The sequence below is a fragment of the Geitlerinema calcuttense NRMC-F 0142 genome, assembly GCF_030285425.1.
Genome location: NZ_JASVEJ010000022.1, coordinates 1 through 57,671 on the forward strand (window position 1 = coordinate 1; position 57,671 = coordinate 57,671).

51 protein-coding genes and 3 pseudogenes (1 of these 54 running past the window's edge) are annotated in these 57,671 nt (G+C 44.7%); 43 read left to right on the forward strand and 11 right to left on the reverse strand.

Annotated elements, in window-relative coordinates; all coding sequences use genetic code 11:
- Positions 1 to 416: 416 nt before the first annotated feature.
- Both QQ055_RS05725 and QQ055_RS05730 read right to left on the reverse strand, forming a co-directional pair.
- On the reverse strand, positions 417 to 2,054 hold the full coding sequence (locus tag QQ055_RS05725) for an acetolactate synthase large subunit (protein ID WP_069966894.1): 1,638 nt from the start codon (positions 2,052 to 2,054) through the stop codon (positions 417 to 419).
- A gap of 74 nt (positions 2,055 to 2,128) precedes the next feature.
- Positions 2,129 to 3,493, reverse strand: a complete 1,365-nt coding sequence (locus QQ055_RS05730) for an NAD-dependent succinate-semialdehyde dehydrogenase (RefSeq protein WP_284475451.1) — start codon at positions 3,491 to 3,493, stop codon at positions 2,129 to 2,131.
- 342 nt (positions 3,494 to 3,835) lie between these two features.
- Between QQ055_RS05730 and QQ055_RS05735 the strand changes: the two are divergent.
- The 37 genes and pseudogenes from QQ055_RS05735 to QQ055_RS05910 all read left to right on the forward strand — a co-directional run bounded on the left by QQ055_RS05735 (position 3,836) and on the right by QQ055_RS05910 (position 40,021).
- Positions 3,836 to 4,668, forward strand: a pseudogene (locus QQ055_RS05735) (ABC transporter permease).
- 136 nt (positions 4,669 to 4,804) lie between these two features.
- Positions 4,805 to 5,528, forward strand: a pseudogene (locus QQ055_RS10890) (ABC transporter ATP-binding protein); the annotation flags it as partial.
- 130 nt (positions 5,529 to 5,658) lie between these two features.
- Positions 5,659 to 6,093, forward strand: a complete 435-nt coding sequence (locus tag QQ055_RS10895; protein WP_432806001.1) for a Wzt carbohydrate-binding domain-containing protein — start codon at positions 5,659 to 5,661, stop codon at positions 6,091 to 6,093.
- Positions 6,090 to 6,833, forward strand: coding sequence for an FkbM family methyltransferase (locus tag QQ055_RS05745; protein ID WP_284475448.1), 744 nt, complete (start codon positions 6,090 to 6,092; stop codon positions 6,831 to 6,833). Before QQ055_RS10895 ends, QQ055_RS05745 begins: the two co-directional genes overlap by 4 nt.
- 2 nt (positions 6,834 to 6,835) lie before the next feature.
- On the forward strand, positions 6,836 to 7,774 hold the full coding sequence (locus QQ055_RS05750; RefSeq protein WP_284475447.1) for a glycosyltransferase family protein: 939 nt from the start codon (positions 6,836 to 6,838) through the stop codon (positions 7,772 to 7,774).
- Positions 7,775 to 7,778: 4 nt separating this feature from the next.
- Positions 7,779 to 8,678, forward strand: coding sequence for a class I SAM-dependent methyltransferase (locus QQ055_RS05755; RefSeq protein WP_286004354.1), 900 nt, complete (start codon positions 7,779 to 7,781; stop codon positions 8,676 to 8,678).
- Positions 8,644 to 9,738 (forward strand): glycosyltransferase family 4 protein, encoded by a 1,095-nt coding sequence (locus tag QQ055_RS05760; RefSeq protein ID WP_284475445.1) that lies wholly within the window; start codon positions 8,644 to 8,646, stop codon positions 9,736 to 9,738. The genes QQ055_RS05755 and QQ055_RS05760 overlap by 35 nt, the downstream gene beginning before the upstream one ends.
- 50 nt (positions 9,739 to 9,788) lie before the next feature.
- A complete protein-coding gene (rfbF, locus tag QQ055_RS05765; protein ID WP_284475444.1) occupies positions 9,789 to 10,556 on the forward strand; it encodes a glucose-1-phosphate cytidylyltransferase in 768 nt (255 codons plus the stop codon).
- Complete coding sequence (rfbG, locus tag QQ055_RS05770; protein WP_286004355.1) at positions 10,556 to 11,629, forward strand: CDP-glucose 4,6-dehydratase; 1,074 nt, start codon at positions 10,556 to 10,558, stop codon at positions 11,627 to 11,629. Before rfbF ends, rfbG begins: the two co-directional genes overlap by 1 nt.
- Complete coding sequence (locus tag QQ055_RS05775; protein WP_284475442.1) at positions 11,626 to 12,858, forward strand: methyltransferase domain-containing protein; 1,233 nt, start codon at positions 11,626 to 11,628, stop codon at positions 12,856 to 12,858. Before rfbG ends, QQ055_RS05775 begins: the two co-directional genes overlap by 4 nt.
- Entirely contained in the window at positions 12,858 to 13,391 is a 534-nt protein-coding gene (gene rfbC / locus QQ055_RS05780) for a dTDP-4-dehydrorhamnose 3,5-epimerase (RefSeq protein ID WP_283361911.1), read from the forward strand. The genes QQ055_RS05775 and rfbC overlap by 1 nt, the downstream gene beginning before the upstream one ends.
- Positions 13,388 to 14,581 (forward strand): NAD-dependent epimerase/dehydratase family protein, encoded by a 1,194-nt coding sequence (locus tag QQ055_RS05785; protein ID WP_286004356.1) that lies wholly within the window; start codon positions 13,388 to 13,390, stop codon positions 14,579 to 14,581. Before rfbC ends, QQ055_RS05785 begins: the two co-directional genes overlap by 4 nt.
- On the forward strand, positions 14,578 to 15,477 hold the full coding sequence (locus QQ055_RS05790) for a class I SAM-dependent methyltransferase (RefSeq protein WP_286004357.1): 900 nt from the start codon (positions 14,578 to 14,580) through the stop codon (positions 15,475 to 15,477). The genes QQ055_RS05785 and QQ055_RS05790 overlap by 4 nt, the downstream gene beginning before the upstream one ends.
- Before the next feature lie 9 nt (positions 15,478 to 15,486).
- Positions 15,487 to 16,251, forward strand: a complete 765-nt coding sequence (locus QQ055_RS05795) for a cephalosporin hydroxylase family protein (RefSeq protein ID WP_284475441.1) — start codon at positions 15,487 to 15,489, stop codon at positions 16,249 to 16,251.
- A gap of 142 nt (positions 16,252 to 16,393) precedes the next feature.
- Complete coding sequence (locus QQ055_RS05800) at positions 16,394 to 17,338, forward strand: glycosyltransferase family 2 protein (protein WP_284475440.1); 945 nt, start codon at positions 16,394 to 16,396, stop codon at positions 17,336 to 17,338.
- Positions 17,339 to 17,477: 139 nt separating this feature from the next.
- On the forward strand, positions 17,478 to 18,503 hold the full coding sequence (locus QQ055_RS05805) for a glycosyltransferase family 2 protein (RefSeq protein ID WP_284475439.1): 1,026 nt from the start codon (positions 17,478 to 17,480) through the stop codon (positions 18,501 to 18,503).
- Between the two features lie 282 nt (positions 18,504 to 18,785).
- Positions 18,786 to 19,661 (forward strand): hypothetical protein, encoded by an 876-nt coding sequence (locus tag QQ055_RS05810; protein ID WP_284475438.1) that lies wholly within the window; start codon positions 18,786 to 18,788, stop codon positions 19,659 to 19,661.
- An 11-nt stretch (positions 19,662 to 19,672) separates the two neighbouring features.
- Positions 19,673 to 20,764, forward strand: a complete 1,092-nt coding sequence (locus QQ055_RS05815) for a glycosyltransferase family 4 protein (protein WP_286004358.1) — start codon at positions 19,673 to 19,675, stop codon at positions 20,762 to 20,764.
- Positions 20,765 to 20,803: 39 nt separating this feature from the next.
- The gene (locus QQ055_RS05820; protein ID WP_286004359.1) at positions 20,804 to 21,463 is read left to right on the forward strand and encodes an FkbM family methyltransferase; all 660 of its coding nucleotides are present in this window, start codon (positions 20,804 to 20,806) and stop codon (positions 21,461 to 21,463) included.
- The gene (locus tag QQ055_RS05825) at positions 21,460 to 21,654 is read left to right on the forward strand and encodes an FkbM family methyltransferase (RefSeq protein WP_286004360.1); all 195 of its coding nucleotides are present in this window, start codon (positions 21,460 to 21,462) and stop codon (positions 21,652 to 21,654) included. The genes QQ055_RS05820 and QQ055_RS05825 overlap by 4 nt, the downstream gene beginning before the upstream one ends.
- 88 nt (positions 21,655 to 21,742) lie before the next feature.
- Complete coding sequence (locus tag QQ055_RS05830; RefSeq protein ID WP_284475435.1) at positions 21,743 to 22,600, forward strand: FkbM family methyltransferase; 858 nt, start codon at positions 21,743 to 21,745, stop codon at positions 22,598 to 22,600.
- An 8-nt stretch (positions 22,601 to 22,608) separates the two neighbouring features.
- Positions 22,609 to 23,793, forward strand: coding sequence for a glycosyltransferase family 4 protein (locus tag QQ055_RS05835; RefSeq protein WP_284475434.1), 1,185 nt, complete (start codon positions 22,609 to 22,611; stop codon positions 23,791 to 23,793).
- Positions 23,794 to 23,801: 8 nt separating this feature from the next.
- Positions 23,802 to 24,674: a glycosyltransferase family 2 protein gene (locus QQ055_RS05840; protein ID WP_284475433.1), complete on the forward strand. Its 873-nt coding sequence runs from the start codon at positions 23,802 to 23,804 to the stop codon at positions 24,672 to 24,674.
- Complete coding sequence (locus QQ055_RS05845; protein WP_284475432.1) at positions 24,671 to 25,645, forward strand: glycosyltransferase family 2 protein; 975 nt, start codon at positions 24,671 to 24,673, stop codon at positions 25,643 to 25,645. Before QQ055_RS05840 ends, QQ055_RS05845 begins: the two co-directional genes overlap by 4 nt.
- Positions 25,646 to 25,655: 10 nt before the next feature.
- A complete protein-coding gene (locus QQ055_RS05850; protein ID WP_284475431.1) occupies positions 25,656 to 26,723 on the forward strand; it encodes a glycosyltransferase family 4 protein in 1,068 nt (355 codons plus the stop codon).
- Positions 26,720 to 27,928: a glycosyltransferase family 4 protein gene (locus QQ055_RS05855; RefSeq protein WP_284475430.1), complete on the forward strand. Its 1,209-nt coding sequence runs from the start codon at positions 26,720 to 26,722 to the stop codon at positions 27,926 to 27,928. The genes QQ055_RS05850 and QQ055_RS05855 overlap by 4 nt, the downstream gene beginning before the upstream one ends.
- A gap of 27 nt (positions 27,929 to 27,955) precedes the next feature.
- Positions 27,956 to 28,882, forward strand: coding sequence for an FkbM family methyltransferase (locus tag QQ055_RS05860; protein ID WP_283361897.1), 927 nt, complete (start codon positions 27,956 to 27,958; stop codon positions 28,880 to 28,882).
- 8 nt (positions 28,883 to 28,890) lie between these two features.
- Complete coding sequence (locus tag QQ055_RS05865) at positions 28,891 to 29,895, forward strand: glycosyltransferase family 4 protein (protein WP_284475429.1); 1,005 nt, start codon at positions 28,891 to 28,893, stop codon at positions 29,893 to 29,895.
- Complete coding sequence (locus QQ055_RS05870; RefSeq protein WP_283361895.1) at positions 29,892 to 31,310, forward strand: hypothetical protein; 1,419 nt, start codon at positions 29,892 to 29,894, stop codon at positions 31,308 to 31,310. Before QQ055_RS05865 ends, QQ055_RS05870 begins: the two co-directional genes overlap by 4 nt.
- Positions 31,270 to 32,496, forward strand: coding sequence for a glycosyltransferase family 4 protein (locus QQ055_RS05875; protein ID WP_284475428.1), 1,227 nt, complete (start codon positions 31,270 to 31,272; stop codon positions 32,494 to 32,496). The genes QQ055_RS05870 and QQ055_RS05875 overlap by 41 nt, the downstream gene beginning before the upstream one ends.
- Positions 32,497 to 32,524: 28 nt before the next feature.
- Complete coding sequence (locus tag QQ055_RS05880) at positions 32,525 to 33,304, forward strand: glycosyltransferase family 2 protein (protein ID WP_284475427.1); 780 nt, start codon at positions 32,525 to 32,527, stop codon at positions 33,302 to 33,304.
- Positions 33,305 to 33,321: 17 nt separating this feature from the next.
- Positions 33,322 to 34,296 (forward strand): lysylphosphatidylglycerol synthase transmembrane domain-containing protein, encoded by a 975-nt coding sequence (locus QQ055_RS05885; protein ID WP_286004361.1) that lies wholly within the window; start codon positions 33,322 to 33,324, stop codon positions 34,294 to 34,296.
- Positions 34,296 to 34,991, forward strand: coding sequence for a class I SAM-dependent methyltransferase (locus QQ055_RS05890; RefSeq protein WP_284475425.1), 696 nt, complete (start codon positions 34,296 to 34,298; stop codon positions 34,989 to 34,991). The genes QQ055_RS05885 and QQ055_RS05890 overlap by 1 nt, the downstream gene beginning before the upstream one ends.
- Entirely contained in the window at positions 34,984 to 36,777 is a 1,794-nt protein-coding gene (locus QQ055_RS05895) for a hypothetical protein (RefSeq protein WP_284475424.1), read from the forward strand. The genes QQ055_RS05890 and QQ055_RS05895 overlap by 8 nt, the downstream gene beginning before the upstream one ends.
- A gap of 5 nt (positions 36,778 to 36,782) precedes the next feature.
- Positions 36,783 to 37,949, forward strand: coding sequence for a glycosyltransferase (locus tag QQ055_RS05900; RefSeq protein ID WP_284475423.1), 1,167 nt, complete (start codon positions 36,783 to 36,785; stop codon positions 37,947 to 37,949).
- Positions 37,950 to 37,952: 3 nt separating this feature from the next.
- Positions 37,953 to 39,182 (forward strand): glycosyltransferase, encoded by a 1,230-nt coding sequence (locus QQ055_RS05905; RefSeq protein WP_284475422.1) that lies wholly within the window; start codon positions 37,953 to 37,955, stop codon positions 39,180 to 39,182.
- A complete protein-coding gene (locus QQ055_RS05910; protein WP_284475421.1) occupies positions 39,179 to 40,021 on the forward strand; it encodes an FkbM family methyltransferase in 843 nt (280 codons plus the stop codon). The genes QQ055_RS05905 and QQ055_RS05910 overlap by 4 nt, the downstream gene beginning before the upstream one ends.
- Here the strand turns inward: QQ055_RS05910 and QQ055_RS05915 are convergent.
- Positions 40,018 to 41,253 (reverse strand): glycosyltransferase family 61 protein, encoded by a 1,236-nt coding sequence (locus tag QQ055_RS05915; RefSeq protein WP_284475420.1) that lies wholly within the window; start codon positions 41,251 to 41,253, stop codon positions 40,018 to 40,020. The genes QQ055_RS05910 and QQ055_RS05915 overlap by 4 nt on opposite strands.
- Before the next feature lie 162 nt (positions 41,254 to 41,415).
- On the opposite strand from QQ055_RS05915, the gene QQ055_RS05920 reads away from it, so the two are divergent.
- The 3 genes from QQ055_RS05920 to QQ055_RS05930 all read left to right on the forward strand — a co-directional run bounded on the left by QQ055_RS05920 (position 41,416) and on the right by QQ055_RS05930 (position 44,712).
- Entirely contained in the window at positions 41,416 to 42,138 is a 723-nt protein-coding gene (locus QQ055_RS05920) for a class I SAM-dependent methyltransferase (RefSeq protein WP_283361889.1), read from the forward strand.
- 75 nt (positions 42,139 to 42,213) lie between these two features.
- Positions 42,214 to 43,200: an SGNH/GDSL hydrolase family protein gene (locus QQ055_RS05925; RefSeq protein ID WP_286004362.1), complete on the forward strand. Its 987-nt coding sequence runs from the start codon at positions 42,214 to 42,216 to the stop codon at positions 43,198 to 43,200.
- A 165-nt stretch (positions 43,201 to 43,365) separates the two neighbouring features.
- A complete protein-coding gene (locus QQ055_RS05930) occupies positions 43,366 to 44,712 on the forward strand; it encodes a glycosyltransferase family 4 protein (protein ID WP_286004363.1) in 1,347 nt (448 codons plus the stop codon).
- 192 nt (positions 44,713 to 44,904) lie between these two features.
- On the opposite strand, the gene QQ055_RS05935 is transcribed toward QQ055_RS05930, so the two are convergent.
- Both QQ055_RS05935 and QQ055_RS05940 read right to left on the reverse strand, forming a co-directional pair.
- Entirely contained in the window at positions 44,905 to 47,274 is a 2,370-nt protein-coding gene (locus tag QQ055_RS05935; RefSeq protein WP_284475416.1) for a GumC family protein, read from the reverse strand.
- Positions 47,275 to 47,396: 122 nt separating this feature from the next.
- A complete protein-coding gene (locus QQ055_RS05940) occupies positions 47,397 to 48,866 on the reverse strand; it encodes a polysaccharide biosynthesis/export family protein (RefSeq protein WP_284475415.1) in 1,470 nt (489 codons plus the stop codon).
- 235 nt (positions 48,867 to 49,101) lie between these two features.
- Between QQ055_RS05940 and QQ055_RS05945 the strand changes: the two genes are divergently transcribed.
- Positions 49,102 to 49,635: a protein-tyrosine phosphatase family protein gene (locus tag QQ055_RS05945; protein ID WP_284475414.1), complete on the forward strand. Its 534-nt coding sequence runs from the start codon at positions 49,102 to 49,104 to the stop codon at positions 49,633 to 49,635.
- On the opposite strand, the gene dhaK is transcribed toward QQ055_RS05945, so the two are convergent.
- From dhaK to ptsP, 3 genes and pseudogenes are all read right to left on the reverse strand, one after another.
- On the reverse strand, positions 49,632 to 50,705 hold the full coding sequence (gene dhaK, locus QQ055_RS05950) for a dihydroxyacetone kinase subunit DhaK (RefSeq protein ID WP_284475413.1): 1,074 nt from the start codon (positions 50,703 to 50,705) through the stop codon (positions 49,632 to 49,634). The genes QQ055_RS05945 and dhaK overlap by 4 nt on opposite strands.
- Positions 50,705 to 51,075, reverse strand: a pseudogene (locus QQ055_RS05955) (Lin0512 family protein). Before QQ055_RS05955 ends, dhaK begins: the two are co-directional and overlap by 1 nt.
- Positions 51,072 to 53,567, reverse strand: coding sequence for a phosphoenolpyruvate--protein phosphotransferase (ptsP, locus tag QQ055_RS05960; RefSeq protein WP_284475411.1), 2,496 nt, complete (start codon positions 53,565 to 53,567; stop codon positions 51,072 to 51,074). The pseudogene QQ055_RS05955 and the gene ptsP overlap by 4 nt, the downstream one beginning before the upstream one ends.
- Before the next feature lie 210 nt (positions 53,568 to 53,777).
- Here ptsP and QQ055_RS05965 point away from each other — a divergent pair, with 210 nt between their 5' ends.
- Complete coding sequence (locus QQ055_RS05965) at positions 53,778 to 54,242, forward strand: rhodanese-like domain-containing protein (protein WP_432806000.1); 465 nt, start codon at positions 53,778 to 53,780, stop codon at positions 54,240 to 54,242.
- A gap of 307 nt (positions 54,243 to 54,549) precedes the next feature.
- Here QQ055_RS05965 and typA read toward each other — a convergent pair whose 3' ends face one another.
- Positions 54,550 to 56,340 carry a translational GTPase TypA gene (gene typA / locus QQ055_RS05970; protein WP_284475410.1) on the reverse strand — a complete coding sequence of 597 codons (1,791 nt, stop codon included), beginning with the start codon at positions 56,338 to 56,340 and terminating at the stop codon, positions 54,550 to 54,552.
- A gap of 114 nt (positions 56,341 to 56,454) precedes the next feature.
- Between typA and QQ055_RS05975 the strand changes: the two genes are divergently transcribed.
- Positions 56,455 to 56,943 (forward strand): hypothetical protein, encoded by a 489-nt coding sequence (locus tag QQ055_RS05975; RefSeq protein WP_284475409.1) that lies wholly within the window; start codon positions 56,455 to 56,457, stop codon positions 56,941 to 56,943.
- Between the two features lie 345 nt (positions 56,944 to 57,288).
- Here QQ055_RS05975 and QQ055_RS05980 read toward each other — a convergent pair whose 3' ends face one another.
- Both QQ055_RS05980 and QQ055_RS05985 read right to left on the reverse strand, forming a co-directional pair.
- Positions 57,289 to 57,555, reverse strand: a complete 267-nt coding sequence (locus tag QQ055_RS05980) for a colicin immunity domain-containing protein (protein ID WP_286004364.1) — start codon at positions 57,553 to 57,555, stop codon at positions 57,289 to 57,291.
- 74 nt (positions 57,556 to 57,629) lie between these two features.
- Positions 57,630 to 57,671, reverse strand: partial view of a colicin D domain-containing protein gene (locus QQ055_RS05985; RefSeq protein WP_349775325.1) — the end only. 150 nt of this gene lie beyond the right edge of the window; 42 of the gene's 192 nt are visible here — the last part of the coding sequence; its start codon lies beyond the right edge, outside the window — the gene reads right to left on this strand; the stop codon is at positions 57,630 to 57,632.

The window sequence follows — 57,671 nt, forward strand, 5'->3', positions numbered from 1 at the left end:
CAAGCAAATGCGCCGCCAAAACGAATCCACGATCCCCTCATTACTCGGCACTCGAAAAGCAAACCAATCCACTTTTTAACGCTGGGATCCGCCCCTCCCTCCAAGCATCCACCCACTCGCAAGACGCCCTACAAACCTTCAGACGCCTGCGACGGGATGAAGGATCGGTTCTAGCTGGAGACAGGGAAGAAGGGAGTTGGGAGTTGGAGTAGGGTTGGGGAAGAAGGGAGTTGGGAATTGGGAGTTAGGGGTTGGGGAAGAAAGGATAGGAGAACTTGATAACCATCAACTCAGCACTCTCTTCTGACTCGGAACTCGGAACTCGGAACTGACTCAGCACTCTCTTCTGACTCGGAACTCGGAACTCGGAACTCGGAACTCTTTTCTCCCCACCCTCTTCCCCACTCAGCACTTAGTTAGATAGCGCAGTTGAGGCCACCTGATTTCTTGCTGAAGAGGTAATTTTCGCGGTAATCTACTGGGCAATCAATTACAGCCGGAACCTCTTGATTGAGGGCTTCCTTGAGGGTTGGGATCAGTTCTGCGGCTGAGTTGACGCGATATCCCTTTAAACCCATACTTTCGGCAAATTTAACAAAATCGGGATTGCCAAACTTGATAAAGGCAGATTCGCCGTAATGGTCTTGTTGCTTCCATTCAATCAGACCATAGCCGCCATCGTTAAAGATTAGGGTTACAAAGGCAGTCCCTACCCGCAGCGCAGTTTCCAGTTCTTGGCAGTTCATCATAAACCCGCCATCTCCGGTTGCAGCAATTACTTTGCGATCGGGATGAACCAGTTTAGCGGCGATCGCGCCGGGAATCGCAATCCCCATCGCCGCAAATCCATTAGAAATTAAACAGGTATTGGGGCGATCGCAATGGTAGTGACGCGCAATCCACATCTTATGCGCCCCCACATCCGAAATCAAAATATCTTCTGGCCCTAGAACCTGTCGCAAGTCGTAAATTAACTTTTGCGGCTTAATGGGGAACTCTCCATCGGTCGCATACTGTTCGTAGTCCTCACGAATATCGCTGCGTAACTCCGTAGCGTAGGCGGGGGCTTTTCCTTGGCGATCGGAACGGCGGAGAATTTCGGTTAGCGAATCAGAAATATCGCCGACAATTTCCACGATCGGGATATAGCTGCTATCAATTTCTGCGGGTAAAGCGCCAATATGAATAATCGGAATTTTGCCTTCTGGGTTCCATTTCTTCGGCGAAAACTCAATCAAGTCATAACCCACAGCAATCACTAAATCAGTATGGTCAAAGGCACAGCTAATATAGTCGCGCTGCTGAAGACCTGCTGTCCAGAGCGCGAGGGGATGCGTGTAGGGAATTACGCCTTTACCCATAAAGGTATTCGCCACCGGGATATTCAGTTGGGTGGCAAATTCGGTTAATGCATCGCTGGCTTTAGCACGAATTGCGCCATTTCCCACCAGTAATAAGGGATGGCTGGCTTTAGAAATCGCAACGGCCGCTTCATTAATGGTTTGATAAGCCGCATAGGACTTATCGCGTTTATCCCGTTCTAGGGGTTTACCTTCCACAGGCATAGCGGCGATATTTTCCGGTAAGTCAATATGAACGGCTCCCGGTTTTTCGCTTTGAGCAATTTTAAAGGCTTTGCGAACAATTTCTGGGGTATTGCTCGGCCGGACAATTTGGGTATTCCATTTGGTGACAGGGGAAAACATTGCCACCAAGTCAAGATATTGATGGGATTCAATGTGCATCCGATCGGTTCCCACTTGCCCTGTAATGGCAACCAGCGGCGCGCCATCCAAATTGGCATCTGCTACCCCAGTCATCAGGTTAGTGGCTCCAGGGCCCAATGTAGATAAGCAGACTCCTGCTTTTCCGGTCAACCGACCATACACATCGGCCATAAAGGCAGCGCCTTGTTCGTGGCGGACGGTGATGAATTGAATGGAGGAGCCGGAGAGGGCTTTTAGGACTTGGAGATTTTCTTCGCCAGGAAGGCCAAAAACATAGCGAACGCCTTCATTTTCTAGACAGCGGACTAAAAGTTCAGCAGTGTTCATAGGTTATTGCTCTGTCACAAAAAATTCCGATCGATAAGAACGCAGAAGAATACCCTGTTTTCATAGTTGTGTATTTATTTCACCCAAACGGTTTTAATGTTGACAAATTCGCGAATTCCTTGACATCCGAGTTCTCGACCGTAACCGGATCGCTTAATTCCCCCAAAGGGAAGGCGGGGGTCAGATTTGACCATGCCATTGATGAAAACGGCTCCGGCTTCAATTTCACAGATTAGGCGATCGCGCTCTTGGGGGTCATTTGTCCAGGCGCTAGCCCCCAGTCCAAAGGGGGTGGCGTTGGCAATTTCAATGGCGCGATCGAGGTTGGGAACGCGAAACAGCAGAGCAACGGGGCCAAAAAATTCGGCTTCGTTAGCGGAGGCACCGGGGGGAATTTGGGTGAGGATGGTGGGAGGATAGTAGTTACCGGGTCGATCTAAGGGCTGTCCGCCGATTCGGAGTTTTGCCCCCTGTTGGACGTTTTCTTGGACGAGTTCGTCCAGTTCAGACAAGATATCGGGGGTGGCTAAGGGGCCAATATCGGTATCTAGCTGCATGGGATCGCCGACTTTGAGGGCGGCAAATTTTTCAATTAGGCGCTGTTCAAACTCGTCTGCGATCGCCTCAGCGATAATAAACCGTTTGGCCGCAATGCAAGATTGACCGTTATTGATCGTGCGAGCTGTGACGGCGGTACTGACAGCCATGTCGAGATCGGCACTCTCTAGGACAATATACGGGTCGCTGCCGCCCAGTTCCAGGACGGTTTTTTTAATTTGTTTGCCAGCGGCGGCGGCTAAACTGGCTCCGGCGGCTTCGCTCCCCGTGAGGGTGGCGGCGCAGATGCGATCGTCGGCCATCAGATCGGCGATCCGGTTGGCGGGAATGAGCAGGGTTTGAAAGGCTCCTTCCGGGAATCCGGCTTGGTGTAAAATTTCTGCGATCGCTAGGGCGCATTGGGGGACGTTGGAGGCATGTTTGAGCAGTCCGACGTTACCGGCCATCAGCGCTGGGGCCGCAAACCGGAAGACTTGCCAAAAGGGGAAGTTCCACGGCATGACGGCGAGAATGACTCCTAGGGGTTGATAGCGGATAAAGCTTTTGCTAGCATCAGTTTCGATGATTTCATCCGCCAGAAAGGTGGGGGCATTGTCGGCATAGTAGCGGCAAACCACGGCGCATTTTTGCACTTCTGCGATCGCGGCTTTTAGGGGTTTGCCCATTTCTAGAGTCATCAGTTGCCCAAAGCGTTCTCGATCGGCTTCTAAAATGTCGGCTGCTTTGTACCACCACTGAGCCTTTTGCGCGAAGGGAAGGGGGCGATACTGCTCGAAGGTGCGAGCCGCTAGCGCCACTTTCGCTTCGAGTTGCTCGTCGGTTAAGGCCTCAAAGGTCTTCAGGGTTTCCCCAGTGGCTGGATTAATCGTTGCGATTCCCATTAACTCAACTCCCGATCCAATGGATCGCCAAAATCATTTTGAGTTCTGTAGCCGTAGCGTTTTTATCGATCCCCGTGCGATCGCGCTTGTCTCTAGTGTTCCCCCGAATTACGCTTTCTACGCAGGGAGGAACCGGGAAATCTCGATCCGCTCGTTCGTCGATGCACAAGGGATTTCAAGCCCAGATACCTACAGATTCTCCTCTCAGGCTAGGAGAGGTCTTCTGGGCAAGTCGCAAATTAAATACTTTCTTTAAGTAACTTCACGCGTCTTAATATGGCGTCAAAGCTGCATAATGAGATGAAGTTATCCTATGATCCTGAAAGTCTCCTGAAGTCCCCTATGAATGACTCAGCTCCAGCCGAACTGATTATTGAAGCGGGTCGAACCGAAAAGCAGTATTGGAAAGACTTGTGGCGCTACCGCGAGTTGTTTTACTTTCTGGCTTGGCGAGATATCCTCGTTCGCTATAAGCAAACGGTCATTGGCGTCGCTTGGGCTTTAATTCGTCCCTTCCTGACAATGGTCGTGTTTAGCGTCGTTTTTGGCAAGTTAGCCAACCTGCCAAACGAAGGGCCCCTTACCCAATTTTAGTCTTTGCGGCACTTTTACCTTGGCAGTTATTCGCAACTGCGCTATCTTCATGTAGTGAAAGCTTGCTGGGTAATGCGAACTTGATCTCCAAGGTCTACTTTCCCCGGCTGATTGTCCCCACTTCTGCGGTGATTGTCAGTTTTGTGGATTTTATGATTTCCGGAATCATTCTTTTAGGGCTGATGGCGTGGTATAACTTTATTCCAGATTGGCGGATTCTCACGCTCCCTCTGTTTATTGCGATCGCCTTTGCCGCAGCTTTAGGAGGTGGCTTGTGGTTAGCTGCACTCAATGTCAAGTATCGCGACTTCCGCTATATCGTCCCCTTTATTGTCCAATTTGGCTTATACATCTCACCCGTGGGGTTTAGTAGCACGATTGTGCCAGAGCAATGGCGTTTGCTATACTCTCTCAACCCAATGGTCGGCGTTATTGACGGGTTTCGTTGGGCAATTTTAGGCGGAGAAGCACATCTTTACATACCCGGCTTTGCTCTGTCACTAGCACTAGTAGGAGTTTTGCTTGTGAGTAGTATCTGGTACTTTCGGAAAACAGAACGTACCTTTGCTGACGTAATCTAAGGGGAATCAAGCCAGGGTAAACTCAGTGATGACTTGACCAATTAAAAGAGAATTGCCTTAAACTTCTGGAGAGAAGTACGATGAGACGGGTCGGCTGTACCTTTGACAGCAATTAGCCAGAATTTATTGTGAATTTATGTCTGATACAGTCATTCAAGTTGAGAACTTAAGTAAGAAATACCTCATCGGTCATCAGAAGCAAGCCTATACCTTGCGTGAGGCTATCTCAAATACGACCCGTTCCTTAAGCCATAAACTCATTACCCCTTGGAAAAAAAGTGAAAGTTTCTCACAGACAGAGGAATTTTGGGCATTAAAAGATATTTCATTTGAAGTTAAGCAGGGCGATCGCGTTGGTATTATTGGACGCAATGGCGCTGGAAAATCTACCCTTCTCAAAATTCTCAGCCGCATCACAGAACCCACTCACGGTCGCATCACCATCAAAGGTCGAGTCGCCAGCTTACTAGAAGTTGGAACCGGCTTTCATCCAGAATTAACCGGAAGAGAAAACATTTTTCTCAACGGAGCAATTTTAGGAATGAGTAAAGCGGAAATCAAGCGAAAGTTTGATGAAATTGTAGACTTTGCAGAAATCGAAAAATTTATTGATACCCCAGTTAAGCGTTACTCCTCTGGGATGTACGTCCGGTTAGCTTTTGCTGTCGCCGCTCACTTAGAACCCGAAATTCTAGTAGTAGATGAAGTTTTAGCGGTTGGAGATTCCCAATTTCAGAAAAAATGCCTTGGCAAAATGGAAGAAGTTGGCAAAGAAGGAAGAACAGTTTTATTTGTTAGCCATCAAATGGCAGCCGTGGAGAAGCTTTGTTCTCGAGGAATTGTTCTGCGTTATGGAACTAAAGAATATGATGGGTTAACTCAAGATGCAATTAATTTTTATCTACAAAATATAGAAAAAAATATTAAAACCTTGATTTTAGGAAAATTAAAAGATCGGGAACAGGTGAGCTTAAAATTGTAGATTTTGCGATAGAGAATTCAAATGGAGAAGTCGTACCAGCGGTTTCAGCAGGAGAAGATATTGCTTTACTATTTTATTACCATATGAATGAGGATGCGCCTCTTAAAAATGTTAGTATTGGGTTTTCTATTCATAGTTTACTAGGAGACACAATTTCTATTTTATATAGTGATTACGAGGGGCAAACCTTTAATGTCAATTCTTCTCAGGGAATGTTTAGGTGTAAGCTTAAAAATTTCCCCTTTTCTAACGGTCGATACTTTGTAGGCGCTCGTATTATAAGTCAAGGAGTGGAGATAGACTGGCCTCAAGACTTTTTAGGATATATTGATGTTGAAGCAGGTGACTTTTACAAGACAGGAAATGTTAATCATAGCGGTATTGGTCCCATTTTACTAAGAGGAGAATGGCAACTAGATAGGATAGGAGTTTCAGTCAAGTGAGTTCAACGTTAAAAAAAATCAATCTTGGTTTTGGTCGATTGAATAAGGCTATTAAGGTTACTTTTTTCCCTAAAAATATTTATACTTATAACCGTCCTGCTCATGACTATCATAACTTATCCTATTCTCAAGAAGGAGAAGATAGAATTTTATCGAGAATTTTTGAAGGACAAAATCAAGGATTTTATGTAGATGTAGGAGCACATCATCCTCAACGATTTTCTAACACTTACTTGTTCTACTTACTAGGTTGGCGAGGCATGAATATTGATGCAAAACCTGGAAGTATGTCTCTTTTTCAGAAAATTCGCCCAAATGATATTAATTTAGAGTTACCCATTTCTGATAGTTATCAAGTCTTAACCTATTATGAATTTAATGAACCTGCGTTAAACGGATTTTGTCCAGAAATTTCTCAGGAACGAGATGGGCTTCACCACTATCGAATCATTAAAACTCACCAACTGCAAACATATACATTATCTGAGGTTTTAGACCAGTATTTACCCAAAGAACAGCAAATAGATTTCTTAAACGTAGATGTGGAAGGATTGGACTATCAAGTTCTTAAATCTAACAATTGGTCTAAGTATAAGCCTAAAGTTATTTTGGCAGAGGACTTAAACTTCTCATTTCTTGATAATCCCCCAAAATCGAAAGTTGCATCGCTGTTATTTGACCAAGGATATGAAATTTATGCCAAGTCAGGATTTACACTGGTTTTTAAATTACGTGCTTAAAGATGTTGAATACACCCGTTGCTTTAATTATTTTTAACCGTCCTGACCTGACTAAGACTGTATTTCAAAAAATACGTGAAGCTAAACCCAAAACATTATTGGTAATAGCGGATGGCCCTCGAAATCCTGAAGAATCTGTCAAATGTGAGCAAGCTAGAGCAGTGGTAGAACAAGTAGATTGGGACTGTCACTTAATCAAAAATTATTCAGAGGTAAATTTAGGTTGTAAAAGAAGAGTATCTAGCGGTTTAAACTGGGTATTTTCCGAGGTAGAAGAAGCAATCATTCTAGAGGATGATTGCGTTCCAGCTAAATCATTTTTTAACTTTTGTGAGACTCTCTTAAATCACTATCGCTATAATCCACAAATTATGATGATTAGTGGAGACAATTTCCAGAAGGGACACAAGAGAACTCCTTATAGTTACTATTTCTCTAAATATTTTCATGTTTGGGGCTGGGCTTCGTGGCGTAGAGCCTGGAAATATTATGATATCAAGCTTGAAAATTGGCTAGAAGATAAACATTCAGGCTTCGTTGAATCTATCTTCAAAGATCCTTATGAGTGCCAATATTGGACAACTATTTTGGATAGTGTCTTCAATGAAAGTATTGATACTTGGGATTATCAATGGCTGTATTCTTGTTGGAAGCAGCAAGGTTTATCAATTATACCAGAAACTAATTTAATTTCTAATATAGGATTTGGAGAAGAGGCTTCTCATACTTGTGGTGAAAGTCCTTGGTCACGACTGCCTGTTGTAGAGATTTTGCAAATAAAACATCCACCTATTATTCAAGTAAATCAGAGGGCAGATCGTTACACATTTGATTATCATTATGGAGGTAAAATAATTAGAGAAAGCAATAGTTTAATCTTTAAAGCAAAAGCAGAAATCAAAAGATTAGCTAAATTCCTTAAACCCCATATTAAGATATAGATCTATGCCTTACTCTACCTATGAAGAATCAGTAATGTGGTTGCGATCGCAGCCCCAATATAGTGAATTTGTGCGCTCATGCTATCTAGATCAGGATAACTTACTGGCAGCAAGGCGCTTTTTATCCAGTGAAGAATTTAGTGAAATCATCAAAATCCTGGGTCTGGTAAAACCAGGAAGGCATTTGAAAATTTTGGACTTAGGTTGTGGCAATGGTATTGCTTCTTATGCTTTTAGCACTTTTAATCATGCAGTATATGCTGTCGATCCAGACCCAAGTCGGGAGGTTGGCCTAGAAGCAACTCGTAGATTATCTAATTCCTCTAATAATGGGTTAATACTGACCTTTAATGCCTCTGCAGAGTCTTTACCCTTTTCAGATAATTTTTTTGATATTGTTTATGAGCGACAGGCCCTACATCATTTTTCAGATTTAAACAAAGGATTAACAGAAGTTTCAAGAGTTTTAAAACCAGGAGGTTTTTTGCTAGCGACAAGAGAACATGTAGTCAACGATGAACAACAGCTTAGAGATTTTTTGCAAAATCATCTGCTACATCAGATGCATGGCGGAGAAAATGCTTATCGTTTAGATGAATACTTGTTAGCCTTTAGAAAAGCTAATTTAAAAATTAGTAGATATTGGGGATGTTTTGATACGGTAATCAATCATTATCCTACTTCCAATTTAGATATCAGAAGTTGGTTCATACAAGCATTAGAAAATAAATTTGGTAAAATAGGAGCCTCATATATAGCAAAAGTCCCCTTACTAGAAACACTCTACAGAAGAGCACTCTCCCAAAGCAATCAATCTCCAGGTAGACTCTACTCTTTTTTATGTGTTAAACCCAAAGGAAAAAAACTCAATGAGAACTCTTTACGATGGGCAAATATACTCTAGCCAATGCGTAGGCGGAATTATTCGTTATTTTAATAGTCTTATCAGTTGCTTACCAAAATCTTTTTATCCCTACCTGACTAGCAGCCAGGAGAACGAAGTAACATATCCAGAACACCCTAACTTTAAACTCTTTTACTATAAAAGGTTTGCCTTGAAACCTGGGCGATTGTCTTATTGGCTAGAAAAATACTATTTTAGAGCAGTGTCCAATGTTGTAAAGCCAGATATTATCCATCCTACTTACTACTCTTCTTTAACCCGTCATCCTTTGAATCAATACCGTGCTCCTGTTGTCTTAACAGTTTGGGATATGATTCACGAACTGTTTCCTCAGTCTTTAGATCCAACGGGCCAAGAAGTACAAATAAAGCGTCAGGCTATTTTAGCAGCTCAAGCAATTATTTGTATTTCAGAAAATACTAAAAAAGATTTACTAGGGCGCTATAATTTACCCGATAAAAATATTCAAGTGATCCACTTAGCGTCTAGTATTAATGATAGTTTTGCGAAGGGAAAGGAAGCAGTTCCCAATAGCCCCTATTACTTATATGTCGGAAGTCGGGATAATTATAAAAACTTTATAAGTTTACTCACCGCCTTCAACCACGTGAAGTCTAAACTTCCTGACGTTAAACTTTGCGTAACGGGTTCCCCTTTTACAATATCTGAACAGCAGCGAATAGGGGATTTGGGGTTAACTGAGAGAATCCAGAACTATGGCTTAGTTAGCGATCGCCATTTAGCTAAACTGTATCATCATAGCCTAGCGTTAGTCTATCCTTCGCTGTATGAGGGTTTCGGTATCCCCCTTCTAGAAGCAATGTCTTGTGGAACTCCTGTGGTTGCATCCAATTGCTCAAGTATTCCTGAAGTTGTAGGTGATGCTGGTATATTGTTCGATCCTCACTCAATCGATGATTTGGCAGATATTTTACTGTTTCTGTATAATCACCCCGCAGAACGCGATCGCCTCATCAGCAGAGGCTATGAACAAGCCAAAAAGTTTAGTTGGCAAAAAACGACCGATCAAACAGTTGAAGTTTATCGTTCGCTCATTTAACAAACACAGATTCTTATGTATAAAATCTAATACTAAAGGACTTAAAGTACATGAAAGCAGTTATTTTGGCAGGAGGATATGGTACCCGAATCAGTGAGGAAACTCACCTCAAACCCAAGCCGATGGTAGCAATTGGTGGGCGTCCAATCATCTGGCACATTATGAAAATATATTCAGCCTACAATATTAACGAATTTATTATTTGTTGTGGCTACAAAGGTTATATTATCAAGGAATATTTTGCCAATTACTTTCTTCATATGTCCGATGTTACCTTTGACATGAAATCAAATCGTATGGAGGTACACCAGAAACACGCGGAACCTTGGCGCGTCACATTGGTAGACACGGGTGAAGATTCCATGACTGGGGGGCGCTTAAAGCGCGTTCAAAAGTATGTGGATAACGAAACTTTTTGCTTTACCTATGGAGATGGAGTGAGTAGTGTTAATATTGCTGAGTTAGTTAAATATCATCACCAACACCAAGCAATGGCGACCTTAACGGCTGTTCAGCCCCCCGGTCGATACGGAGCCTTGAACGTAGAGGATCGGCGGGTTCTGAACTTTCAAGAAAAGCCTCAAGGAGATGGAGCCTGGATTAATGGTGGCTTCTTTGTCCTTGAGCCACAAGTGTTTGACCTTATTGAAGGCGATCTGACGAGTTGGGAGAACGACACGCTACCGACGATAGCTAGCAAAGATCAGCTTTTTGCTTTTTATCACAAGGGTTTTTGGCAGCCAATGGATACCTTGCGGGATAAAAATCAGTTAGAGCATTTGTGGGATTTAGGTGAAGCACCCTGGAAGGTATGGTAATGCAAGCTGATTTTTGGCAGGGAAAGCGCGTTTTTTTAACGGGACACACCGGATTTAAAGGAAGCTGGCTGTCCCTATGGCTGCAACTTCTAGGCGCAGAAGTAGGTGGCTATAGCCTAGCGCCACCGACACAGCCAAGTCTCTTTGAATTGGCTCATGTTCAAGAAAGAATGCTCTCAATTGAAGGGGATATTCGCGATCTAGAGAGACTCAGACAGGCGATCGCACAATTTAAACCTGAAATTGTTTTTCACCTCGCCGCCCAGTCCATTGTCCGTCAATCCTACCAAAACCCCGTAGACACCTACGCGGTTAACGTCATGGGCACCGTCAATCTTTTAGAAGCGATCCGACAAGTGGGTGGCGTCCGGGCTGTCGTCAACATCACCTCCGACAAGTGTTATGAAAATCGCGAGTGGGTTTGGGGATATCGAGAAAATGAGGCAATGGGGGGTTACGACCCCTATAGCAGCAGCAAAGGCTGTGCCGAATTAGTCACCAGTGCTTATCGCAATTCATTTTTTCATCCCAGCGACTACGCCCAACATGGAGTTGCGATCGCCTCTGCACGCGCCGGAAATGTAATTGGTGGCGGAGACTGGGCTGTCGATCGGCTGATCCCAGATACTCTAAAATCGCTGATCGCTAAACAGCCCCTACCGATCCGCAATCCTCATGCCATTCGTCCTTGGCAGCATGTTTTAGAACCCCTTAACGGTTATTTAACCCTTGCCGAATACCTTTATCAACAGGGCGCGCCTTTTAGCGAAGCCTGGAATTTTGGCCCTAACGATTGTGACATTCAACCCGTCTCTTGGGTGGTCGATCGACTGTTTACCCTTTGGGGAGAAGGAACTTGGCAATGGGATCGAGGGACTCAACCTCATGAAGCCACGACCCTCAAGCTAGATTCCACCAAAGCTCGCATTAAACTAGGGTGGCAGCCTAAACTAGACTTGGAAACAGCCTTAGCTTGGATTGTCGATTGGACAAAAGCTTGGCAAGCGGGAGCCAATAGCCGTCACTTTACAGAAACCCAAATTCAAAAATTTATGGAGATCGGAGGGATATGAGTCATCCCCAATGTCGTTTTTGCCATACCCCACTCCGCCAGACTTTCGTGGATCTAGGCATGTCCCCTTTGTCCAATGCCTATTTATCGCGATCGCAATTGAATGAAGCTGAAACGTTTTACCCTCTGCACGCGTATGTCTGCGAAAATTGTTTTTTAGTCCAACTCGAAGAATTTGAAACACCAGAACATATTTTCAGCGATTACGCTTACTTCTCTTCTTACTCAGATACTTGGTTAACCCACGCTAAAAATTACACTGAATCGATGATTCAGCGTTTTGGGTTCAATCCACAAAGTCTAATTATTGAAATTGCTAGTAATGATGGATACCTATTACAATTTTTTCATGATCAAAATATTCCAGTATTAGGTATCGAACCCGCCGCCAACGTTGCTAAAGTGGCTCAAGACAAAGGGATTAACACCCTAGTCCGTTTTTTTGGAACGCAAACAGCTAAAGATTTAGTTGAACAAGATCGACAAGCTAACCTATTGATTGGCAATAACGTCCTAGCCCATGTCCCCAACTTAAATGATTTTGTAGCTGGCATTAAAATTATCCTGAAGCCTGAAGGGATTCTAACCCTAGAGTTTCCTCATCTTCTACAACTAATCTTCTTCAATCAGTTTGACACCATTTATCACGAACACTTTTCTTATTTTTCCTTGTTAACAGTCGAAAAAGTGTTTGCCAAGCATGGTATTACCTTATTTGATGTTGAAGAACTTCCCACGCACGGTGGCTCGTTGAGAATTTACGGCAGACATCAAGAGTCTAGCTATCATCCTGTGAGCGATCGCCTTCATCAGCTCAAAGCAAAAGAAATTCAAGCAGGCCTAGATCGGATAGATACCTACGTGCAGTTTAGCGAAAAAGTCAAGCAAACCAAACGTCAGCTTATCCAATTTTTAATCAATGCAAAACAACAAGGAAAAACTGTAGTAGGCTATGGCGCGCCAGCCAAAGGAAATACCTTACTCAATTACTGCGGCATCCGCACCGACTTTCTAGATTACACCGTAGATCGCAGTCCTCACAAACAAGGATTATGGCTACCTGGAACCCACATTCCCATATACAGCCCAGAAAAAATCTTTGAAACCAAACCCGACTATGTTCTCATCTTGCCCTGGAACCTGCAAGGAGAAATTACTCAGCAAATGGCAGGAATTCGACAATGGGGCGGGCAGTTTACGATTCCAATTCCTCAAATCCAAATAGTCTAATGCTTTTTCATCAAACGCCAATTCCTGGCTGCTGGCTGATTACACCTGAACGGCGAGAAGACGAACGCGGTTTTTTTGCGCGTTCCTGGTGTCAAAAAGAGTTTCTTGAATATCGCCTTAACCCAAATTTAGTACAGTGCAACATTTCCTTTAACACTAAAGCAGGTACGCTACGAGGGATGCATTATCAAGCCCAACCTCATGAAGAAGCTAAATTAGTTCGTTGTACAATGGGAGCAATTTATGATGTAGTTGTAGATCTGCGTCCTGCTTCATCAACCTTTAAGCAATGGTACGCAGTCAAGCTCACTAGCGAGAACCGTCTTATGCTTTATATTCCTGAAGGGGTAGCACACGGGTTTCAAACTTTAGTGAATAATACGGAAGTGTTTTATCAGATGTCGGAATATTATGTTTTAGAGTCTGCACGAGGAGTGCGCTGGAACGATCCAACGTTCAAAATAGAGTGGCCTTCAGCAGAAGAACGCATAATTTCTGCAAAGGATTGTAGTTATTCAAACTTTGGGCTATGAAGCGAGTGTTAGTCACAGGCGCAGGGGGGTTTGTTGGTAGACATACACTGCAACCGCTTTTAGATAGAGGTTGTGAAGTACATGCAGTAACCTCGAAAAGTCATTTTGCTGACGCGAATCGCACCTCTCTAGTAAATTGTACTTGGCATGTTGCAGATTTACTCAATCCAATACAAGTTAAAACTGTAATAGAGCGATCGCAACCGACCCATTTGTTACACTTGGCTTGGTGTACTACGCCTGGACAATACTGGACTTCAGAAGAAAATTTTCACTGGGTACAAGCTAGCTTAGAGCTGTTGTACCATTTCCGCGAAATAGGGGGACAGCGTGTGGTGATGGCAGGTACCTGTGCTGAATATGATTGGAATTATGGTTATTGTTCTGAAAACCTCACCCCATTAAAACCAAATACCCCCTATGGAATCTGTAAAAATGCGCTACAAACTCTGCTATCTGCTTACTGCAACCAAACAGATTTAAGCAGTGGTTGGGGGCGAATATTCTTTGCCTACGGACCTTATGAACACCCCAAGCGAGTAGTTTCCTCCGTGATTCAAGCTTTATTAAAGCGAACACCTATTCCTTGTTCTCATGGCTATCAAATTAGGGATTTTCTCCACGTTTACGATATTGCTGATGCTTTTGTTTGTTTTTTGCTAAGCGAACAAACTGGAACAGTTAATATTGCTTCAGGTAACCCAGTAACCCTTAAAGAAATTATTGCTTCTTTAACTGAAAAAATTGGCAATGCTGAATTGATTCAATGGGGAGCTTTGTTGACGGCTGATAATGAGCCTCCTTTGATAGTTGCCGATACAAGACGCTTAACTCAGGAAATTGGGTGGCTCCCTAGATTTTCTCTAGATAATGGGCTTGATCAGACTATTGACTGGTGGAAAAAACTTTTAGGTAGAACCTCAATGAGCCAATTTTCTTGTCCTATTTGCCAATCGGATTCAACCATAAGCTTTCTTAATCGCGAACAGGTACCTGTACATCAAAATTTAGTTATTAACAAGCAAGATGCAGCTATTCACACAACTCGAGGAAATCTCTATTTAAGAGTTTGTCAAGAATGTGGTTTTATCTTCAACCAAGCTTTTGAACCCACTAAATTGAGCTATGAAAAAACTATGATAATAGTCAAACCTATTCTTTATCATTTAGTAATTATCTCAAAACCTTGATTGACCGCTTAGTTAATGAAAAAAATGTTCGTCATTGTCAAATTGTAGAAGTTGGCTGTGGAAAAGGGTGGTTTTTGAGGAAATTAGTTGAAGTTGAGGAATGGGGAAATGTTGGTTATGGATTTGACCCAAGTTATGTTGGTTCAGATAAAGATTTAAATAATCGATTACAATTTGAAAAACGCTACTATAATTCAGACTGTAGTGATGTTCCTGCCGATGTCGTTATTTGCCGTCATGTAATTGAACACGTACCTAATCCACTTAATCTTCTCTTGTCCATTAACCAAGCTTTATCTAAATCAACGCAAGCAAGAGTTTTTTTTGAAACTCCTTGTGTCAAATGGATATTGAACAATCAAGTGATGTGGGATTTATTTTATGAACATTGTTCTTATTTTACCAAACAATCTTTAACAACTGCCTTTGAAATTGCTGGATTTCAAGTTCGGAGTGTTGAACATGTTTTTAACGATCAATATTTATGGTTAGAAGCTACACGCTCTGAAAAAAAATCTCCAATTACTAAAGCTCCTAATGATATAGTTAAGTTATGTCAAAAATATTCTGATTCAGAGCAAAAGCTTAAGCAAAATTGGAATGCAAGAATTGAACAATTACATAAAAAAGGTAAAATAGCTATTTGGGGTGCTGGTGCAAAAGGAGTGACTTTTGTCAATTTAATTGATCCAGGACAAAACAAAATTGATTGTGTTATCGATCTAAATCCCAACAAACAGGGCAATTATATTCCAGGTACAGGGCATTGTATTGTTGATTACAAGGAAGCTATAAAAAGAGATGTTAAAACAGCAATTCTCATGAATCCTAACTATTATCAGGAAAATATACAATTGCTAGCAGCCAATGGCTTAACCTTAGACCTAGTAGAGTGAACACATCTTATGAAAATCATCATTGACAGCGAACTGCATACTCTAACTTGTATCGTAAACGAGCAAGAAAAGGTTATAGATCTTTACACCAAAGAAGCATTTGAAATTATTTCAAAACAGTGGGTAAAATTAGGATGGAACCAAAAATATCCTTACAATTTTAGCTGGATGGGAAGACCCATAATTCAACTGCCAGAAGATCTAATTAGAATTCAAGAAGTTATCTCTGAAGTTAAACCTGATGTTATTGTTGAGACAGGAATAGCACATGGGGGTTCCCTGATTTATTATGCTAGCCTTTGTAAGGCTATGAGTCGGGGAAGAGTTATCGGTATTGATATTGAAATTAAACCCCACAACCGACAAGCTCTAGAACGTCACGAGCTTGCTTCGTTTATTACCTTGATTGAAGGAAGCTCAACTGATTCTCAAGTTGTATCTCAGGTCAAAAATTTGATTCAATCGGGCGAAACAGTCTTGGTTCTTTTAGATTCTTGTCATACTAAACAACATGTCACAAATGAGTTAGAAGCTTATCATGATTTAGTTACACATGGATCTTATATTGTCGCAACAGATGGCATCATGAAAGATTTATTTGATGTGCCAAATGGAAAGCCTGAATGGAAATGGGATCATCCCACAGCAGCAGCGAAGGAATTTGCAGCTAAACATCCTGAATTTGTACTCAAACAACCCCAATGGCCATTTAGTGAAAGCGAACTGACAGAAAACATAACGTATTGGCCAGGAGCCTGGTTAAGGCGTCAATAACGCGTTCAGCAGATATTTTTTAAGGAGAATGTTGGTCAAAACTTGCTCATCTTGAACGATTGCTGAGTTTTAAGTTTTAATATTCTCCGTATGCCAGAACTTCCACAGTCATTATTGCCAGATTTAATGAGAGCTTGAGTAAATGGGCGATCGCGTGTCTGAAAATTTCCCTTTGGTTAGTGTAGGTATTCCAACTTACAACCGGGAGAAACTTCTGAAAAGTACGGTAGAAAGTGTTTTAAATCAATCTTACAAAAATCTAGAAATCATTATTTCTGATAATGGTTCAACTGACGGAACTGAATCCTATTGCCGCGAACTTAGCCAGAAAGATCCGCGCTTCACTTACATTCGGCAGCCCATTAATTTAGGATCGTCAAAAAACTTTGAGTATGTTTTACATCAAGCCACAGGTGAATTTTTTATGTGGTTGGCTGATGACGATCTGTGCGAACCAGAGCTAATTGAAAAGCTAATTGAAAAGTTGGTAGAAGATTCAACAATCATATTATCCACCTCAGATGTCAAGTTAATTGATGCTGAGGGTAGCTTAATTAGTATACAAACCATCCCAACGCTCTACCCAGAAAATGACTGGTTGGAAGTACGGCGATCGCTCTTTGAATTTCTGCCAAGAAATATGGAAGTTAATTTTGCAGTATATGGTTTAGGTCGCACTGAATTTGCCAAGAAGTTCTTTGAGCGGTGGTCAATTGAATGTTATGGATTTACACTAGGTTGGGAATACCCCTATCTTGCTAAGTTAGCAACATTTGGCAAAATTGTCGCAATTCCTCAACCTCTCAAGCTTTATCGCTTTCATGAAGGCATGGGTTACTCGGAAGCTCAAAGACTAACGCCTTGGAAGAACTTCATTTTAAGGTCAAAACTGAGAAATCGACTTTTGGCAATCTTAAGTGAGTCTCACCTGTCAAGCCTGGAACAGCTACCGCTTTATGGCTTAGTGATTTGCCAGTATGGTGCTTCTGTTTTCTTAGAAGGTTGGCTAGGTACTCGTAATTATTTAATTAAACCCATCATTCTCAATATTTTAGGATTTTTGGGCTGGCAATTTAAAAAAGCTTGAATCATTAAATAAAGTGTCTTGACAAAATTGATAAATTGTGGATGATTAGATAGAGATCGATCCTTTAGGCATCTCGGCAGATAGTAAAGACCGAACAAACGCTGTAAACTAGAAATACTGAGTTAGCTTAGAAACTACATTGTCTATTGTTCGTACTGGTTTAACCCTGAAAGACTTACCTCCACCATCATCTGAAAAACAGGGATGGCCTTGGACAGAGGAAAGCTCGCCCATACCCGATCGAATGCCTGATGGATTGGAATGGCCCCGCATTAGCATTATTACCCCCAGTTATAACCAAGGTCAATTTATCGAGGAAACAATTCGCTCCATTTTACTGCAAGGTTATCCGAATCTTGAATATATTTTGATTGATGGTGGTAGCACTGACAATACAATCGAGATCCTAAAAAGGTACGAACCTTATTTTAGCTATTGGGTTAGCGAACCCGATGCAGGGCAATCGGATGCAATTAACAAAGGGTTTCATAAAACAACAGGAGAATTAATTGCTTGGCAAAACTCGGATGACTATTATGCTCCTGATGTATTCATTAAAATTGCCCTGGCTACCAGAGAAAATCTGGATGCTGATGTTTTCTATGGAGCAGCAAATGTTATTGATTCTCAGTATAAACTGATTCAATATTTAGAAGTAACAGAGTTAAATGTTGAATCAATTTTGCCGTGGTTTCATATTGTTAATCAATCTTGCTTCTTTAAGAGAAAAAATTTTCAATTAGAGAATTTTGTAAGCAGTAATTTTAGTCATTTTATGGACTATGAACTTTTCTGGCGCTTGCTCTTAGAGCAAAAACAATTTCAGTTCATTCCAGGAGTTAATTCATATTTTAGAATTCATCAGACCTCTAAAGGATCGACTCAAGATTATCGGTTAGTTGCTAAAGAGTTAGCAATTATCTACAAAATGGCCTATGAAGCGTCCGAGGTATTGTTGCCCGGAGTTAGAAAAAAAGCACTAGAATGTAGTCGAGGGCTGTACTTAGATAACTTTGCAAACTATCGCTTTGCTCAGTTTCGTGAGGGGGTGGTAGATTTAATTTCTAGATCTGGACTTCGACTGAGAGATAGTGAGCTTTATGCTAAATATTTTGTCTCTTTGTTAGGCATAACTTTTGTCAAAAAGCTGAAGCAATTTTTGTAATAGAATTTTTCTAATGAGGAAAAGAATTCATCTAAAACCTTAGACTGAATTATCAGCAAAAATCCGGATCTAGACCGATAATTATTAGAAGTTTGAGAACAGATTTATTGGCTGTTTTGCTTGTATCTTATTCTGGTTTAGTATGGATTTTTAATACATTCAATTATAGATTTTCGTTAGAAACTAAATTTTTAATAAAATGGAGATTAAAGTGAAAGCGATTTTGGAAGGTTTGGAACCCGACCTGCGGAAAAGCTTAAAGCCTTATCAGGGTTTAAGCTTATGCTGAAGAAAGCTCTGGTGACTCTTGTGGTTGGCGAACTCTATCGCGATCGCTTTTTCAAGCTGTGTTTGAAAAACTGGCAACAATACGCGGACAAACAGGGTTACGATCTAGTTATTATTGATACCCCAATTGACCTTTCCGAGCGAGCCACAAAACGTCCAATCAACTGGCAAAAAGCCTTAATTCTCAGTCATCCTCAAGTTAAAGATTACGATCGCGCTGTCTGGATTGACTCTGACATTTTGATTAATCCTCACTCTCCCTGTATTGTGGAAGGGGTTCCAGAGGATAAGATTGGGGCCGTCGATCAGTTCGCAGAACCACTCACAGAACGATTTCCAGAAAATAATCAACAGCTTATGGATCGGGCGGTTGAGTTTTGGCAATGGTCTTTTCAGGATGCTAAGTCATTGTACCGTCAAGGGGGATTGCCCGATACCTTCGACCGCGTTGTCCAGACGGGGGTGATGGTTTTTTCGCCACCTTACCATCGGGAATTGCTAGAAAATTACTATCATCACTATGAGGCAGATGTGGGGGTTCATGTAGAGTTAGAAAGCTTATCGTACGAGCTTCTCAAAGCAGATTGCATTCATTGGATCGATTATCGCTTTAATCGCTTATGGATTGAGTGTATGCTGAGAGATTATCCCTTTTTGTTACCTCCAGCGGGGGTTGAACCGCGCTTGGTTCGAGCTTGGAAGCGGTTAACGCGGGGAAGCGCCTTAATGCCACCTCAAAAAATTACAGAAGCCTGTTTGAATACAGCATTTATTAATAACTATTTCTTGCATTTTGCGGGAACGGCAGGATATATGAGTTGGGTAGACACTCAAATTTCTTCTTGGAAACAGTTAAGATCGGTTCTGTAGGGCGTGACCTGATGAAAGTCGTTCACATTAGCCCAACTTACTTTGATGAGACTTCTTTTATTGGCGGTGGAGAGCGCTATCCGACAGAATTAGCGACAGCGCTAGCAGCATGGGTTCCCACAACCCTTGTTAGCTTTTCCAAAGAACAGCGTAGCTATCGTCAAGGTAACTTAGACATTAAAATTTATCCTGCTCAACGCTTATCTCCCGGTGGGGGACAAGTGGAAATTCCTAAGCTAGGCTATTTGAAAGAAGTGCTTGCGGCAGATGCAGTCCACATTCACTCAATTTATAGTTTAGTTTCAGATTTAGCAGCGATCGCAGCCAGCCTATCCGGTAAGCGCGTATTTGTCACCGATCACGGCGGAGGAAGCGCCCCCATTTTAAGCCACAAGCTCCCCGTATTTCGCGGCTACCATCACGCGATCGCCCAATCTCAGTTTACCTACGATCGCTTGCCAGTCGAACTCCAAAAAAAGGCAATTGTTCTCAAAGGGGGAGTGGATACGCAACGCTTCTCCCCCGATAGTCGCCAGTCCAAAGAGAAGAAGATTTTGTTTGTGGGGCGAATTCTACCCCATAAAGGCGTGAACTACCTGGTAGAAGCATTTCGCTTGCTGGCTCGCCCCGATTATCGACTGGCGATCGTTGGGCGAGCTTACCATCAAGAATTTTATCAACATTTACAACAACTCGCCGAGGGGTTGCCTGTAGACTTTATTCACGATGCCGATGACGAGCGCCTCTTACAGGAGTATCGCACAGCAACCGTCACGGTTTTACCCTCAGTGCATACCGACTGCTATGGTAATTACACCCCCATTCCCGAACTCATGGGCTTTACCCTGCTAGAATCTCAAGCGTGCGGTACTCCCGTTATTTGTAGCGAGGCAGGAGCAATGGCGGAATTTGTCGATCCAGGAAAGACGGGTTTCGTCGTACCGGAGAATTCAGCAGAGGCGATCGCATCTGCTTTGCAGCATTTTCTGGATCTTTCTCCTACAGAACTCGTAAATTATCAAGTTTGGTGTTGTCAATGGATGGAAAACTTTAGTTGGTCGTCTATTGCTCAAGAACTCTTGAAAGTTTACGCTAAAACCTGACTGTACCCATTTTAGATAAGCGCGATCGCACTTGAGTCTATGCAATCTCTGAAGCGAACCCTAACCCATAATTTAGCTTTAACCATTTTGGGTAAACCCCGTTTTGAACGAATTTTATGTTTATTATGTGCTAACCCGTTTACTCGCAAGAGCTTGAAGGTGGGAGCGATTGCTTTTGCGTGTTTAGGGGCTTTAGAAGAACCCGAATTGAGAATTGCTAACTTAGGAACCTATAAACTCTGGGTGAATATTTCGGAGTTTTTAGGCACTAGTTTATATTTCTTCGGCGAGCATAACGAACCCTTTTCTGCTCAATTAGTCTCCGAACTAATTCACCCTGGAGATACTTGCATTGATATTGGAGCGAATCAAGGAAGTTATACTTTTTTAATAGCAAGTTTAGTGGGGAAGAATGGCAAGGTTGTAGCATTTGAACCGCAGCTAGACTTAGGGCAAATGTTAAAAGACTCTCTGCTACTCAATGACTATGGCGATCGCTTGCTACTTGATGGCAGAGCCGTTTATAAAAATTCGGGAGAAAAACTCAAGTTTTATCTTTCAGAAGATATTAAAAATTCGGGTCACTCTTCCTTAGTCAATCACGGCGTTCATGTCAGTGCAGAACGAGTAGGTATAGTTGAGACCATTACCCTGACTGATTTTTCCAAGAACAAAACATCGATTTTGCCAAAGTCGTGAAAATTGATGTGGAAAGAGCAGAATTAGAAGTCATTCAAGGAGCAAATGATTTATTCAAAGAACAGCGAATTCAGTATGTAATTTTAGAACAAGAAGCTGGAAGCGATGCTCAAATAATCCTACAATCTCACCAATATCAGTGTTGGATGATTGACGAGATGAGAAATAAGTTGATCAATATTCATCGGTAAAAAAAGGTCAATTTGCTAACTACTTGTTCGTAAGTCCGAAACTTAATAACGCTTTTAATCAACGATATCAAAGCTGTATTGAAAACGCATGAATGCCAAACAAGAAATCATCAAATCTGGACTAGGTTTACTCAAAACCACTTTAGGAAACGAGCGAGCTTTGACAACGGCAAAAACGCTAATTCGTCGATTGCCCCATGCTTATGCCTTTCCCTTAACGTGGGTTTGTCTGGAAGAATTTTCGGTGGAAAGTGTATCTGAAAGGCATTGGCTTTATGGATCGCCGCGACAGTTTTCAGATGTCAAAGTTAAAGTCAATCCCAAATGCTTAAGCAGTCGATTTTTTAGCATTTCTGGATATTTTGAAGAGGCGTTAACCCAAGAAATTTTGAGCAAACAGCGAGAAGGACTGTTAGTGGATATTGGTGCAAACTACGGCTACTATTCCGTTCTCTGGTTGCAGAATCCTAAGAATCGCGCGATCGCAGTTGAACCCGTAACAGAGTACGTCAACCTTCTCCAGGAAAATCTGAGTCCCTACCCGAATCGACACCATATCTTTGCGGGCTGTATGGGCGATTATGATGGCGTTGCTTTACTCGATACCTGCGGCGATCCTACCATGCTGAGTCGCGTTGTCTCTAGCGATACGCAAGCTAATACCCGCCAGGTGCCAATGCTGACCTTAAACTCTTTGCTGGCGAAGTATAACGAGGAGCGAATTAGCGTTCTCAAAATCGATGCAGAAGGCTACGACATCAAAATTTTAGAAACCTGCAAACCCTTATTTGAAGCCAAGCGTATTCAAACCGTATTCTGGGAAACCGCAGCCACTTCCGAGTTTTCCGTTCATGCTGAAGGAGAAAGAGCGATCGCGCAATTCTTAGAAAGCCTCGGTTATACCAAAATCCTATCCGGTTCAGTCACAGGATACGAGTTAAGGTAAGACCGAATATGAATCGCCCCTTAAAAATTCTAATGGTGTTACATATGCCTTGGAACCGCAACCTAGGCGGCCCTAGAGTTCAGCTTGAACTCGCTGATGAGTTTCAAGCGATGGGACACCATGTTGAAAAATTTGATTGCTTAGACGCCTTTCCTCAACCCTCAAACTCCCGGATTGCATCGCTGTTACTTCCTAGCTTTTCTACAAAAGCTAAACAATACGTTCAAGCTAATGCCCATCGCTTTGATATTATCGACGCGCACCAAGGAAACCTTCCCTTTTCTAAACAAGAATTGGGGATTCAAGGGTTATTAGTTGCCCGTTCAGTGGGTTTGTTTGCTTTTTTACAAGAGTTTTTAGAGTTTGAGAAAAAACAGTGGCCGCAACAGAAACGGGGAAATCCGATAGGGCGCTTAATTCGTGCTTTTCAGCAACAGCGAGAGCAGCCCTCTTATCTGCAAAGCTTGCAGGCTTGCGATTTAATTAATGTTCCTAACGAAGACGAAAAAATTTATCTTCAGCAACATTGGGGGTTAGGTCATAAGTGCCAAGCCTTTCCGTTTGGCTTAACTCAAAAACGCCAAGCTGCATTTGTTCAAGCCATTCAACCCGTGACTCAGCGATTGGAACACCAACAAGTTGCTTTTATTGGTTACTGGTGCAACCGCAAAGGTTCGCGAGACTGGGGGGCTATTATTCAAGGAGTACGGGCGAAACTTCCAGACACTAAATTTCTCTTTTTGGGGACAGGGGTGAGCGAAGAGGTAGTCCTCCAAGACCTGAATCTGCCCAATAGCCAGGGGATTGAGGTGATTCCCAGTTACGATAGCGATGAGTTACCCAAGCTCTTATCAGGCGCAACCGTCGGCGCTTTTCCCAGTTATATGGAAGGGTTCGGCTTTGGGGTACTAGAAAAACTCGCTTGTGGGCTGCCTAGCGTCGCCTATGATATTCCAGGACCCAGAGCGATGTTAAAACCGTTAGATGCTGCTTTAATGGTGCCTGTGGGTAATGTAGAGGCGTTTACCGCCAAACTGGTACAAATCTTACAACTCGATGAAATCGCTTACAGCCAGCTTTCCGAACGCTGTGGAGTGGTGGCTGAAACTTTTTCTTGGTCAAGAATTGCGAAAGACCATTTAGATGTGTATTCTCAGGAGTTGGAACGTCTCAACGCGAGTCTAGTTCATTGAGTAAAGCGATGGGTTCATCAGCAGATATTCGTATTAGCGTGGCGTTAATTGCCAGGAATCGACCAGAATCTCTCAATCAATGTCTGGCAAGCGTGCGATCGCAAACCGTTCAGCCTTTTGAGATCGTTGTTTCTGATGACTCCGATCCGGAATTCGCACCTCAACTTGAAGCGATCGCAAATCATTGGCAATGTCGCTATTTACGAGGTCCCCGACGGGGAATGCAAGCGAACCGCAACCACGCGCATCTGGCGTGTCAAGGGACTCATGTTCGGACGATGGATGACGATCACGAGTTTCCCCCAGACCATTTTGAAAAGATCCAGAAAGCGGTAGAATCTGACCCTAAAAGCGTTTGGGTGTTGGCAGAATATCACGAACATCCTACCGCAGAATCCATTATTCATTTACCGGGAGAATTGCAGCCGAGAGGGTTTCGCAAACCTTTAGCAAACCCAGATGACTGCTTTGCGATTAGTGATGGGGCGGCGATTTATCCGCGAGAAATTTTCAACAAACATCGCTTTTTAGAAGGCTTGATTTATGCGGGAGAATTAGAATTTGGGGCGAGATTAAAAGCGCTTGGTTATCGCATTCGTTATTGTCCAGATACTTATATTATCCACCATTGCGGCGCTTATCATGAACCTGAAATAGTCCAAAAAAGTCAATTTATCGGTGCCTATTTAACTTATGCTTGCTATTTTAGAGATCGATGGAAAACTTTGGAATGTCTAATTTACTTTTTGAGCAAAGCTTTGCAAACCTCTCTGAACATCAATAATAGCTACTTTGGTTTAGAAGATTTTTGGGAAACTTGGAAATTAGGAAACAAGTATGGTCAACTTTTCCAAGATGGTAAATATGACCAAATGATATGAATCCTTTAGTTAGCGTTATTATCCCCACCTACAATTACGGACACTTTCTGGTTGAAGCATTAGAAAGTGTCTTTGGCTGTGCTTTTCCTCGCGATCGCCTAGAAGTGATTGTCATTGATGATGGTTCAACGGATGATCCTGAAATTAGGGTTCAGCCGTATCGCGATCGCATTCACTACATCCGCCAAGCAAATGCGGGTAAAGCGGTTGCGACTCAAGTCGGGATCGAGAAAGCAACAGGAAAATACTTGTTTAACCTTGATGCGGATGATTTATTTCTTCCCGAAAAGTTAGAAAGAGTCGTTGATATTTTTGAGCATAACCCCGATATTTTACATGTTGCTCACCCGGCGCTGTACTGGGATGTGACTGAAAATCGCAAGTTTATTGAAGATGTGCCGCAAGCAATTTTAGGCAAAAAACATCAGGGTCAATTTTTACTTTCATATTTCTATCGCCGTCGTATTTTATTTGGTGGTGGCTCCACGTTTGCGGCAAAGACGGACTTTTTGAAGTCCTTAAAAATACCTCCTCAATCGGGAATATTTGTAGATGAATATCTGGCGTTACTGACCCTCAGTCAAGGTAATTCGTACTTTATCGAAGAACCCCTTTCTATCTATCGAATTCATGGGAAAAATACCACTCACGTCAATGTAGAAACCGATATTCTGAGAATGAAAAATCAGATTGCTTGTATGGAAGCGATTTTAGAAGATATTCAAGCGCAGGATATAACAGCCGAAATCAAAACGCTATACGCTCTAAAAACCGAAGTCTTAAAGCTGGCAGTTAAAGAACAGCAAAATCAGAAATCGCTCAATGATATTCTGAGCTTGTGGCTGGCTCTCCTGAAAAACGCCAATCATTTTCATCCCGACTATTGGCGAGTCATCAAGCGGTACACCGTATTAAACCGGACGCTTCCCACGGGTTTAATTAAACAATTGAAACAACTGAAAAAGCGTTGAACTCAATTTTATGCAATATATCGCTCTACTGGGTCAACGACAATCAACTGCTGATGGTGTAGCAGACTATTGCGACTGTTTGGCTAAGGCAATGGCTCGACAAGGTGCCGATCTAGACTTAATTTGGGTACCTTGGAACGAAATGGGGAAAGTGCGATCGCTCTTTTGGCTATGGCAAGCTAGCCAACCTTGGAAAAACGAATGGGTTATCGCTCAATATACCGCTTCGGCTTGGTCTAAACGAGCTTTACCAGTTTTCTTTCTCTTCGTACTGCTGCTGTTGCGGCTGCGGGGTGTTCGGTTAGCGGTGATGTTCCATGAAGTGCAAGGCTATCCTGGGGAAAAACTTACTTACCAGATCCGCCGGAATGTACAACTCGCGGTGATTCAAGCTGCTATTCGTTTAGCCGATCGCGCTATTGTCAATGTCTCGCGCGATCGCGTTCCTTGGCTACCCACCGATCGCGATAACTTAGAGTTTATCCCCGTGGGTTCCAACATTCCGCCGCAACCCCACCGCTTTCAACCGGGAGAAGGGAAAACTGTGGCAGTGTTTGGACTCACCAGCTACGAGATTACCCCAGACGAGATTAACGCGATCGCCTACGCCTTACAACAAGCTAGCCAAAAACTCCCCAACCTCCGCCTCGTCACCTTGGGGAGAGGATCGAAAGACGCCGAACCCTATTTACAACAAGCCTTAAAAAATACCTCCGTCGAACTCGTCACCCTCGGTTTACTTTCCCCTGAAGAAATTGCTGCAACCCTTGCCAGTTCAGATGTTTTGCTATACGTTCGCGGCGAAATTTCCACCCGACGAACCACTGCGATCGCGGCTATTGCTTGCGGACTTCCCATTGTGGGTTACTCTGGCGTAGAAACGGGTTCTCCTATCCCGGATACGGGTGTCGTTCTCGTTCCCGAAGGCGACAAACCCCAACTTGCAGACGCCTTAATTCGGGTCTTGACCGATGACGCACTCCGGTTAGAATTGCATCAACGCAATTTGCAAGCCTATGAGGAGCATTTCTCCTATGATGCGATCGCCAAACGGTTTTTGCAGGTCTTAACCCCATGAATAAACCCCGCCATCGCGTTCTCCTCGTTTCTTCCCAGCCGATCCAAAACACCGCCGCCTTACGGTTAATGGCGGTACATCCCCAACTGGATATCCTCGTCGCTTACTGTTCGCTTCCCGAAGCGCAAACTCTCCATACCTCCTCCCTGCAACATAGTTCGGAATTTCTCACCCAAGCCGCCTTTGATATTCCCTGGTTAGAGGGGTATCCCTGGCGCTATATTCCCAACCGTTCCCCCAAACCCAACCTGACCAAACCCTACGGGTTAATTAACCCCGGTTTAGTCAAACTCATGTCAGAATACGACTGTTGTGTCGTATACGGTCATGCCTTCGTGAGTTTCTGGATGGCGATCGCCGCCGCTAAACTCAGCCGTAAGCCACTATTTCTCACCACCGACGCCACCTATCTAGAAGCGCCGGAAGGCGGAAACTGGAAAATTCCCCTCAAGCGGCAATTTTTACCCGCGCTGTATAACCAAGTAGCCGACGGCGTTTTAGTCCCCTCTTCGGCTTCCCGCCACTTTTTAGAGTCTTTAGGGGTTGCTTCTGAGAAAATCTTCCTCACCCCCTACGTCGTCGATAACGAACGGATCGCCTTAACAGCAGCGCAAACCCATAAAGCACAAATTCGCGCTGACTGGGGAATACCCGAAGATGCCGTCGTTGCCATCTTTTGCGCCAAATTTATCCCCCGCAAGCGTCCCCTCGATGCCATTCAAGCCTTTGCCAAAGCCAACGTTCCCAACAGCTATTTAGTCATGGTGGGGGTTGGACCCCTAGATGCCGAACTCAAAGCCGCCGCCGAACAGCTTGGCGTCGCGGATCGGGTGAAGTTCCCCGGTTTAATCAAATATTCTCGCTTGCCGGAAGCCTATGCCGCTAGCGATCTCCTGGTGTTTCCCTCCGAACACGAACCCTATGGCTTGCCAGTCAATGAAGCGATGATTTGTGGTATTCCGGTATTGGTCAGCGATCGCATTGGTGCCACCTACGATCTCGTCATTTCTGGAGAAACCGGGTTTGCTTACCCCTGTGGTAACGTAGAAAAATTTGCGGAATTGCTCCAAGAACTCTTGAGCGATCGCGATCGCCTCGTCAAAATGGGAAAAATGGCTCAGAAGCGCATGGAAACCTGGTCGGCTCGCGAAAACGTTGAAGGTTTAATCCTGGCGATTGAAAAACACCTCAACCCCTCAAAATAGATAGAAATAAAATCGCTCAAGCCATCCATGAAACTCATTAGTTATCTGAACCGACCAGAATATATTTTTCGACCCACCCAGGTCTATCAACGGTTTTTACAACGAACCTCATCCCAACCCTTTGAACGCGTGCAACTTCCGTGGGGAATTGAGATTAAAATTCGTCCTAACGAAGATTTAGGTTTAGCGATTTGGAAAATGGGGGTTTACGATTTATGCGTCACAGAACTGCTTTGGCGGCTAATCGACCCAGGAGAAACGACCCTTGATATTGGCGCAAATATTGGTTACATGACCAGTATCATGGCTCAACGGGTCGGTAAAACAGGTCAAGTGCTTTGCTTTGAACCCCATCCCGAAATTTATCAAGAACTTGCTGAAAATATTCAGCATTGGCAAGCCACCTCTGGATGGAACCAGATCCAGCCGCATTCCCTAGCCTTATCTGACGCCGCAGGTGAAGGCTTTTTAGAAACCACCAGTTATTTTGAAAGCAATCGCGGGACAGCCTCTTTAGCAGCAGAGAACTCTTCAACCTCTACGGCTTTACAAGCTCAAAAACAGGGGTACACAGTTCAACTCCAAAAACTCGATGCCTTAATTGACTCCGCACAAAAAATAGGCGTTGCCAAGATAGATGTTGAAGGACATGAAATTAGCGTCCTGAAAGGAGCCAGCCGTCTTTTAAGTCAATCCCAAATTCGCGATATTATCTTTGAAGATCATCAGGCTTATCCCAGTCCCGTCACAGAACTGTTAGAAAACCATCGCTATACCCTTTTTAGAATCAACAAAGGCTTCCTAAAACCCGTCCTCAGCCAATCTTTTAACCACCACCCCTTTTATTCTCCCTTCTGGGAACCCCCCAGTTATCTCGCAACGCTCGCTCCGCAAAGAACCCAACAACGCTTGCAGCATTTAGGGTGGAAATCTCTCAAAACCCAAACCGTCTGAGCCTTCCCGTGAACATCCTCATTTATTGTCCAACCTTTGACATCATTGGCGGCCTAGAAATGGTCATCGCCATCCTGGCCGATCAGTTTGTCAAATCCGGACATCAAGTCAAAATTGTGGCTCAAACCACGGCTACAGAGGCGACGGCTTTCCCCTTCGAGGTAATTCGCCAACCCAGTCGCGCCAAATTATTACAACTTGTGCAGTGGTGCGATATTTATTTTCAAGGAAATGTTAGCCTCAAGGGAATTTGGCCCTTATTGTGGGTTCGCAAACCCTTAGTGCTGACCCATCAAAGTTGGTATCAGCGCTTAGATGGTCGGCAGGGATGGCAAGATCGATTGAAACTCAGCGTAACGCGCAGAGCGATTAATATTTCAGCCAGTCAAAGTATTGCGTCTCATTTACCCGTGTCTTCCGCTGTTATCCCTAACCCCTATCGGGAGGATATTTTTTATGAAATGCCGGAGATTCCCCGAAATCGAGAACTTGTATTTCTAGGACGTTTGGTATCGGATAAAGGCGTGGATTTGCTTCTAGAAGCCTTGGGAAGCCTGCAAAAAGAAGGGTTAACCCCCCACCTCACGATTATTGGTACAGGCCCAGAGGAAGCCAATCTACGCCAGCAGGTCAGCGCGTTGAATTTGGAGAACCAGGTGGAGTTTGCGGGGACAAAACGCGATCGCGAACTCGCCACCCTCCTCAACCAACACCAGATCCTGGTAGTTCCCTCCCGATGGTCAGAACCCTTTGGCATTGTCGCGTTAGAGGGGATTGCTTGTGGCTGTGTCGTCATCGGTTCCAACCAAGGCGGACTCCCCGATGCCATTGGCAAATGTGGTGTAACATTTCCGAACGGGGATAGCCAAGCCTTAGCTACCCTCCTGAAAGAATTGTTACAAAACCCCTCTCAACTCGAAGGTTATCGACAAAGTGCGATCGCGCATTTAGCCAAACATACCCGTTCCGCCGTATCTCAAGCTTATTTAGAAACGATTAACCAGCATTTATGATTAGATTGATCGTAGCCTTTAGTGCGGTATTCTTAGTTTTTTATGTCTCCTGTCTAGACTGGCGCAAATCAGTCAAAGCAGTTTTCTTCCTAGTGGTAATGGAAGGCGCGCTACGGAAATGGGTATTGCCGCAAGCGAGTGAATTAATCTATTTCTTAAAAGATTTCGTGCTGTTAGGCGCTTATTTTCAATATTACTTTTTATCGGCTCTATGGCGAAAAGCACCTCCCAACCGAAGCTTTATTAATGTTTTGATATTTCTCGTCCTAGGTTGGGGTGTATTTCAACTCTTTAATACTAGCTTAGGCTCTCCAATTGTTGGCATTTGGGGAATGAAAAATTATCTCTATTATGCCCCAATGATGTGGATGCTTCCCAGCCTATTTCCCACAGAAGAAGACTTCTATAAGTTTTTGCGATCGCACTTACTCCTACTTATCCCAGTAGGTATTTTAGGTATCGTTCAGTACATGAGTCCGGTAAACAGTCCCATTAACGCTTATGCACCAGGTCAAGATGTAGAAGCAGGTATTGCAGTATTTGGATTGTCTAATAGAGCTAGAATTACCTCAACTTTTGCCTATATCAATAATTATGTCCCTTACTTGTTTGTTTGCTTTGGCTTGCTAATTGCGCTGTTTACCAAAAAACAAAATGTTTTTTGGCTGCAAATGACAATCGCCGAACTTATTCTAGCAAGCATTAACGCTTTTTTAACTGGATCGAGAACCACCATTTTTGCAATTGGCATATTCTTGATTGGTTACTTTAGCTTCAAATTTATGACTCAAATTGCCAGTGCAATTCGTCTATTGAAGTGGACTTTTGCGCCAGTTGTGTTTGGCGGAATTGCCCTATTTTATGGATTTCAAACGGAAGTCGATCGAATTTTAGATAGAATTCTTTATAGTGGAGATGTTGCCGACCGTATTTACCTTGTATTTGCCGAACCTTTTTTCTATATCAAATATAAAGAACTCGATGCCTTTGGGCCAGGATCTACCCACCAAGCAACCGGAATTTTACGCTCAATTTTAGGATTACCCTATGGAGAAATTCCGCCGGTTGTTGAATCAGAAATGGGGAAAATTATGCTAGAAATTGGTCCTATTGGATTTACCTTTTGGTATGTACTAAGAGTTGGAATTTTGCTTTCTCTATTCTTTCTGATCTTTAAACTCAAACGTCCTTTCCTCCGAGAACTGGCTTTGGTTGCTTTTCTCATTCAACTCATCTGGATTCCCGGTCAATTAGTCTTCCACATTACCTTTTCTGTTTATTATTGGTTCCTCAGTGGATTTATCTTTCTGTTGCCTTATTTAGAAAAAGTGGAAAACTGGAGTCAATACCAGCAAGATTGGCAAAATTATACTGATGAAGAAAGCTCCTATCTCCCTAATTCACCCTACGGGTAATCCTAACTCTCGCGAAGCAGCACTGGCTTTAGCTGAAGCAAATTTATTGCATGAAATTATTACTTCAATTGCTTATATTCCCAATCCAGGCTTTAAGCGTTTGCCTGCATTTGTGACTCAAGAACTAGAACGTCGAACTTGGATACCTCCCCAAAATGTGAATTTGCGGACGCATCCTTGGATGGAGATTTTGCGAGTCGGCTTGATGCGAACAGGGATTCACAAACGTTTCGGCATTCCAAACCAACGGTTAACTGACTGGATTTATCTATCCCTCGATCGACACGTCGCTCAATCCCATCTTAAGGGTTTGCGAGCAGTTTATGCTTACGAAGATGGGGCTGCTTGTGCTTTTGAAGCTGCAAAACAAGCTGGTATTTTGTGCCTGTACGACTTACCGATCATGTTCTACCGGATGAGTCGGGAAATTCAAGCTGAGGAAGCAGAACGCTTTCCCGAACTTGCGCCATCGTTACAGGCGGCGAAGGAACCCCAGTGGAAGCTAGAACGCAAGGAAAAGGAAGTTCAACTGGCGGATCGGATTTTTGTCGCCTCTTCTGTGACCCAGCGATCGCTCTTAGCCTTTGGCGTTGATGCTGCTAAAATTAGCGTCATCCCCTACGGCGCGCCTCTAGAGTATTTTCACCCCAAACCCAAATCCGATTCTTGCTTTCGTGCCATTTATGTTGGACGTTTAGAACCCCGCAAAGGCATTCACTACCTGTTAGAAGCTTGGAATTCTCTCAAGCTACCTAATGCAGAACTTTGGTTAGTGGGAATTAATGAATATCCCCCTGGCTGGCTAGACCGTTATGCAGGCAGTTTTCGCTACATTCCCTCAGTACCCCATACGGCCTTAAATGATTACTATAGTGCAGCAGATGTTCTAGTCTTTCCCTCTTTAGTCGAAGGATTTGGATTGGTTTTATTAGAAGCGATGGCTTGCGGTATTCCCATTATTACCACACCGAATACTGCCGGGCCTGATTTGATTACCGATAGCACAGAAGGCTTTATTGTCCCGATCCGGAATGTGGAAATTTTACAAGAAAAACTAGAGTGGTGCTACTCTCATCGCAGCGAACTTGCTCTGATGGGAAAAGCCGCACGCCAAAAAGCAGAACAGCTCACTTGGCAATTGTATCGACAGAATTTACGGAGCATGGTATATTCTTTGACTAAGTAAAAGATGTAAACAGATTATTGATTTAATTATGAAGCTATCAATTGTTATTCCTGTTTATAATGAACTCAGCACATTACCTTTAATTTTAGCCAAGGTTATCCAAGTTTTATCAGATGTTGAAAAAGAGATTATTATTGTTGATGATTGCTCCAGCGACGGAACGAGAGACTGGCTATCAAAAAATTTCGGTTTAAATCAGTTGGTGAAGGTTGGACTTAACGAAAAACATCAGATTGAATGCATTTCTGAATATGTAACTGAAGCAATAAATACATCGTCAATCAATTTGTGCGTGCTTTTTCATACTCATAATAAAGGAAAAGGTGCAGCTTTACGAACAGGATTTCAACAGGCAAGTGGAGATATTATTGTTATTCAAGATGCAGATCTGGAGTACGATCCTAGGGACTGGGAAAGAATGTGGTCTCTTTTTTTAGATGGATGGGCTGACATTGTTTATGGCTCTCGTTTCTACGGTATGCCCCATCGTGTATTATATTTTCATCATCTTCTAGGCAACAAAGTAATTTCTAATTTAATCAACATTCTATGTAATACAACCTTAAGTGATATTGAAGTATGTTATAAAATGTTCCATAAAGATGTCCTGAAAGCCATGAACTTAAACTGCAACGATTTTGGTTTTGAAGTAGAGTTTACCATCAAAGCCTTGATATCAAAGTATAAGTGGAGACTCTATGAAGTGGGTATTTCTTACTATGGTCGAACTTATTCTGAGGGAAAAAAAATTAATTGGAAGGACGGAATTAAAGCTCTATGGTATATTTTAAAATATAGATTTTTATAATTCAAAATATTTAGTGAATGGTTAAAATGCAATTAGAAACATTTCCCAAGAGCCATGTTAAAAAAATTATTCAAGCATTCGTAGGTTTAACTATCGGCTTTTTCTTTTTGTGGCTCACTTACCAAGAAACGGATTGGAGTACGGTTAGTTTACTTTTTACTAATATTCGCTATAATTGGTTGATTGCTGGAGTGACTTTTTATGCATTAGATTTACTCGCCAGAACCAATCGTTGGCGAATTATTTTAAAACCTATTAAGCTTTTATCTATCAAAGAAACCGGAAAAGCATTATTAGTTGGATATGCAATGAACTGTATCCTGCCAGCACGCCTTGGTGAAATATTTAGGGGAAACTTTACGGGAAAAAGCTATAAAATGCCTCGTTCTACAGTCATTGGCTCGATTTTTTTAGAACGCGTTGTAGATGGTCTAACAATTATTTTATGTATTCTTGTTGGAAGTCTTTTTATTCCTAGGAATGAAGGTGTAAATAGTCTTATTTTAGGGGCTTCGATTATCTTTGTCGGTCTCTTAATATTAAGTATCATACTCTCTGTCATTGCCAGACGCGGTTTTCTTATTAAATTTTCTGCAACTCTACACCAAAAAGTCCAGATGTTTACAGAAAGTGTTAGGAAAATCAATTTTTTTAGCTTGAGCAGCATTATTTATCTTTCGCTTCTGGTCTGGATGCTTGAAGGCATTTCAATCTGGTCTATCTTAAAATCTATTGATGTTTCTCTTCATTGGTCATCCATGTTGACTGTATTAGGTTTTATTAGTTTAAGTACGTTATTACCTTCTGCACCAGGGTACGTGGGAACTTATCAATATGCCTATGGATTAGCTCTAAATTTATTTGGATATGGTACAGAGCAAGGAGTTGCAGCAGCAACAATTGTCCAAATATTTATTATGGGAAGTGTAACCTTAAGTGGTTTAACAATTTACCTTTTTACTCTATTTAACTCAGGAGAGAAGATTAAATAATGAATGCACAAACATTTTGGCTGGAAAACTTAAAAGCTGCTGATGCTTATAATCATTGGATTATTTCACAAGTTCTCCCAGAATTAGGCGAATCAATTTTAGAAGTGGGTTGTGGCAATGGCAATTTTACCGAAATACTAGTAAAAAATTGCAATAGTATTGTTGCTGTTGATATCAATCCAGTGTATGTAAACATGGCAAAAGAGCGTCTTAAACATCAGCCTGGATTAGAAATTCTTAACGTAGATATTACTCAAACTCGTTTAGAAAGAAAATTTGACACAATTATTATGTTTGATGTTTTGGAGCATATTGAAAATGATGTAGAGTTGCTCCATCTGTTAGGACATTATTTAAGCGAGCGAGGTAAGATTATTATTAAAGTTCCAGCATTAAACTGTTTATACAGTCCAATGGATAAAGCAATTGGGCATTACAGACGTTATAACCGAAAAACATTGAAAAGAACATTTAAACAGGCAGGTTTAAATGTTTCCAAGATTTGGTATTTTAACCTTGTAGGTGTTTTAGGCTGGTGGATGAATGGCAAACTTCTTAAGAAGGTAACACCGCCCTCAGAACAGGTCAGTATTTTTAATACTCTTGTACCAATTTTAAGTTTTCTGGAAAGACTATTTTCTCCACCATTGGGTCTCTCTTTGTTTGCTGTAGCCAGCCCTCAAAACAATGAATGATTTTTTTTTGAATCAGTATCAGCGTGTTTTGAGTGATTGGATTTTAGAAGAACATAGAAAGAATTTGTTTCCTTATTTTGTGTTTTTTGTTTTATCAGGTTTGTTTTTTGGAATTAGCAGTTTTGTTCCTTATGAATTTACCCCTGATATTTCCTATCAATTGAAATCGGCCATTCAATTTTTACATGGAGAAACTCGCATCGTCAACTATTTTGCATACCCCAATCCCAATAATATTTCTCAGAACAGTTATGCTTGGATAGCTTGGTGGTCGCCAGGTATAACTCTTTTATTTTTACCATTTATGGCAATTGGAATACCAATTGCTGCTATGCTTAGATTAATTGCTTATATGTCTTTTGGGGTGGGCTGTGTTGGTTGGCTCAATCTTGCACGCTTTCTCAAAATCAATATAAAAACACAAACAATTTTTGCAATTATTTTAGCTTTATATGCGATTACTACAGGAGGAGCTATTCATTTTTATGTGGATGTATTACCATTTGGAATAATGCCCTGGTTTATCTTTATTGTCTTAAAAAATTTTACTTTGAGGCGAAAACCTTGGAATCTTCATCCTAGTCAGATTACTAGAATGATTTTAATGGGTTTAATTTTAGGGTCAATTTACTGGATTAAGTATTCAGCATTTTTGATTGTCTTGGGCTTTGTCCTTTATGTGTTTGTCTATTTTTGTCTTCAAGCATCTAAATCAACTTCGAGAAGAGATGGATTAATCTTATTTTCGTTTTTTGGCTTGGGTGTTCTAGTACCAGCAGCACTGTTAAGTATTATTCATAAATTTTTAGGGGGTGTTGCTAGCGCGGTTTCTCAAATGGAAGCAGCTAGTTTCAATTCTCCAAATACTCAAGGAATCGGTTTGTTTTATTCCCTGTTAGGTTCTCCAGGATTGGCTTTATTTAATAATATTGAATATTTACTAGGAGGAAGTCTCTACAAATTTTTTAATATAGCCGATGCGAATGCCGTAGAACTTAACAAAGCATTGATAGGAATAGTTGGTACTATCATAATAGCGCTCTACTTTATTTACTTTAAAAAAAAGTTTTCTAAAAAAATAATTTTGCTTTGGCTTTGCGTTACCTTTACACCATTTCTTATATTAGCTTATTTAGCTTATACGATTAGATATAACTTTTTGATTTCTCAAATTACTCGCTTCATGTTTCCTGTATTTACTTTTACCTTATTACTTTTAATTAAATGTACAGAATTGCAGTTTGCAAGTTCATATCGATCGATCAGAAAAAATATATTAATTAATGGTTTGGGATTAGTTGTAATTGTTATCTATGTTTTGATTGGTTCTCATTCACTTGCTTATTTTGCCAAGAAAGTTGCCATTAAATTAAATTATACTTCTTTTCAAGATTTATACTCTCCCTATGTTTCTAGTAGTAACAGTAAAGGTTTTTTTGGTACAATTCAATCTACAGTTACTTCTCCAAAAGACATTGTTTATTTGAAACTACCGATTTCTGAAGAAGAAATTTCTTCCGAACGAGTTGATATTGTGAATCGAACCCTGGGAGATTTCGGATGCTGCAATATCATTCCAATTAATGACGATATAACTTTAACTACATCTGAAAGCCTAAGAGTTATTATTGCGATCGCAAAAACGCTTGAGCAACAAGAACTGTCGCGAATCCAGTCTCGCTTTCCTCAAGCAGAATCTTGGATACGTTTACCCGATATTCCGGATGCTGAGGTTAATATTTGGTTTAGCGATTTACAAGTGGACTCTCGACAAGACACAATGTAATTTTTATGCTAAAGTCTCCTGGTTCTCAAGAACTACGCAGTTTTCACCTCTGGTTCCCGAATATCTTTGGCTTTAAAGGAGGAATTCAGGTTTATTCTGCCTTCCTGCTTCAGGCTTTACAAGAACTTTATCCTGAAAGCGAATATGAGGTGTTTCTCAAATTAGATAAACAAGCCACACCGGATCTCACTTTTTTGGATAAAACCCAGTTCCATTTTGTGGGAGGCTGGCCGAAGTTGATGCAAACGCCGGTATTTGCTACCCAATTGTTGGGATATGGTGTGGGAAAGCGACCGGATCTGGCGATCGCAACTCACATTAACTTTACCCTAGCTGCCAATTGGCTCAAACGGGTTGCAGGGGTTCCCTATTGGGCGATCGCGCATGGCGTAGAAGCCTGGGATATCCAACAGCCGCGCCTGCAACAAGCCTTAGCCAATGCCGATCGCATCTTGGCTGTTAGCGAATATACCCGCGATCGCCTCCTCAAAGAACAAAACCTCGATCCACACAAAGTTGGACTCCTCCCCAATACCTTTGACGAAAGCCGCTTCCAAATTTGCCCCAAACCGGCCTATCTTCTAGAACGCTACAACCTGAATGCCGATCGTCCCCTAATTCTCACCGTCGGACGCCTCTCAGAAACCGATCGATATAAAGGCTACGATCGCATTATCGAAGCCTTACCCACCATCCTGCAACAGATTCCCAACGCCCATTATCTGATCGTCGGGAAAGGCAAAGACCGCGATCGCGTCGAACGCCTCATTCAACAACTCAACCTCCAAAACCACGTCACCCTCGCCGGGTTTATCCCCGATGAAGAACTGTGCGACCATTACAACCTCTGCGATCTATTTGCCATGCCTAGCAAAGGAGAAGGTTTTGGGATCGTCTATCTAGAAGCCTTAGCCTGTGGGAAACCCACCCTTGGGGGCAACCAAGATGGGGCCATTGATGCCCTGTGTCGCGGTAAACTAGGAGCCTTAGTCGATCCTAACAGCGTTGAAGAAATTGCTCAAACCGCGATCGCCATCCTCAACCGTACCTACGATAACCCCCTGATGTATCAACCAGAAGCCCTCCGCCAAGCCGTTATTGACACCTTTGGGTTTAAGCGCTTTGTCCAAACCCTTGCCGCCTTATTCTCTCCTGCTATTTCTTACCCCTAACCCATGCGAGTCTTGCACGTCATTCCCTCAGTTTCTCCCCATCGCGGGGGGCCGAGTCGCGTCGCGATCAACCTAGTCAAGCATCTTCGAGAACAGGGCGTTGAGGCAGAAATTGCCACAACCAACGATGACGGGTCGGGTAGCGATGCCCCATTAGCGGTGCCTGTGAACTGCAAGAGCGAGTATGAAGGCGTTCCGGTCTGGTTTTTTCCCCTCAGCGCTTCTCCTCGCCAGAATGTCACCCTAGGGCGCGATAAGGGCTTTTTATTTTCAGCGGATTTAACTCAATGGTTGTGGAACCATATCCGCAGTTACGACATTTTAGACAACCACTATCTATTTTCCTACGCTTCTAGTTGCGCTGGCGCGATCGCCCGCTGGCAAAACGTCCCCTATACGGTTCGCACAATGGGACAACTCGCCCCGTGGGCCCTTGCCCAAAGTCGCAGAAAAAAGCAACTCTACGCCTTTTTACTCGAACGCCGCAACCTCAACCGGGCTGCGGCCGTTCACTGCACAAGTGCGGGTGAAGTGACGGATGTACGTAACTTTGGCGTAACTGCCCCGACCCTCACCCTACCTTTGGGAGTGGAATTTTCGCAACCCTTACCCGACGCCAAACAAAAGTTACGCGCCCGCTACCAGCTTCCAGGCGGCGTTCCCCTAATCTTATTTTTATCTCGCCTCCACTATAAAAAGCGTCCCGATTTACTGCTGCAAGCACTTCATCAACTCGGTTCGCAAACCACTCCCTTTCACCTTTTGCTCGCAGGTTCGGGTGAACCCGACTATTTAGAGACTTTAAAAGACCTCGTTTCTGGCTTGGGACTTGCGGAGAGAACCACCTTTACTGGGTTTGTCGCCGGAGAGGATAAAGATTTGGTTTTGCAAGGATCGGATCTGTTCGTGTTACCCTCTTTTTCAGAAAACTTTGGCATTGCGGTGGCTGAAGCGATGGCCGCAGGTTTACCCGTTCTGATCGCGCCAGAGGTGCAAATTGCCCCCGATATTGCCCAAGCGCAAGCGGGTTTAGTGGTAGAAGGCACCGTCAGCGCCTTTGCAGAGGCGATCGCGCATTTGTTAAACTCCCAGAGCGATCGCGTCCAACTCGGACGCAACGGCGTTCAATATGCTCAACAGCATTACACTTGGAGTGCGATCGCTACTCAACTGGCGAATAGCTATCAGTCCCTCTGTCAGAATAGTCCCTCAAATGCGATCGCCTCCCCATGAATACCATTCCCCTCCCTTTCCCCCTCAAATTCTTACAACCCCTCGACTTTCCCCGAAAACTCGGCATTTGCGATCGACTCTTTGGTCATCAACTCGCTGAAAATGGAATTTGTTGGGTTCAAACCTCTACGGGCATTCCCTGGAAACTCGATCTGACTAACCCCATTCATCGTTGGATTGTTTACGGAAAGTACGAAGGTGCAGCATTCTTAAAATGGTTGCGTCATTTTGTCCCTTCAGATGGAATCGTCATTGACTCTGGCGCTAATATTGGGCAAATGCTACTCTACATCGCCCAGTGGCTTCCCCAGGGTCAAGTCTTTGCTTACGAACCGGGAACAGCCCAAGCCGACTGGCTGGCAGAATGTCTCGCCGCCAACCCCCATTTGCCAGTCAAACTCATCCGTAAAGGCCTAGGCGCAACCCAAACGCAGCTTAAACTGGCAACCCCAGGCCCACAGTCTGCTCACGGTTTATGGTCGCATATTTCTGAAACTGAAGGCGAACCGATCGAAATTGTTCGCCTCACTGATGAATTAGGAAATTTTTCGGTTTCTCAGGTGGATGTTTGGAAGGTTGATTTGGAAGGGTACGAAATTCCAGCATTTCAGGGAGCCAAAGAACTTTTAGAAAACCAAAAGATTCGTGCCCTTTATGTAGAAATGGGCAGTAAAAATTATCAAGAAACGGTTGATTTTCTCAAGCAGCTTAACTACACCTGCTATCTTTTTGATGCTCGCGGTCAATTATTCAATCTTGAACAATCTCCCCATTATTCATTCCCCGTTTGGACGAATGGTTTGTTTTTATCTAAAGCGGAAGTTAAAAAATTAAACTAGACGGACAATTGAGCCATCCCTAGCAAGGTGTTTAGATTGTTCAGGTTTATCTCAATATTATCCCAGATTTTATGGGGATCTACGCCTTCGCGAGGTCGTTTACCTTCGCCAATTAGATAATAATAGTCTAAATCCAATTGGTGACTCAGCGACCAGTAGTGCGTTTCTACATACTCTGGAGAAAAAAGTTCAATAACCTGCGTTCCGGGTTGACAAAAGACGAGATTACTTAATCCGGCACCGTGGGCTGCTAAAACCACTTTGGCGCTAGCAAATAGTCTTGCTTGTTCCCCTACAGAAAGCTGTTCTAAATAAACAACTTGAAACCCCAAAGGCTTAAGAAAGTTAATCAATTCAGCCTCATTTTTGATTTTTCGATGGGTTGCACTAGCGCGACTAATATAAATTCGTCGTTCGCTTTCTGTTTGAAGGTTAATTGATGAATTTAAGAAGGTATTTCTTAAAAACTGACAAACCCAGTGAGGAATTTGTCCTGGAAATCCAGACCAAGATGGCAGCAACAATTGTTCCGCTTGTAAATGGATAAAGTCGCGATGGGCAATGATTTTATGGCTAGGAACTTTTAGCGCTTCTAAAGTTTCAATCTGAAAAGGTCGATGATAGCTAGAGAAGATGAAATGGTCAATATTATCAAAGTTTATTCCCGCTAAACGAAGTAATTCTAGGCGAGGTAAAACATCAAACATCCAGTGAAAGTAAACATCTGTCCCTTGAGTTGATAGAACGGCAGCAGTCCCCGACAAAAAATGAACGGCAGGCAGTTTCCGAACCATAAATAAACTATGATTTTGGAGGATTTGTCGATGCTCAATCGAAACATCTCCTAATAATTTATTGTCAGCAGAAATTACAGATCCGCTTTCCCAGATCGCCCGACCTTGAGGGATTTTAGCCACAAAAGTTGTCGGAAATTCATGAGCATAGTTTTGCCTAATTTTCCAATGAACTTGAGTATCTAGGGTTTTGGGAATCGGACGTTGAATGGAGTGACTTGGGTGAATTTCCTGGTAACTACTTAACGGATCGTTTTGGTATTTTTTATACCAATCGGCAGTTGTTGGATAAAATCCTGAAGGAGGCTTCATGCTAGAAGGAGATTCAGGAGTGAGATAAATAAAAGGCTTTACCGCAAGCTTTTGCAGGGGAATAATTGCTTTGCGATAAGCGTACCAGTAAGGTCTGAGAATATCTTTAATTGCCTGTTTATCCACCGTTAATGTCCTTGATTGCAAAGATTGCGCCAAACTAGCTCAATAATCTAGAGGGGAAATGCTAGACTATATACCATTTGATTGGGCAAAAACTCAATTCAGTATTGCTCCCCACGTCCTGTTCTTGCAAACACTCTTCTCAAACGCCTTTAAATCGATCTCATGTCCTATTCTCAACGGCTTTTGCAACAAGGAAGTAGTCTAACCCGCCTTGCCCATCGTTCGCGCTACGATGCTGTATTGAGCCTGCTGCAAGGCAATCAGTTTCAGCGAGCCTTAGACTATGGTTGTGGGGATGGTTGGTTACTGAGAAGTGCTTACGAAGCAGGTCTAGTTACGTCAGGAGTCGGCGTTGATATTGCGCCGCAAATGCTGTCCCTGAGCCAGGAAACCCTGGCGAACATCCCTGGATTTCAATTTTGTCTCCCGGATGCGATCGCCTCCCGGATCGAGCCGCAAAGCTGCGATCTGCTCCTGTGTACAGAAACGCTAGAACACGTTGATAGCCCTATAGAAATCTTAGACACCATCCTTTCCTACTGCAAACCGGGTGCTACCGTTGTCATCTCTGTACCGATTGAAATTGGACCTGCCTTACTCGTCAAGCAATTTGGACGTTATTTAGCCAACTTCAAAGGGCATTACGGCTACGAAAAATATACCCCAAAAGAACTCTGGGATGCAGCTTTTCTGTGGAATACCGATAGTTTTCCCTCCTCGCACTCCTTACCTTTTACAGGTTTTAGAGCGCATAAGGGTTTTGATTATCGCAAAATTAAGGCAATGCTCGCAGAACGCCTAAGCCTCGAAAAACAGGTTTGCACGCCTTTTCCCCTGTTGGGCAACTGGTTCAACAGCACCGTATTTTGGGTTGGACGCGTTTAGAAACCCCAACAGCGGCTTGTTGTATAAACCCAAGCGTCCTCGCGCCCAGGACGATAATGTTTTCGCTCAGACATGATGAAATTACCCATCAAATACTGGGTACCCCTTGGGGGGATCGCAACCGTAGCCGCCACTGAATTGACCTTGCGGCTAGCATTCGGCTTAGGGAACCCAGCACTCTTGCAAGCCGATCCTGAGATTGGCTATTATTTTCAGCCCAATCAAGAAATTTTGCGCTTTGGCAAACACATCCGATACAATCAATACGCTCAACGCTCTGACCCAATTACCCTCGAACGCTCTCCCGGAACGCTCAGAATCTTGATGACGGGAGATTCCGTCCTCAATGGCGGAAACCCCACCGATCAACCTCAAACCATTACTGAGTTATTCAAATCTCGCTTACAAAGCGCTGGATATTCAGCAGAGGTTCTCAACGCATCTGCCGGATCTTGGGCAATTGGCAATCAATTGGCGTATTTAACTCAATTTGGCTTGTTTAACAGCGATGCAGTGATTTTACAAATTGGCACTCACGATCTGCTGCAACCGACGAGTACGAGTCAGGCGGTGGGGCGCAGCCCGTATTTTCCTAACCGCGCGCCCAAAAGTGCGATCGCAGAAGCGTGGAGTCGCTATTTTTGGCCGAACGCCAGCGCGACGTTACATCTCTCCACCCCCAAGGGAGAATATCCGCCCCCAGCTCCGGCTGAACCCCAAAAACAGTTTGAGGAGAATATGATCCTTTTGGCAGAAATTATCTCTCTAGTGCGATCGCAAAACATCCCCGTCTTTGTGCTATTTACCCCGGACCGCCAGGATCTCGTGCCGAACTACCAAACCCCACCTTACAAACCCGAATTTTTTAAGCTCTTAGAGGCGTGGCAGGTACCTGCTATTGATTCTCATGCCCACTGGTCTAACCTGCCAACCCCACAAGTAGAAGGGTACTTTCGCGATATTGTCCATCTCAACGAGCAGGGGAATCAGGCGATCGCCGATCTGTTATTTCAAAAAATCTGCGTCAACCCCTCCCTTCTGCCCTGCCAACCCCAACCCTAGCCCTCCCAGCAAATTCTCCGTAAGCAAGCTGTGTCGTGGCGCACCTTCACCTTTGTGCGATTTCCAACACGCTTAGGGAATAATAGGTAAATCTTGAATCTGGGTTTTTGCTCTGATAGAAGGTTCTAAGGCATGATAGATGAAAATTTCACGAGGATCGCTAAGTTGCATCAATCCATCACTTCGCACCAAGGCGCTATTTGGTCAGGTAGTCTTTCAGAACCCGTGCGCCCATTCAGGCTATCAATTATTACGCAATACTACCCCCCTGATTATGCTGCAACCGGGCAACTGATTGAAGAACTCGCGACTCATTTAGGCGATCGCGGTTTAGAGATTCATATTTTCACAGGGCAACCGGGTTATGCCTTCGGTCAAAAATCCGCACCTCCCCGCGAATGTCTCGATAATTTAAACATTCGCCGTACCCGTACCGCCCAATTTGTGCCCCAACGCATTCGCGGTAAAGCCCTCAATGGGCTATTCTTTTTTTTGCGTTCTGCCTTGCACCTGTTGAAATCGGCAGGGCGCGGCGATGTGTTATTGCTAACGACAGCCCCCCCGTTTTTACCTATTTTGGGCTATTTCGTTCACCTGTGCTTTGGTCTTCCTTACGTCTGTTTACTCTACGATTTGTATCCTGACGTAGCTATTGAACTTAACGTCATTGAGAAAACTCATTGGATGGTCAAGTTTTGGGATGCACTCAACGCCCGCATTTGGCAAAAGGCTCAAGCGATTATCGTTCTGAGTTCTTCCATGAAACAGCGCGTTGAAGCCAAATGTCCTGAAGTCAGCGATAAGATTTCCATCATTCATAGTTGGGCTAATCCTAACCAGATTCTGCCGATTCCTAAAGACCAAAATTGGTTCGCTCATCGCCATAACCTAGCGAATAAATTCAGCGTTCTCTATTCGGGCAATATGGGACGATGCCACGATCTAGAAACCATTATGGAAGCGGCGATTCAACTGCAACATGAACCGATTCAATTTGTTTTTATTGGGAGTGGTGCAAAGCGTCAGGTTTGTCTCGACCTTGTTGAAGAAAAAGGATTAAAAAATTGCTTATTTTTACCCTACCAAGATAAGCAACTCCTGCCTTATTCTCTGACCTCCTGCGACCTCTCCCTCGTCAGCATTAGTCCAGGGATGGAAGGGTTAGTCGCTCCCAGCAAATTGTACGGGATTTTGGCCGCCGGTCGCCCAGTTGCTGCCATTTGCGAGCCGCATTCGTACTTGCGTCAACTGATTGCTGATGCGAACTGTGGAGCTAGTTTTAATAATGAGGATAGTACGGGATTAGCGAACTTTATTCGCCGTTTAGCCTATGACTCTCAACTGACTCAGTTGTTAGGAAACTCCGGACGCCATTATCTTTTGTCCCACTTTACACCAGAGATTATTGCTCAGGAATATTTACAAGTGTTGTCCTATAGCGTCCAATCCCACAAAGTCCACCAACGACTGCGCGATCGCACCCAAAAATCACCCAATTACTTTCTGGGTTAGTTCTCAGAGGCCTCGCCAACTGCTCAGTGCGTCTTTATATCAATTGTTTCAATACCCAGCTTTTTAGATTTGCACTTTGAGATTCAATCGCAATTCTTTCAGTCGGGAAAACTCAATGCTCCTCACTCATCGAGTTTCCCACGACCATCGGGCGCGTGCATCAATCATTGCCGCTTCACCATGCCAAAGCGGCTACTCTCTGGAGATCCCATCGTGATTGACTTCAGGCAGCGGGTTAGCAGCATCGCGAGATCGCATCTCCGGGGTATAGTAGCGATAATAATAATCTGCACCAGTCGATAACCCCTTCACGCCATTCGCAATTAACCCCAGAACTGGGACATAAGAGAGCTTCAGATTATCAAGGGTTTGGGTCAGTTCCGAACGTCCAGTTTTCCCCATTCCCACCACCAATAGCACGCCGTCTGCACGCACGCCGAGAATACTGCCATCGGCTAATCCTAGGGTGGGTGGCGTATCGTAAATCGTCAGATCGAAAGCCGTTTGAAACTGCTCAATTAAATTTTGCATTTTACGCGAAGAGAGCAGCTTAATGGGATCGGGGGGAATTTGCCCCGCCGTCAAGACAAACAGATGATCGTCAAAGGGCGATCGCAAAATCACCTCATTGGGGTCGATATCTGTAGTAATCGCATTACTTAAACCCCGCATATTCGGCAAACCCAAACGAGCATGAATTTGGGGACGGCGTAAATCTGCATCCACCAATAAAACCCGTTGGCCCATCGCCGCCGCCGCCCTTGCTAAATAAAGGGCTACCGTCGATTTCCCTTCCGCGGGCAAACAAGAACTAATCACCAGCGAACGAATCGGCGTATCCGAACTCAAAAAGCGAATATTCGTATACAGCGAGCGAAACGCCTCTAAAAACGGCGAGGAATTGTAATCCATTCCCTGTGCTGAATTGCTGAGTAGATGACCATTCTCGCCATCGCTGCCATGACCATAGCCGCCATTGGTTGAAAGACGAGCATTCCAACTGCCCAGAGAAGGCCAACTACTTGAACTCGGCTGCCCCAGATTCTTATCCTGTCGCTGTAAGCCCCGCTTAAACGGAATTAAACCCAATAACGGTAAACCCGTTAACTCCTTAATTTCATTCGGTGAATGAAATGCATTGTCCAACTGTTCTGCGAGTAAAGCCGCAGCAATCCCCAATAGCACCCCGGCCACCGTTCCTAGGGTCAGATTGCGCGATAAGTTGGGAGAAATTGGATAAAAAGGCGTATAGGGTTCAGAGATCACTTGCCACGACACCGCCTTCTGAGCCGCCTCAATTTGCAGCGTTTCCCGCGTTGCTAAAAAGCGATTCAAGCTATTATTAGCAACCTCTAATTCGCGCTGTAAATCCGTGTACTGTCTGGCTAAAGCCGGAATCAGAGAAAATTGCTGTCGCAGTTGGTTTTGTACCTGGTCTAAAGCCGCTAAACGAACCTCCAAGACCTGAATTTCATTGGTTGTGCGAACCAACTCTTTACTCAAATCCACTGAAATTGGTGCGAGATCGCCACTTGCCGTTGGCGGAGGCTGCATACCCAAAACCCGCTGAGATTCGCGGCTTAATAGCGGCAGCAAATTTTCTCGCTTTTCCAGCAACACTTGCATATCAGGGCTATCGGGCAAAAAACGAACCGATTCTCTAGCAATTTCGGCTTCTGTTTGCAGCAATTGATTGAGCAATTCCTGATAGCGCGGCGACTCGCTCAAAGCCGAAGCCAGCAATGCATCCGCAGGGTTTGACCCAAGCTGGCGCTGCAAAACCACATACAGAGATTGCTTTTGGGCGAGTTCTGTTTGCGAATCCTTTTGCTGTTGATTCACAACATTCATTAAGCTGGAAATTTCCACGCCCCGCGATTCTGGATCGATCAAGCTATAACGTCTGCGAAAGCTTTCTAGCTCCACTTGCAAAGAATTCACGCGCTCTCGCAACAAGGGTAACTCTTCCTCCACAAACTGGATGCCCCGTTGCAAGCTCTGTTGGCGAAGTTCTATGCCATATAAACCATAGCCTTCTACAAGCGCTTCTAAAACCGTTCTAATCTTTTGGGGGTCGGAGTCGCGATAGCTAATCGTAAGAATTTTAGTAGGGCGCGCTTGACCATCTTGAACCTGAACAATACTGAGTCGAGAGACGACTTCACCATAAGTGATGGTGGGGTAGATACTTTTGAGGTTTTCAATAATGGGTTCTAGAAGCTTCGGGGAACGTAACACTTCAATTTGAGTTGCGTAATCAAACCCCGAATCCGGTTGTCGAGAAGTCACTAACTCGCGGGATGAACTGGGTTCTGAGACAGGTTCAACCAGCATCCGAAATTCGGACAAGTAAACGAGATCGCGAGTTCCTGTCCAGACCCAGATTGCTCCGGTGAAGGCTGCGGTGACGCCCACTAAAACCCAGATCCGCCGCTTGATGATGTTAAAAAGCTGTTTAGGATCGAACTCATCTTTCTCCTGAAGCGAACTAGCATAGTAATTCAGGGGAATTGGTTGCTGTCCATTACGAGGCGTGCCTTGAGAAAATTTTCCAGTGGGCATTAGAACCTGGAGATTGTACAGAATACACTCATTTGATGAATCTATGCTAGCTCCAACGGGGAGCTGCATCTGTTTTCGCGAATTAACCTTAATGTTAGCGTTAGGTCAATCGCTGAACGGACTTAGAATCCAAAATTCAGGAGCCGGAATAGTTGGAACACCTGACCCGGAAATGATACCAGACCGCCAACGGTGCCGACTACTCGTAAAAAGGGATTGAGGGTATCCGCAATCTGAGCCGGGGCAGAACGATTCACCACAATCGTATCGTTATTCCGCAGGGGCGGGTTGGTTTGGTCGTTGAGCGGTTGATTAAAATCAACGGCGATGGTTTGTCGAGAAACAGTGCCATTGGGATTGAGACGAATCAGTTCGACTCGGTTGCGTCTTGCCTGGGCGTTGAAACCGCCTGCGGCTAATAACCCTTGAAGCAGGGGGGTATTGGGGGCAACTTCAACCGCACCGGGGCGCATAGCTTCGCCTACGACATTGATTGTAATTTTTTCGGGAGAAAAGCTGGTGGAGGCGAGTTCTGTGGCTTCATCGGGGGCGAGATCGGTTGCTGTGGCTACGACAATAGTATCGCCATTCTGAAGCGGTATGTCTTGGCGAATGTCTCCTTCTTGCAGGAGTTTCCAAAAGTCAATTTCAATCGTTTGCGCCTGGCCCGATTTTGTGGGGCGGCGGACTTGGATATTGCGGATATCGGCAGTTGGGGTAATGCCTCCGGCCACTTGAATGGCTCGCGTTAGGGAGGCGACATTGTTCGCCGTGCTTGTTTCTAGGGTATAGGGGCCCTGACGACGCACTTCGCCGACAACGGCAACGTTAATGGAGCGGGGGGTCCGATCGGCAAAGCTGGCATTGCTCAGTTGAGCGGCTTCGTCGAGGTTGACTTGCGTAGAGGTGGGGATAAATAGACTATCGCCATCGCGCAGGGCTAAGTCTTGGGTAATATCGCCAGCCCGAAGCAGTTGCCACAGATCGACGGTTAAAATTTGATCGGCTTGCGTCGGATTTCCGGAAGCATCGCGGGGGATATCGAGTCGGGGGCGGCGAATTTGGATTTGGCGCAGGTCTGCGGCTTGCGTGATCCCTCCGGCTTGTTCAATAATGCGGGTGACTGTGGGGAGACCAACTTCTCCGGTGGTGGCTAGGGTGAAGGTGTAGGTTCCGGGGCGGTTAATTTCGCCGGCGATCGCAATTCGGATCGGGCGAATTTGGGTCAAGCTTAAGGTAATCAGGGGACGGCGCAAAAATCGAGCCATGCGAGCGCTAATTTGTTCTTGGGCTTGTTGGAGCGTTAAGCCTTGAACGGGGATGCTGCCGCCTAGGGGGAGGTTTAAGCTGCCATCCGATAAAATCAGAAACTCGCCGCTATATTCGGGAACGTTAAAAATATCGACTCGAACGCGATCGCCAGGTCCTAAGCGATAGGTAGTATCCAGTTGTAGGGGAGTTGCGGGTAAAGGGGCGGCTTCTGGTAATGCTGGAAGTTGCGCCCGCGCCATTGGCTTAAACGCGATCTCTCCAACCAGTACCGTGAAAACCACTCCGCTAGCTATCCCGATGTTCTTGATCCGCTTGTTCACCTTCAGCCTCTCTGTCTGTGTTGTTGAAGACCCATTTCAATTCCCATCGCATCTTAGCGTTTTCTTTTTGAGCGTGGGAGCGGGTAAAGTGGCATCGACGACTGTAACATTTGCGCTTAAGTTCCCACACCCGTTCTTAACAAGATCGCGAAAAGAAGATTGCGATCTTTTGGCAAATCTGTTCTCTTGAGTGAGAGTGGAGTTAGTTGCGATCGATCTTGAGAGGAGTTATTGAGTGTCACCACAATTTTGGAACCCTTGGGCGAAGCGTTCGGAACCCCAACGTCAGTCATCTTCTGTCACCTCGTCTTCGCTGCTCTCGCCGAGTTGGGTGATTCCGGGTCAATTAGCGGTTGGGCGTTTACCGCGCGTGGGGGAAGGAGAAAGACTCGCCGACCAAAAAATTCAAGTGATTCTTTCCCTATGTGCTGAGGTTGAAGGTACCCTCCCGGAGGAGATTGTGCAAAACTTTCGCTGCTTGCGCTACTGCTTGCCCGATAGTCATTATGCAACGCCGATGCAGGTGGAGGATCTAGCGACAGTTGTCGATCTGGTGCATCAAACGGTAGAACAACAAACGCCCCTGTATATCCATTGTTTAGCGGGGATGGAGCGATCGCCAACAGCGTGCATCGCCTACCTCTGTCGCTATCAGAGTCTAGAGTTGTGGGAAGCGATGAATTGGCTCAAACAAGTCCATCCTCGAACCTTACCCACCGAAGCCCAACTGCGAGTCATTCGGCAATATTTAGCGCTCAAACGAGATTAGATTCCCCAACGCCAAGCCGGAGTTTTAACCGGGGCATCCCACAGTTGTATCATCTCTTCATCTAACTTGAGCAGTGTAATCGAGCAACCCTGCATTTCCAACGAGGTTATATAAGGTCCAATTAACTGACGCACAATTTGAATCTGACGCTGTTGGCAAATTTTAGCCAGTTGGCGATAAATAATATACAACTCCGAAAGCGGCGTTCCTCCCATACTATTGACAAACGCTAAAACTGAATCGCCCGCCCGAAAAGGAGGATTGGTCAGTTCTTGCTCGATCCAGTCGCCCGCATCTAGACTCCACTCCCGGAGCGTCCGAGTATAAGGGGGATCTTCTAAGATCGATTCTGCTAGCCTTTGGGCAATGTCATCCGCAGATTGCAGGGTGAGGCGTTGGCGTCCCGGTTCGCCGTGAATGCCAATTCCCATTTCAATTTCGCGATCGCCTAATTCAAAGGTTGGACTCCCCTTAGCGGGAACGGTACAAGAGGTGAGGGCCATTCCCATACTGCGGCCGTTTAAGTTAACCTTGCGGCACAGATCGGCAAGAGCTTGGAGAGAATATCCCTGTTCGGCGGCAGCGCCACAGATTTTTTCAGCCAGTACCGTTGTGCCTACGCCTCGGCGTCCTTGGGTATAAAGGGAGTCTTTGACGGCAACGTCATCATCAATCAAAATATTGAGGGTGGGAATCCCTTCGGCATTGGCGAGTTCTGCCGCCATCTCAAAATTCATCACATCGCCGGAATAATTTTTGACGATATTCAGCACCCCTGCGCCGCCGTGGACGGCTTTGGCAGCTTCTAAGACTTGATCGGGGGTTGGGGAGGTAAAGACCTCTCCAGGGCAAGCAGCATCGAGCATTCCGAGTCCCACAAAACCGCCGTGTAGGGGTTCGTGTCCGCTACCGCCTCCGGAGATGAGGGCGACTTTACCGGAAATGGGGGCATCGGCACGATAGATAAAGTGGGGTTGATAATGAACTTTGATCAGATCTGCATGGGCGATCGCCATTCCCTCTAAACTTTCGCGAACAACGGCGTTCGGGTCATTAATCAGTTTTTTCATCAATTTTCTTCCCGTTCGATCGAGACAGTAACGGCCGCTACCGCCACCAGCATGTCATCATTTTTATCGTTTAATTCTGGGATAGCGCGTCCTTGAACCACCATCCCGCCTTTTTCAAGGGTTAAGCTTTTTTGACCAAACGGGAGAACGGCGAGAACTTCGGCTTCTCGGACTTGTTCGGGATAGGGAACGGCAACTTGAACCTCTACAATCATTTGATTGGGATGGTTTAAGCCAGCGACTTCCCAAACTCCCGGTAGGCGTTATGGGCGATCGCATTGCGGACAGCACGTTGGGCGGCTACAGTGGGGTCTTGCCCGTGTTGATCGATGCCCATTCCCATTTCGATAATTAAACGTTGGCGAGTCATAGCGGAAGAGAAAAGCGACTGGCTACATATTCTCGCACGGCGGCCCCAGAGTCTAAATTTAAGACCGCAGAGGCGATCGCCCCGGCTTCATCTCCATCAATCTGAGCAATAAGCTGTTTTAACTGGGGGATAACGGAAACGGGGAGACTAAACTCATCCACCCCCAAACCGATCAGAATGGGGATGGCTTCCCGATAGGCAGCTAACTCGCCACAGACGCAGACGGGAATGCCAGCGCGATGAGCATTAGTAACGGTTTGTTGAATATTTCTGAGGATCGCTGGCGCAAAGGCATCGGCGAGGTGAGCGACTTGGGCGTTATTGCGATCGCTCGCCATAACATACTGGGTGAGATCGTTGGTACCAATGCTAAAAAAGTTAGCCACCCCCGCCAACCGATCGGAGAGATTGACCGCCGCAGGCACTTCAATCATAATCCCAATTTCTAGCTGGCGATGAAAGCCTACATTCGCCTGTTGGAGTTCGAGTTGAGCTTGGCTGAGGATTTCTTGTACGGCTTGGACTTCGGCGATCGCGCTCACCATTGGTAAGATCGCCTTAATGGCGTACTGGTGGCTTACCCGTAAAATAGCTTTCAGTTGGGTTTTGAGTAACTCTGGTCGGTCTAACAAAACGCGAATGCCCCGATAGCCTAAAAAAGGATTGGCTTCCGACGGTAATTTGAGATAAGGGAGTGGTTTATCTCCCCCAATATCTAACAGGCGAATGAATAGCGGTTCGGGGGCAACGGCTGCGGCAATTTCTTGATAGATTGTGACTTGTTCGGCTTCGGTGGGTAGCGTTGTGCGGTCTAAAAATAAAAATTCGCTGCGTAATAAACCCACGCCTTCTGCTCCCGACCCTTTAACGGCTTGGGCATCGGCTAGGGTATTAATATTGGCCATGAGTTTAACCCGATGTCCGTCGCGAGTCGCGGTGGGGGTAGAAAGGGCGACTGCGGGTTGAGTGGTTCGGGTTTGACGTTGCTGTTTTTGTTCGAGTTGTCGGAGTTCGGCGGGTGGGGGTTCTATCCACAGTTCCCCGGTATCGCCATTCATCGCCAGCAACGTACCGGGTTGCTGGCGGAGGAGTTGAGAGGACAGTCCGACAATGGCAGGCAAACCGAGCGATCGCGCTAAGATGCCGCTATGGGAGGTGGCGCTTCCCGATACGGTACAAATTCCCTTCACCTTGGTGAGATCGAGTTGGGCGGTTTGGGAGGGGGTGAGATCGTTGGCAACGAGGATGGCGGGTTCGGGGAGTTCGATGCGACTGGCGATGGTGCCAGCCAGCAGGCGCAGCACCCGTTCTCCCACATCAGCGACATCAATGGCTCGCGCTTGCAGATCGCGATCGCCCAAAGCTTGATAGCGAGCAACGGTGCGATCGATCGTATTTTTCCAAGCGGCGGCGGCGGTGAAGTGCTGTTCAAAGATCGGGGTTTGGACTTCTGCTAGCAGTTCCGGATCGCTGAGGTAGAGCGAATGAGCAGTAAAAATGGCTGCTTGCTGTTCTCCAGTTTTGCCAAAGGTTTGATGTTGCAGGGTTTGCAGTTCTTTTTTGGCGGTTTCGATCGCGAGTTGTAATTCGTCCCACTCAATCTCTGGATAATCGCTATGGTGGTGCTGGACGATGCTGGTGGCGCTTTGGTAGAGGTAGAGTGGCGCGATCGCAATGCCGCTAGAGGCGGGGATGCCGACTAGTTTGTTGTTTTCGATGGCGGGAGTGGCGGCTAAAGCTGGGGGAGGTGCTTCTAAGTCGGTTTCGCCAAAGTGATTTTCCACCAGTTCTTGCAAGCAGGCTAGAGCAGCAGTGGCATCGCTTCCGGTGGCGGCGATCGCAATTTCGTCGCCTTGGCGCGTCCCTAACATCATCACCTGATTGATACTTTTGGCATTGATCGCTGAAGTTTGGCGCGTCAGGTTGCGGAGGGTAATCTGCGATTGAAATTGGGCCGCATTCAGCACCAATTGAGCCGCAGGACGGGCGTGCAATCCCATTGGTAGCCCGATTGTCAGGTGAATTTCGCGGCTCTCTGGGGGCGGCGTAGCGGTCGCTGGATGGAGATTAGCCACCGTTCCTTCAAAGGACAGATGGGTTTGTTTGGCATGGAGTCCTTGGTAGGCTTCTTGATACACTTGGTCGAGATTGCCTCCCGTCGCTGCCTTGACTGCGGCGGCGATCGCGCCTTCTACGAGGGGTGCGCCGCACAGTTTCACCCGGCTGCGCTGCTCTGGCGGGAGAAATTCTAAAGCCATTTCTGCGCTTAAAACAGCACTCCCCAAGTCCATTAACACCAGTACCCCATCCTCGCAGTCTAACGCCTCAATCGCCTGTTGAATTTGGAGCGGATCGGTACCTAACGGTCGCTGCGGATCGTCCATTCCGGCGGCGATCGCGATCGGCACAGTTCCCTGGATCATTTGACTGACTAGCTCTTGAATGCCTTGGGCTAACTTCCGACTGTGAGAAACGATAAGAATTCCAACCATTGCACAAAGGGCCAATAGAGTGAAGAGAGGGCTGGTTCAGGTGTTCGATCCAACTTTAACCGGATGAGCGCGATCGCTCTACGCCACACAACACAGCAAATCTTAGGCGCGTTGTCTTACGCCTCAAAGTAGAGTAGTGATTATCCCTAGGGGGAGAGTATAGTCCTTGAACGAGTTGTTACCGTTCAGGTGTAGCTCAAAAAATCGATTATGAATATTCAAGACAATATCTCAGACGCTAAAAACCAACTTCCCGATCTACCCACCACTCCCCCTAAACTCAAACGTCAATCTTCTCCTAACGATCTTAAAGAACGTCTGGATTGGGGCGAACCGGCTTTAACCATTATTGATATTCGCGATCGCGAAGAGTTCCATCAAGGTCGGATCATGGGTGCCATTCACATGCCGATGGACAACCTCGTGGAAATGGCTAAGTCTAACTTAGAATATAGCCGCGATATTTATATTTACGGCGACTCTAACGAGCAAACCGCCCAAGCCGCAAATAGACTCCGCGAAGCCGGTTTCCAAAATGTAGCCGAACTCCAAGGTGGCTTACCCGCCTGGAAAGCCATTGATGGTTCCGCAGAAGGCGTGCGAGAAGCACGGGTTGAACCCGGTTCTACCGCCACCAACCTAGCCGCACGCGCTAAGGACGCAGCTAAAAAGTAGACTAGACTCTCGTTGAAAAAGGCACTCCTGCGGGAGTGCCTTTTTTTGGAGAATTGGGAGTTAGGGTAAGAAGAGGGAATTGGGAGTTAGGAGTTGGGGAGATTCAAGGTAAAGTGGCTATTGCTCTAGATACAGACTGAGAACTCAGCACTTCCTTTCCACTCAGTACGCTGCTACACATCAAGAAGATCGCAACAGCACTCTTTCCCCCCACCCTCTTCTCTACTCAGAACTCGGAACTCGGAACTTACTCAGCACACCGCTACGCGGAAGCTAAAGCAACAGCACTTTCTACTCAGCACTCAAGTTAGCGTTTGACCAGTTTCTTAGCCAGTTTCCGCAGGCGAATGGACTGGGGAGTAACTTCCACTAACTCATCAGCGCCAATGTATTCTAAAGCCCGTTCTAGACTCATTTCTACAGGTGCTTGCAGTTGAACTAACTCATCGCCACCAGAGGCGCGATGGTTGGTAAGTTGCTTAGTTTTGCAAACATTCAGGTCTAAGTCTTGCGGACGGTTGTGTTCGCCGACAATCATTCCCTTATAGACGCGAGTTCCTGGAGTAATGAAGAATACGCCTCTGTCTTCGCCGTTCTTCATCGCGTAGAATGTCGCTACCCCTTCTTCAAAAGCGATAATGACACCGTTACGACGGGTTTCTACATCGCCACTCAGGGGACGATAGTCTAAGAAACTGTGATTCATGATCCCTTCACCGCGAGTCAGGCGCATGAATTCACCCCGGAAGCCAATTAAGCCGCGTGCGGGAATCACAAATTCTAACTGGGTACGGCCGTTACCACCCATTTGCATATCCTGCATTTCGCCTTTACGCTGTCCGAGGCGTTCGATACAGCCACCAACAGCTTCTTCGGGAACGTCGAGAACGAGATATTCAAAGGGTTCGCAAGGCTGTCCGCTGACTTCGCGGTAGATGACTTGCGGCTGGGAAACTTGGAACTCGTAACCTTCACGGCGCATGGTTTCAATTAAGATACCCAGGTGGAGTTCGCCGCGTCCAGAAACCAGGAATTTATCGGGGGAGTCGGTTTCTTCAATGCGAAGGGCGACGTTTGTTTCTAATTCTCGCATCAGGCGATCGCGCAATTGCCGCGAGGTGACGAAATCTCCTTCTTGTCCCGCAAACGGCGAGTCGTTCACCGAGAAGGTCATTTGTAAGGTGGGTTCGTCTACCTTAATTAAAGGTAAGGCTTGCGGGTTGTTGGGGTCGGTGATGGTTTCGCCAATATTCGCATCTGCAAACCCGGCGACAGCGACGAGGTTCCCGGCGGAAGATTCTTCTAAGTCAATGCGTTTGAGGCCTTCAAATCCCATGAGTTTGGTGATTTTGCCTTTAACGATTTCCCCAGTTTCTTTAATTAAAGCCGCTTGCTGTCCGGCTTTCAGGGTACCGTTGTGAATTCTACCAATGACGATCCGACCGAGATATTCGGAGTAGTCTAGGGTGGTGACTTGCAGTTGCAAGGGTTTGTTGGCGTCGCCAACCGGAGGCGGAACGTGGTGTAAAATCGCCTCAAATAGCGGTTGCATATCGACGCCTTCATCTTCTAAGCCGTCTTTGGCGTATCCCGATAGACCGGAAGCGAATAGGTAGGGGAAGTCACACTGATCTTCATCCGCACCGAGTTCTAAGAATAGGTCTAAGACTTTATCAATTGCACCGTAAGGATCGGCTTGGGGTCGGTCAATTTTATTAACAACGACGATGGGACGCAACCCTTTCTCTAATGCTTTTTTCAGCACGAAGCGGGTTTGAGGCATGGGCCCTTCGTTGGCGTCCACAATCAGGATACAGCCATCGACCATCCCCAAAACGCGTTCGACTTCTCCCCCAAAGTCGGCGTGACCGGGGGTATCGACGATGTTGATCAGGGTATCTTTATACTGAACGGCGGTATTTTTGGAGAGGATGGTAATTCCGCGTTCCCGTTCGAGGGCGTTGGAGTCCATGACGCAATCTGGTACGTCCTCTCCTTCGCGGAAGATGCCAGATTGTTTAAGCAAGGCGTCTACAAGTGTGGTCTTACCATGATCGACGTGGGCAATGATGGCAACGTTGCGAATCGGAAGGGACATAGGATTGGTTTAAGACTCAGAAAGGGCGCGTAATATTTCTTTAACAATCCCAGTTTAGCAGTTTTGCCAAGGGTGCGATCGCGCTCTTCTTGACTCAATCCTAGGGAGAAAAAAATGACCGCATTTTCTCACTATCCGAGGTACGTCAGCGATCTAATCGCTCTCTATGACCATTCTCCAAGAAAGTTGCTCGGTTCAGGGGTATTCTACGATCTCCTTGAACCTGAAGCTAACTTGGAACAGGTTGCACTCCGCCGTCAGCGCGAGTTTGTGGGGGATAAGTTTTATACTCCCAAGGAAAAAGACTGGCTGCGGGGATGGCATCTTCTCTATCGCCGTCCTGAAGGGCAAGCGGGCAATATTGTCAAGGAGTTTGAATCTGTCTATGATATTTGTGAAAAGATTTGGGAAAAGTTCCTCAATCCTTTAGGGCAGAACGATTCCAAAACAGCGCCTCAAGAATTGGCGATCGCCTTTAACGATCCACAGGTCACAGACTTAAGAATTTATCAAATTCATGACCAGGATATCCTCAATGGACGCTTAATCATTAGCCGCCGTTCCAATGGCGAGACAACCACTTTAATTTTTCTCTATGACTAGATAAAACGATAAGCTGTCGATGGGGAAGATTGAGACAAAATCTAGAGAAATCACTTGTTTTTCTCTTAATCTCATATCCAGATCTAATAGCCCAATTTTACCTGTAGTCTTCCCTCATTAACACTGCGTTTCGAGTCTTGAAAAGAACGAGCAATGTTATAATTTCATTGAAAATACTAACTCTATAATTTTATGAGTTCAACAGCTACAGAATACAAGTATATAGAGAGATGAAAACCATATTCCCTATATTTCTGGTACAACCCTAAAAGTTATTGAATTAGTTTCAGACCTTATTTTTTCTGCTTTAAACTTTTTTCAACACTTCTGACCTCAAGCATATATTTATAGTTCTTTTATTTTCCGCTCTAATGCAGTGAGAGTTTCTTGTGCTGATAATCTAAGGTTAGTTTCATCAATATCAAATTCTGGATCGAATAAAGACATATCGCTACAATACGAGTCTACATCACCAAATAGTTTATCTAATATTTTGAATTCTTCTTCTGAGTTAAAAGAAACCTCCTTTTTAAAAAGTTCTAAGAATTTTGACTCAAATTCACTACTACTAATGTGGCGATCCACAAAATCTTTGAGTAGTTGAATATACATACTAAGCATTGCTATATAACTGTCATCTATTTTCATTAACGGGGCAGGAAATTTTCCTGCCCTTGCTGTTATTGTTATCCTCCCCCAATACTTCCAGTATTTAAAATTTGTTTAAG

Coding starts and splice junctions, on each gene's coding strand:
- QQ055_RS05850 (WP_284475431.1), top strand. CDS start 25,656: ATGCAATATATCGCTCTACTGGGTCAACGACAATCAACTGCTGATGGT.
- QQ055_RS05895 (WP_284475424.1), top strand. CDS start 34,984: ATGAATGATTTTTTTTTGAATCAGTATCAGCGTGTTTTGAGTGATTGG.
- QQ055_RS05910 (WP_284475421.1), top strand. CDS start 39,179: ATGAATACCATTCCCCTCCCTTTCCCCCTCAAATTCTTACAACCCCTC.
- QQ055_RS05980 (WP_286004364.1), bottom strand. CDS start 57,555: ATGTATATTCAACTACTCAAAGATTTTGTGGATCGCCACATTAGTAGT.
- QQ055_RS05880 (WP_284475427.1), top strand. CDS start 32,525: ATGAAGCTATCAATTGTTATTCCTGTTTATAATGAACTCAGCACATTA.
- QQ055_RS05725 (WP_069966894.1), bottom strand. CDS start 2,054: ATGAACACTGCTGAACTTTTAGTCCGCTGTCTAGAAAATGAAGGCGTT.
- QQ055_RS05860 (WP_283361897.1), top strand. CDS start 27,956: ATGAAACTCATTAGTTATCTGAACCGACCAGAATATATTTTTCGACCC.
- ptsP (WP_284475411.1), bottom strand. CDS start 53,567: ATGGTTGGAATTCTTATCGTTTCTCACAGTCGGAAGTTAGCCCAAGGC.
- QQ055_RS05800 (WP_284475440.1), top strand. CDS start 16,394: ATGGGCGATCGCGTGTCTGAAAATTTCCCTTTGGTTAGTGTAGGTATT.
- QQ055_RS05885 (WP_286004361.1), top strand. CDS start 33,322: ATGGTTAAAATGCAATTAGAAACATTTCCCAAGAGCCATGTTAAAAAA.
- QQ055_RS05900 (WP_284475423.1), top strand. CDS start 36,783: ATGCTAAAGTCTCCTGGTTCTCAAGAACTACGCAGTTTTCACCTCTGG.
- QQ055_RS05775 (WP_284475442.1), top strand. CDS start 11,626: ATGAGTCATCCCCAATGTCGTTTTTGCCATACCCCACTCCGCCAGACT.
- QQ055_RS05750 (WP_284475447.1), top strand. CDS start 6,836: ATGTTGAATACACCCGTTGCTTTAATTATTTTTAACCGTCCTGACCTG.
- QQ055_RS05925 (WP_286004362.1), top strand. CDS start 42,214: ATGAAATTACCCATCAAATACTGGGTACCCCTTGGGGGGATCGCAACC.
- rfbF (WP_284475444.1), top strand. CDS start 9,789: ATGAAAGCAGTTATTTTGGCAGGAGGATATGGTACCCGAATCAGTGAG.
- rfbG (WP_286004355.1), top strand. CDS start 10,556: ATGCAAGCTGATTTTTGGCAGGGAAAGCGCGTTTTTTTAACGGGACAC.
- rfbC (WP_283361911.1), top strand. CDS start 12,858: ATGCTTTTTCATCAAACGCCAATTCCTGGCTGCTGGCTGATTACACCT.
- QQ055_RS05810 (WP_284475438.1), top strand. CDS start 18,786: ATGCTGAAGAAAGCTCTGGTGACTCTTGTGGTTGGCGAACTCTATCGC.
- dhaK (WP_284475413.1), bottom strand. CDS start 50,705: ATGAAAAAACTGATTAATGACCCGAACGCCGTTGTTCGCGAAAGTTTA.
- QQ055_RS05965 (WP_432806000.1), top strand. CDS start 53,778: ATGAATATTCAAGACAATATCTCAGACGCTAAAAACCAACTTCCCGAT.
- QQ055_RS05975 (WP_284475409.1), top strand. CDS start 56,455: ATGACCGCATTTTCTCACTATCCGAGGTACGTCAGCGATCTAATCGCT.
- QQ055_RS05855 (WP_284475430.1), top strand. CDS start 26,720: ATGAATAAACCCCGCCATCGCGTTCTCCTCGTTTCTTCCCAGCCGATC.
- QQ055_RS05840 (WP_284475433.1), top strand. CDS start 23,802: ATGGGTTCATCAGCAGATATTCGTATTAGCGTGGCGTTAATTGCCAGG.
- QQ055_RS05760 (WP_284475445.1), top strand. CDS start 8,644: ATGAGAACTCTTTACGATGGGCAAATATACTCTAGCCAATGCGTAGGC.
- QQ055_RS05755 (WP_286004354.1), top strand. CDS start 7,779: ATGCCTTACTCTACCTATGAAGAATCAGTAATGTGGTTGCGATCGCAG.
- QQ055_RS05820 (WP_286004359.1), top strand. CDS start 20,804: ATGCAATCTCTGAAGCGAACCCTAACCCATAATTTAGCTTTAACCATT.
- QQ055_RS05830 (WP_284475435.1), top strand. CDS start 21,743: ATGAATGCCAAACAAGAAATCATCAAATCTGGACTAGGTTTACTCAAA.
- QQ055_RS05835 (WP_284475434.1), top strand. CDS start 22,609: ATGAATCGCCCCTTAAAAATTCTAATGGTGTTACATATGCCTTGGAAC.
- QQ055_RS05795 (WP_284475441.1), top strand. CDS start 15,487: ATGAAAATCATCATTGACAGCGAACTGCATACTCTAACTTGTATCGTA.
- QQ055_RS05730 (WP_284475451.1), bottom strand. CDS start 3,493: ATGGGAATCGCAACGATTAATCCAGCCACTGGGGAAACCCTGAAGACC.
- QQ055_RS05785 (WP_286004356.1), top strand. CDS start 13,388: ATGAAGCGAGTGTTAGTCACAGGCGCAGGGGGGTTTGTTGGTAGACAT.
- QQ055_RS05890 (WP_284475425.1), top strand. CDS start 34,296: ATGAATGCACAAACATTTTGGCTGGAAAACTTAAAAGCTGCTGATGCT.
- QQ055_RS05905 (WP_284475422.1), top strand. CDS start 37,953: ATGCGAGTCTTGCACGTCATTCCCTCAGTTTCTCCCCATCGCGGGGGG.
- QQ055_RS05815 (WP_286004358.1), top strand. CDS start 19,673: ATGAAAGTCGTTCACATTAGCCCAACTTACTTTGATGAGACTTCTTTT.
- QQ055_RS05935 (WP_284475416.1), bottom strand. CDS start 47,274: ATGCCCACTGGAAAATTTTCTCAAGGCACGCCTCGTAATGGACAGCAA.
- typA (WP_284475410.1), bottom strand. CDS start 56,340: ATGTCCCTTCCGATTCGCAACGTTGCCATCATTGCCCACGTCGATCAT.
- QQ055_RS05870 (WP_283361895.1), top strand. CDS start 29,892: ATGATTAGATTGATCGTAGCCTTTAGTGCGGTATTCTTAGTTTTTTAT.
- QQ055_RS05920 (WP_283361889.1), top strand. CDS start 41,416: ATGTCCTATTCTCAACGGCTTTTGCAACAAGGAAGTAGTCTAACCCGC.
- QQ055_RS05875 (WP_284475428.1), top strand. CDS start 31,270: ATGAAGAAAGCTCCTATCTCCCTAATTCACCCTACGGGTAATCCTAAC.
- QQ055_RS05845 (WP_284475432.1), top strand. CDS start 24,671: ATGAATCCTTTAGTTAGCGTTATTATCCCCACCTACAATTACGGACAC.